A 57,671-nucleotide genomic window follows, 5' to 3' on the forward strand; every position below is an offset into this window, starting at 1 on the left:
TATCGCAGCACGTCTGTTACGATCTCCAATGTTCTTCGTGGCAGTTGGTTCACAAGGAAACATCGGTGGGACAAGCTCTGCACCGATCGTCGCTTCCGTATTCCAACCAGCCTTAGCGCCAGTCGGGCTCTTGATGGGGATACTCGGTAACGTCGTAGGAACCTACGCCGCGGTACTGACCGCTAAACTCGCCCAGATGGTTGCGGGTATGTAACACATCTACAGCTTTCTAGGTACAACAAAAAAACTGATTGGAAAGTGTCTGTTTACCCTGATGGGTTCAACAGGCACTTTTTTAAATCAGTTCATCCAAGTCAAGCTGCTATTCACGTTCTTTTTGATAGGCAATCAGTATGATTTCATCGTCCTCTTCACTTTGAAGATTTTTCTCGAACTTTTGGATCTTGTCCAAGGTTTCCTCAGAAAGGTGAGCCACAGGAAAGTCATTTCGCTCCATTTTCCATCCCCCTTACTCGTTCTTGTTATGTTGCATCATTTCTTTTTCACCGATTTCATCTGCTATGATGTCTTCTTCATCTTGACGACTCAAGTTCACATCCGAAGTCCCTAAAGAAGCTTCTACATTGAATAGGTTCGTTGCATTTTGATGCTCGCCACTTTCATATCCAGGATTCAGAGCTGAATCTGAATATAATTCGCGTTTCTTTTTGGATTCTTTCATTGTCCATCACTCCTAACTCAATCTTTTGTTTATCGGATCCAATCATCCTCTTTATGCGGCTTATGATCGGCTGTGATGTTTACATTACTACTAACCTTGACTTTTTTTAGCTTTTTCATACGTTTGAAGGGACTTAAAAAGGCTGACCCTGTGAGGTCAGCCTGCTGTTTGTTCATGTTTTATCCAGATTTTCTTTTCTTCTTGGAGAGTTTGTCTAGTACCCACCCTTGACCGACTTCGCAGTACCGGAGTGGTAATTCCAGTTGAGCCAAAATAGTATCTTTTCCGACAAGTTTCAGATTTCCTGTTTCATCATTCAGAATATCGATTTGCGCAGTTTCCGTCTTGGATAACGGGACGACTACATTGCTCAGTCCCTTGATCTTGAACGACTTTCCATCGAATGAAACCTTGTGACAGTTGGGAGGTTGACCTAGTTTTATCTTTTCCAAACTTGCTTCCCTCCTATTTTGGATTGACTCTATTGTATCAGATTATCACCAAGATGGAAGGGGATTTTTTGATATTTTTTAATTTTCATGCAATTGAAATATTTTTGTCAATGAGTCTCTATTTCGACATATTTTCCCAAGAATTCGGTCAGTTCTGCAATTTGTTTTTCTTTCAATTCCGCCCGATAAATCTTGTCACCAATGATGAACCGAGCAACCCCTCCTGAAGGAAACAGATGATTATCTTCGTGAAGCCCAGTGAGTATGTCGCATCGTTCTACGTCCTCCCAATGAAAGTGGAAAATCCCGACCCTGAACCCTTTCGTTCCGACCGTGATATAAATGGTGGAATACACCTGTGTAACGAACAAGCCTAAATGCATGACAAGATAAAGGATGCTAGGCAGGTTCGGAAGCTCATCAAAGAGCACGAACAATGGGAAGAAGATGATCAACACCATCTGAATGCTACGAATGACGAAGATCTGCCCTGAATCCCCACAGTTGATCAGCTTGAACTTCCCTCTCAGCTTACGGTTGAGCTGAAAGGTCCTTGCAATATATAAAATCGATAAAAGAATGAAAACGGAGATGATGCCTGTAAATAATCCGTTCAGCCATACCATATCCAAGCCCCCTTTAGTACTAGTATACCATTATCCTTGAAAATCTTAGGAGGCGATCCAATAAAAAGACTCCCCTATCCCTGGGAAGTCTCTTGGTTATCGCGATCATGATACAGTATTAAGGTTTCTGCGTATTCCAGCAACAAGATACACATGGATACTGCCCAAGCCAGAGGCGTGTTCTCATTCGGCACATTCGCCCCACCAATGTAAAGCTCAGGTACTTCTCCATTCTCAGGTATGATGTTGTCTGTCTTCCGCACGTACTCTTCCAATTTTTCCAAGTTTCCTAACTGACCATAACATAAGCCCAACCAAGGGAATCCGAAGCACCATTCCGCTTCCTGCCCTTCATTGAAATACTGGTCACCAATGTAGCGGATGCAACCATATTGCCGTTCCAGTTTGCAAGTCACTCGATCAAGGATTTGCAGCGCGGTTTCTCTCGGTACGACCTGATACGGATAAATCAGTGACAACAGGGCCAAATCCGTTTCCTTCGTCTGACTTTCTCTAGGTAACAGGAACCGTAGGGTTTCTTCCCCTTTTTTGATCATATCTTCAGGGACGTCTACGAGCATCCGCACTTCCTTCAGCCCGGCTACGCATGCTCCGACACTAGAGGCGTGCAGCTCTTGATATTCTTCCCACATGCCATTATCCTCGTCCGACCAGTACTGGACACATTCCAGATACTCGACGAGCTTCTGAACCATTTCACGATCTTTTTCGTTACGGATCATCCGTTTACCACGAGATAGACCTGCACCGATTCCCCATAGGAAACTGCCGATGGCATCGTGTTGTGCGTGTCCCCACTCCACAGGCAATTCTTTCAGGTCGGTTGAGTAGCGTGCATGGATATATTCGTAACGATAAACCGGCCGCTTCACTCTGTGAATATCGATTTTCCACTCGTAATCCTTAAATAAGTCTAATAGTGCATAGTAAGCCTTTTCATAAGTACCGTCATTTTTGTACAAATAAGGAAGTACGGTATAACAGACATCACGGATCCATACATAGGAATAATGTTTTGAAGGACTGGCAAGGTAAGCGCCATTCGAAAGCCTCATTGAGTTCAACACATCATATAATTTCGATTTTTTAATCATATGTGATCCTTCCTCTACTTTTCCCTTGTTGTTTCCTTTATTCCCAAATTCTTTGTCATTTACTCTCGAAATTTAGAATCTCTTTTTTGCTCAATCGCCTGTAATATCGTATTCAACAGCCGTCCAAATGTCAGCCCATTTGAAGTCTCCCATAGGTATTACACCTATTTTATACGTATTCCGTTTCCAAGGTCATTGTTCGTAAAAACTTGCGTCCTTCCATTTAAAAAAGAAGCCTCGCCGAACCGAACGGCAAAGCTTCTTTTCTTGTGGATCATCCGTTGGATGTTCCTTCTTTGACAGGTAGTAAATAACGTTCTTCGATGTCCTGGACGCTCAGCGGTTTTGCAAAATAGAAACCTTGCACTTCCTCACAGTGGACAGACTTCAAGAAATTCAGCTGTTCCAGCGTTTCTACCCCTTCAACCACAACCGTCAGATGGAAATGATGCGATAAATCGATAATGGCTTTGACCATCGCAATATCACTTTGGCTCTTCGGCACATCCATGATGAATGGTCTCGCGATCTTCAACTGGTTCAATGGATAATTCTTCACATAGCTAAGCGAAGAATAGCCAGTACCGAAATCATCAATAGCAATGAGCACGCCCATCTTCGCAATTTCACGTAATTGTGCAGTCAAAATCGCCTCATCGTTCATCGCTACACTCTCTGTTATTTCGATCATAAGTTTCTGAGGAGGGAAACCATATTGATCCATCAGACCTTTTAACTTGCCAGCCAGATCACCCTCTGAAAACTGTTGAGGACAAAGATTGACGCTCAGGCGAGGCGGAGCGATACCTTGCTTCGTCCACTTCATGAATTGTGCAATGGCAGTCTCAATGACAATTTCATCAATCGGGATGATCAGATCGAATTCCTCAGCTAAAGGAATGAACTCTCCTGGAGAGATGAAGCCCCGAACTGGATGCTGCCATCTTACAAGTGCTTCGACTCCTGAAAGTCGTCCATCATGTATATCGAATTGAGGTTGATAATAGACGATGAATTCATTTCTCTTGATAGCCGAGTGAAGTTCGCTGAGCAGCTCCATCCTTCCGACTAACTCTTCGTCCATTTCTGGTGAATAGAAGACGATTTTGTTTTGACGTTCCTCTTTCGCTTTGTACATGGCGAGGTCGGCATGCTTCATCAGATCTTCAATGGATTCACTGTTATCCGGATACAGCGAAATGCCGATGCTCAATGTAATCGTCAACTCTTTATCCTGGATATAGAAAGGTGTTTCCACCGTATCTAACAGATCTTGAGCAAGCTTCACTACATCATCTTCATAGTAGACCCCGTCCAGTACGACCGCAAATTCATCTCCTCCGTGTCTAGCAAGGAAAGTATCCTTTGGAAGCTTTTGCTGGAATCGTTCAATGATTTCTAGAAGGAGCTGGTCCCCGATAGCGTGACCGACCGTATCGTTGATATGTTTGAGACGATCGACATCAATGAAGACAAGTGCAACCATGGAACGATCCTGAACCGCATCTAGTGTTTTCCATTCGATCATCTGCTCTAAATATCTCCGATTCGGCAGCCGGCTGAACGTATCGTGGCGGGCAATGTATTCAATTTGCTTGAAGGCATTCTCCAGATCTCGATGAGAATCCGTCAATTCCCGGGTGCGTTCTCCGATTTTCTTTTCTAACTGCTGATTGAAGATCTTCAAACGCCTGACCAACGACTGATTTTGAATGACCGTAATTAGATCACGACCGATTACCAATATGATTGTGACAATCATCCCGACGAAGAGGACATCATTGTTCCGATACTTGAAAACGAACTCGTAGACGAGGATCAGAACTCCAGCATACTGAATGACTGGACGAATGATCTCCCAATGCGAATAGCTGATTGTGAACAACTTCTTCTGCTTTTTTCGGTTACTCGCTTCTTTTTTCGTAAAGGAAGAAGCAATGGTGAACATCCCTAATCCATATAAAATCAGATATTTTTCACGAAAAAGTGTTCCGTCCAAGGAATCGATCACCAGTAAAACGTTAGACAACGCACAAATGGACAACCCTACTAATAGACCGTTCAAAACAGGTCTTTTGATAGGCTTGTCGATTACAAGCAATAAGGTCCCTAAGATGAAGAGAACGTATAAAGCACCTAGTGGATAGATTGTTTCAAATAGGAACTGATCGTTATCCACATAATTTTGATAAGTGACGAACCAGATGGAACCGAAAACCGTAAGGGATATATGTAAGTCGAACAACAAGTAACTTAGTTGGAAGTTCGAACGAACCCTCTTCAATACGAGTGCCAAACCGATCGATAATAAAAGGATGTGGGCGATCCAAAGGATGTCTGGTAAGATCCTGAGATCTCCCTCTTCAACAGGTGTGAAGAACCGGATGAACTCTGCTATGCTGACGACTATGATACTAGCAGCAGTATACAGGGCAATGATCTTTTTCACTCGTGTTCCAAAATGGGCTCCTTTATATAAAAACCATAAGCTTGCAACCATCAACATTCCGAAAATGAAAATCGTCAGGTGATTGGCATCGACCAGGATGGGTTGATAGTTTGCGAATAGGATGAAAAGTATCAATAAGATTGCTGAGATTAAGCTTTGAATCCGCGTCGAAGTCATACGAATTGCCCCCATATTGAGCTCATATATGTATATGTATCGACAATTATCGACGGCATGTTTAGCAATCTTTTAAATATTTTTCTCATTGGATTGGTATTTCTCATCCATCCATAGAGTGATAAACTACATATATCATCCGTCGAACAGGGGGGCATACCATGAAGCAAGAACCCGTCATCAACCCGTACATAGCGATTTTCATAGGCGTGTTATCCGTCTCCACATCCGCTATATTGGTCAAATTAGCAACCGCTCCTGCACCGATTATTGCAGGTTACCGATTATTCTTTACAACACTACTCATGCTTCCGATCATATTGATTTACTTCAGAGAAGATTTCAAACGAATCAGTAAGAGAGATCTGCTGTTTTGTCTGTTTTCTGGTATCTTTCTCGCTTTTCACTTCATTCTTTGGTTTGAATCATTGAACTACACATCGGTTGCCAGTTCGGTCGTCCTAGTCGCTTTGCAACCGATTTTCGCATTCATAGGGACCTATATTTTCTTCAAGGAAAAATTGACTATGAAGGCTTTCTTAGGTGGAGGTTTAGCGATTGGTGGAAGCATACTGATCAGCTGGGGAGATTTCAAGATCAGCGGAATGGCTTTGTTCGGTGACCTGCTTGCTTTACTGGGCGCAGTTGCGGTTACAGTATATTATCTGTTCGGGCAAACTGTCCGGAAGAGGCTTCACATCATGACATATACCTTTCTCGTTTACGGCATGGCGACGGGTACGCTGTTCATTTATTGTGTCGGTCTCGGTTATGAGTTCGGTCCTTATCCGACACAAGATTGGATTTACTTCCTGTTGTTGGCGATTTTTCCGACCTTGCTTGGACATTCGATTTTCAATTGGGCATTGAAGTATGTCAGTACTACCGTCATTTCCATGAGTATTTTAGGTGAACCGATCGGTGCTTCCATATTAGCGTATTTCCTATTAGGAGAGATTGTACGATGGGAGCAGCTTACAGGTGGCCTCATCATCCTCGTCGGTATCTATATCTTTTTAAGACGTCGTCGTCTCAAGGATTCAAATACCAAGGCGGATTTGTCTAAAGAGGAAGTACATCAGCATGGGTAATTTTTTTCGTAGTATTCTTCTCGCTTATATCTTGATAGGAGTCGCTTTTCAGTCGGATGCCTACTTTTGGATCGTATTCCCTCTTGTACAAGGGGTATTACTATTGTTCGCTTTGGTGATCAAGAGCGCGCAATTAAGGTTCCCATCCTTTAAGCAATGGGGAATAGCGATTGTGAGCGGCATCGGGATCTATGGACTTTTTGCAATCGGGAAGGTTCTGATTTTGGCAATCGTGCCTTCGATGTTTGAAAGCTTGAAAGACTTGTACGGATTGATTCAACCGAAGTCCATTTGGCATACGATCCTCGTTTTTGTGTTGATCATCCCGGCTGAAGAATGGTTTTGGAGAGGGTATGTACAAACGAGGTTACAAGGTTCGACCCCCTATCGGGTGTTCCTATCTGTCAGCCTATATGCTCTTGCCCATCTGGCTTCAGGCAGCATATTACTCGTTCTTGCCGCCTTTTTTGCAGGGTTGATCTGGGCGTACCTTTATGAATATTCGAAATCGATCATCGTCCCGCTCGTTTCTCATCTTGTTTTTGACATATTGCTGTTTGTGGTTTTTCCACTGTTATAGAAAAAGAGATTGGCCGCTGCCAATCTCTTTTTTACTATGTTTTATGTGGAATCATTGCGGTAAGGAAGTCCTATCAGATTATTTCTGGATTGTGAGCGGCAAGTACTTGTTCACTTCGCGAATCGTTCCATCTTTGCGATAGATGACGTGCTCATATCCCTTCTGTTGCGCGCGATGCTTAGCAACTTCAATTGCATCCTGCTGAGTAAGATGAGTACTAGAGGATCGGTAATTCCCGTCTAAAATATTTGCCCATTTCTTTCCTCTCTTTACGGTTACAATCATTCTAGACATGTTCCCACATCCTTTTCGATTTATTTAAGGTACTTTTATCCTATCACAGCTCTAAGCCCCTTTGTATTGGGAAAGTTATCGTGTTTTAAGGTGCAAAAAACATGTAATTTATCATGGATTTTCCCAAATCGAATCGGTTGTCGAGGAAGAAAGTTCGATTTTACCAACATAAAGAGAGTCTGATGAAGAAACACGCATCCGCATGATCCGGCTTGAATTCAATCCGGATTCCATCTGGATTCACCTGTACATTGAATTCTGTATGAACACCTTTTGACTTGATCAACTTTATGACTTCATCGGTTTTATTCAGCTCAGCTGCCTTTTTCAAGTCATGAGCGAAAGGTTTATCTTGTGAGATTGCTTTCAATAAAGCGTTGAGTTCCTGGGTTGGCACGAGGAAACTTTCTGCTGAGTACATCATAAGAGTGACATCGTCGGGATCCGTGGTCCCCATCGGAATCCTCGGAAACCATTCCCCCCAGCCGGTATAACCATTCCAATCGGCATACTCCAAGTGCATCACTTCCTTCTTTTTCACAATATTCTATTGTCTTGTACATGTTTCAGCTTCAGTTCAGGTGCTGGAATTCGGAATATAGATCGTTTGTGGTTATTTCCCATAAAAATTGCGTTATTTCCAATAAAAATCGAAAATTATAGATCAGAATCGGCGTTTTTCCATAAAAATCAGAAATTATAGCTCAAAACACAAAAAAAGACCCGGCATCGACCGGGTCTTCTCCTGATTAATTTCTTACTTCACATCGTAGCCTTGTTCTTCTACGGCGTTTTTCATATCCGATTCAGAGACCTTTCCTTCTTCGTATACGACAGAAGCTTCTCTTCTTTCCAAATTCACATCTACGTCTTGCACACCGTTCAACTCTTTCAATGCGCTCGTTACAGCAGATTTACAGTGATTGCATGTCATTCCTTCAACTTTCAGTGTTTTTTCCATCTCATCATTCCTCCTAGATTCATATTATAATTTCACTCTCTTCAAGCGAAGAGCGTTACTCACTACAGATACAGAACTGAATGCCATCGCCGCGCCTGCAACCCAAGGGGCCAGCAAACCTAGTGCGGCTACTGGAATACCAGCTGAATTGTAAAACAGTGCCCAGAACAAGTTCTGTTTGATGTTCTTCATCGTCTTCCGACTAAGATCAATCGCTTTACTCAATAGCTTCAGGTCGCCACCGACGAGTGTGATATCCGCGGTTTCAATTGCAACGTCTGTTCCGGTTCCAATTGCGACGCCGATATCCGCAAGGGCCAACGCAGGTGCATCGTTGATCCCATCGCCAACCATCATGACACGCTTACCTTGTGACTGGAGCTCCTCGACTTTAGTGGATTTATCTTCTGGTAAAACTTCCGCAAAAACCCCGTCGATGCCGACTTGGGATGCGATTGCTTTTGCTGTACGTTCGTTGTCGCCGGTGACCATGTACACATCAATACCCATTTCCTTTAGCTGTGTAATGGCTTCTTTCGATGTATCTTTAATTGTATCGGCAACCGCGACGAGTCCAACTAAAGTACCTTCCATCCCCATCATCATAACAGTTTTACCGTCATTTTCTAGTTCTCCGATTTTTTCGGAATGTGTATGGATATCAATGTTATGGTGTTTCATAAGTTTCCGTGTACCAACGAAGATTTCCTTGCCTTCAATCCGTGTTTGGATTCCGTGGCCTGGAATAGCTTCAAACTGTTCCACTTCTTTCTCAACAACTTCATTTTCCTGACCATATGCAACAATTGCATTTGCAAGTGGATGCTCGGATCCACGTTCCGCTGCAACCAAATAACTTAGAGCGTCTTCTTCACCTAAAGGAATCCAATCCGTCACTTCAGGTTTTCCTTTTGTGATTGTACCCGTCTTATCAAGTAAAATAGCGTCTATTTTATGTGTACCTTCCAGATATTCTCCACCTTTGAAAAGAATACCCTGTTCTGCCCCTTTCCCTGTTCCCACCATAATGGAAGTCGGGGTCGCAAGCCCTAATGCACAAGGGCATGCGATGACAAGAACAGCAATAGAAGCTTCGAGGGCAAGGGTCAACTCACCTGGTGCTGCGAGGAAATACCAAATGAAAAACACCACAACACTTATACCGACTACGATCGGTACGAAAATTCCTGAAATGATATCTGCCATACGCTGAATCGTAGCTTTTGAGCCTTGAGCTTCTTCTACGATCCGTATGATGCCTGCTAGTGCAGTATCTTTCCCGACTTTCGTTGCTTCAATTGTCAGTGCACCATTTTTATTAATGGTAGAACCGATTACGTTATCATCCACATTTTTTTCGACTGGGATAGATTCTCCTGTGATCATTGATTCATCAACTGAAGATTGACCTTTGATGATTTTACCGTCTACAGGTATTTTATCACCAGGTTTAACGAGAAGAGAATCCCCAACCTTCACCTCATCGACCGGAATCTTCTTTTCCTTACCATCTTCTAAAATCGTCGCTTCTTTCGCCTGCAAGTTTAACAATGATTTTATAGCTAAAGTCGTACGTCCTTTTGCTAGGTATTCGAAATATTTTCCTAACAAGATTAACGTAATGAGAATTGCACTTGTTTCGAAGTACAGTTCAGGTTCATAGTTCGGTAGCCATAAGATGCGAAAAGCTTCCACAAGACTGTAAAAGTAGGCCGCCGAAGTACCAAGAGCCACCAACACGTCCATATTGGCACTCTTATTAGCTAAGGCACGATAAGCACCGACGTAGAATGGACCACCGATGTAGAACTGGACTGGCGTTGCCAAAATCAGTTGCAACCACGGATTCATCAGAATATGCGGCACAGGAATTCCCGTCTCAAATGGCATGTGCCCAAGCATTGTGTATAAGAGTGGTGCAGAGAGCAAAATCGACAACAGAAGTGTTCGTTGCTTCTTTTTCAGTTCTTTATCTTTAGATGCTTGTTTCGTATCCCGATCCTTTTTGACCTGTGCGGAATAACCGAGTTTTTTGATGCGTTGCTGCATATCTTCAACGCTTACGAGACCCGGCTTATATTCGATTCGTCCCGTTTCGGTCGTTAAATTGATGCTCGCACTCCTGACACCATCCATCTTGTTGACCACTTTTTCAATCCGGTTCGAACAAGCCTCACACGTCATCCCATCGATATCCAGTTCAACAGTTTCCGAAGGCACATCGTATCCAAGCTTTTGAATGCGCTCTACGATTTCTTTAGAAGAGACCTTTTCTTCTTCGAAAATGACCTTCGCTTTTTCAGTCGTCAGATTGACGGAAGCTTCTACCCCGTCCATCTTATTCAACACTTTTTCAATTCGGTTCGAACACGCGGCGCAGGTCATTCCGGTGATCGGAAAACTTTTTTCGATTGCTTTGGATTGTAGCGATTGCGCTTCATTCATACCCTACACCCGCTTTCTATTAGGACTTCGAAAATTGGCGAACCACTTTCATCAATTCATCAATGTAATCTTCACCGTTTCCAGATTCGATTGAATGTTTGACACATGTGTTGGCATGCCGCTCCATCAGTGAGAAGCCGACTTGCTTCAACGCGGAATTGATGGCTGAAATTTGGACGAGGACATCCATGCAATAACGGTCATCTTCAACCATCTTTTGCAAACCTCTCACTTGCCCTTCAATCCGTTTCAATCGGTTCAAAACTTTTATTTTTTCATCCTCTGTTCGAGGAATGATTGGTGAGTCATGTTCAGGCATACACTTCACCTCTTCTTAGATTGGTTACTTTTACTATACCCCCCTATAGTATTATTTGCAACAAATTTGCTTATACATTTTGGATATTATTAGCATGGATGGGAACTTTAAGAATTAGCATAATTCAGAGGTGGTGTGGATTCATGAAGAGAAGGAGATACCCGAAGCAAATTCGATCGAAATCCAAGCAATCGATGAATTCATATCAAACCCAGTTGAACACAGAAACTCAACCTTTTTTTGAAGAACTGGACAAGAATATATCATTTATTAAAGATTCTTTTTTCAATGCAGATGATGTTGAATTCAGAACCTTTACGTTCAACGAAAAGAAGTGTGCAATCCTCTATTTATCGACTCTTGTCAATAAGGAAGTCATGAATGAGTTTGTCATTAAGCCTCTTCAAGAAGCGAAATCCGGAAATATTGCAAATACAATCAATACCGAACAAGTGGATCATTCATACGATTTGATGAAAGTTGTCAGGGGGATGATTGAAGGACAGTGTGCAATCTTGACGGAAGGAAATGAGCACGCTTATCTAGTCAATGTCTTTTTGACGAATTTCAGAAACATAAGTGAACCGACCAATGAATATGTCATCCGAGGTTCACATGAAGGGTTTATTGAAAGTCTTCAGACGAACATATATCTGCTCCGTAAAAGAATCGAGAACCCGAATCTGTATATGAAATACGTGACCATTGGGAAAACGACAAACACCAAACTCGCAATCATGTACATTAAGGACTTGGCAGACCCTGAATTAGTAAAAACGATTGAAGAACGACTGAACTATATTGATACAGATGCCATCCAAACCCCTGGATACATTGAGGAATTCATTGAAGATTACCCATTATCTCCTTTTCCTCAAGTACTCAATACAGAAAGACCCGACCGCGCAACCGCCAATCTTTTGGAGGGGCGAATTGCCCTTCTGATGGAAGGAAGCCCGACAGCCATCATTTTACCGATTACGTTTTTCAGCTTTTATCAGTCACCAGACGATTACAACAGCCGATGGCTTGTCGGGACTTTTCTTAGAACGATCCGATTGGCTAGTTTTCTCATTGCAATTGGTCTACCCGCTGTATATATTGCACTGGTTTCTTTTAACTTGGAAGTGATACCAGTTGAACTTGTTTTCTCAGTGAAAAATTCACTTGAGTTCATACCCTTCCCACCTTTATTGGAAGCCTTCATCATGCAACTCACACTGGAGTTACTGAAAGAGGCTTCCGTACGTCTTCCAAGTCCGATTTCCCAAACAATCGGTATTGTTGGTGGACTTGTCATTGGTACAGCCGTTGTGCAAGCAAATCTCATTTCAAATGTCATGTTGATTGTGGTCGCCATCACCGGGATTGCTTCTTTCGTTGTCCCTTCGAACGAGATGACCACAGCTGTTCGAATTTTAGGATTTCCGCTGATGATCATGGCTTCCCTGTTCGGATTTGTAGGGATCGTTTTCGGATTGATGATTCTGCTCATGCATATGTGTAAATTGGAGCCTTTCGGACATCCGTATTTCGCGCCTTTTGCTCCATTTCATATGCAGGATTTCAAGGACACAATCATCCGTTTGCCGCGTTGGCTAATGAACACTCGTCCATTAGATGCTAAACCGCAACATCTTAGACAAGAATGGCCTTCAAGAGGATGGAAAAAGGATGAAAAATAAAAGCGAATCCATCACAAAATACCAATTGTTATTCATGATCCTCCAGACTCAAATCGGGGTAGGTGTATTAGGGTTGCCCTATTCCGTCCATAAAGTATCTAAAAGTGATGGATGGATTTCTGTTATTTTAGCTGGATTAATCGTCCAACTCATGATTTTAGTCATTTGGGCATTGGTTCGTAAATATCCCGGTGAAACGATTTACGGCATCGCTGAACAGGTCACGGGCAAGTTTTTTGGAAAAATCATAGCGGGGCTCTATATCCTATACGCGACTATCATATCTACACTCATATTAATCCTGTTCCAAGACATCCTGAAGCTATGGGTCCTACCAAACACACCAAAGTCGGTAATCATGTTCTTAATGTTGTTCGCTTCTCTATATTTAGTGAAAGAAAGAATCAGGGTAATCGCCAGGTTCTATTTGTTTGTAACATCCATGGTCCCTGTTCTGATCATTCTGACATTCATCTCATTTCCAGATGTCGCCGAATATCGTTATCTTTTTCCGATCGGTCAGGCTGGAGCACTAAAAATCTTAGTAGGGGCTCATTCCGTCCTGATATCAATGCTCGGTTTCGAGATGTTGCTTCTTCTTTTCAAATATGTGGATGCAAATGATCGAAGTATTATCAAGTCTGTCAGTATAGCAAACGGAATAACAACCGTTATCTATGTTTTCTTGACAATAATAAGCTATGTCGTGTTTTCACCTAAGGAAATTGAAATCGTCCCGCAACCTGTTCTATATATGTTGAAAGCCATTACATTCAAAATTGTTGAACGAATCGATTTGCTGTTCCTATCAATATGGATTGTCATCGTTACAACTTCATTAATGAGTTACTTATTGTTTGCTTCGAAAGGTCTTTCTCATTTTATGAAAAAAGAGGAACACAAAAAAGCAGCTTATGTATTGGCTATACCTATTTACCTTTTAGCTTTAATTCCACAAGATAAATTCCAGATTGAACAAATCAGCACTTACATCGGATATGCGAGCTATCTTTTTATTGCCATCTTTCCGATTGTTTTATGGATTCTTTCAAGAATGACTTCAAGTAACTCCAAACGGAGGTAATCAATATGAAAAAGGTAATGATGGGTTTCATTTTGCCACTCTTACTTTTAACAGGTTGCTGGGATCAACATCTGATAAAAGATGCCCATATTGTATACATTGCAGCATTTGATAAAGGAGATAACGGGAATATTAAAGGTTCAGCAATCATCCGAGGGTTCGTTGCTAGTGGTGGTGAAGTAGGTGGAGGAACACCGCAAAATGAGTATGTCGTCGCAGAAGGTAACAATGTAAGGAATGTACGGATGAATATTGACCGAGCTGTATCTGGAACTTTTACAGCATCGAAGACGAGAGTTTTTTTATATAGTGAAGATATTGCGAAAGAAGGTCTCTATCCATATCTAGACATTTTTTATCGTGAACCTTCCAGTTCTTTAAATGCTCGATTGGCGATTACAAAAGGTGAAGCCAATAAGATATTGGAAATGAGACGTGTTGAAAACACCTTGATCGGAGAGCATACTGAAGAACTGATTCGCAGTTCAGAGGTCAATACCATCGTTCCTAAACTGGATATACAAGCGGTTTGCCCTCTTTTCTTTGATCCCGGTAAAGACCCTATCGTTCCCTATATTGTAAGAAAAGAGGATAAAGGAGAGGAAGTCATTGATGGGCTTGCCCTGTTTCAAGATGATAAACTTACCGGTATATTAGGCTTGAAAGATTCGACTTTATTACTTCTATTAATGAATAAAAAAAGTAAGGTAGCCCGTATTGTACGCAAGGTTCATAATGATAAAGAACTCGATATTGAGAATTATGTAACCATTCACGTGAGTAAAAGCCAGAGCAAAATGACTGTCAATGCATCGAATGGTAACATTGAGAATGTTTCTTTTAACATAAAAATCAAAGCCAATATCGTAGAATACCCAGCAGATAATTTAGGCAGCAAGAAAGAAATCGATCAAATAAGTAAAAAGCTTTCAAAAATCCTAACGAAAGACATGAATGCCATGCTTCAAAAAGTACAGGAGGCGAATAGCGATCCTGTTGGTATTGGACGTGAGTTGATCGCATTCCACCCTGAAGTTTGGAAAAAGCTAGAGTGGAGGAAAGATTATCCTACTATCCCGATCACAGCTAAAGTACAGGTGAAAATCGGGGAGAACGGGATCATCAATTAGTTTGAAATATGAAAGCCAGCTCCTCCCATTAAGGAGAGCTGGCTTTTATCTCTTACCGCGGTCTTGCTACAATCCCATTATGCACCTTCATATATCCGTGCCGTAGGATATCGAATCCGGATTGATATACGTACAGCCCCATCTGACGAATATCCATCAGCTCCCGATAAGTATGGTTCATCACATCCGCCATGACACGGTAATACATCCTCGACTTCCACTGATTTCTTGGAGTCGTCATGATGACATAACCACCTGGCTTCAAGAAACGGCGGTGGAAATCCAAGATTTCTTCCTTATAAGCATCAGGGACATGCTCAAGCAGACCGACGCTGATGACGATATCGAATTCTTTTCCAAATTTCAGGTTACGGATATCTTCTACGACGTATTCTATGTTCATCTGATTTTTATACCAGACTCGTGGACTTCCCGTCTGTTCATTCGTACCTAGGAAAGGATACGTATCTGGGAATTCAGCGAATCGATTCGTTTTACAAAAAGCATCATAATCGACCATCACGACTTGTCCGCCTGGATACATGGCTTGCAGCTGCATCGCTTCATATCCTTCTGCAGCACCTAAGAACAAGATATTCGGTTTCTGAACATCAAGTCCCTCGAACAAAGCTCGTTTCCCTCTTGGATCCCATATACCGTCCTCTACTCGATGCGCATAATTCCATAAAGAGAGCCGCATAAAGTCTCCTACACTTGCCTTCACTTCTCTCACATTGAATTGTTTCAAATGATGGATCAGGTCTTCTTTTGCAAGAGTACGTTCTGTGGGTACGTCCTTTACGAACCATTCATGGAAAGAACGATTGAAATATTCCCAGGCCGTTTTCACAGGCATCTTTTGACCATGTTCCTTTTCCCAATCCGTCCGATCCACTGACATCGTCTTCACTTCGTATGGCTTTCCGACGTCTTTCCAAGATAATTGTGACCAGTCACTGACCACGTTCGCATTGAAAAATCGATCGGGCAGCTCGTTTTTCGGATTTCTCAAATCCACCCGATAACTCGGAAGTACCTCTGTCCTATCAAAATGGGATTCGTCATAAGGCATGTCCAAAGAACGGTCTAGTGTTTCCAATCCACTCATTGCGCTTCCTCCGTCCATTCCGTCTTATATAGAATATTACATATTCTGGACGCAGGGTCAATTTATATTTTGTAATTTTCAGACGATTAAAATGTCCTTCGTTCTTGTTCTCTACGATAGAACGTATACACGGTGAATACCGCCAATAACACCGCCATTCCAATCGCTGTATTCTTCACAATCATATAATCTTGTTGTTTAACGGCGATACCGATATAAGCCCATACGAAAACAAGCGGATAAATGGCATCTTCATTCTTTACTGAGAAAATCATCGCGAGTAACGTTCCACCGATCAAAAGAATGACCGTCCATGTCACATCTGATAGACCCCAACCATTCCAGTTGTTATGGAGGAGAACCACTCCTGTATTCACGATCGTCGCGACTGAAATCCAACCGAGATACACAGAAAAAGGCAGCCGGTCCAGCAGTCTACGACCAGAAGAATGCTGAATTAAAGAATAGAGAATGATCAATGAAAGTAGCAATCCGATCATCACAACAAGGGTCCAATTGAAATATTCATAATGCCACAGTACGATCCAGGTAGCATTCAATAATGAACTGATGACAAACCAGAGCCCAGTCTTCTGGAAAACGTTATGATTGACGCTTTTCGGAAAAAGCAGGTAGATGAGCCAAACAGCAAGCAAGATGTATATGACGGACCAGATGGAAAACACATAGCCAGCTGGTGTGAATAATACCGGGAACCGATCCGAAATTTCACCAGTCGTCTGACCGTTCAACGGAAGTATATTAGCGAGTGCGTTGATGCCGACCATCAGGAAATAAGATAGGACAGACAAGATATATAGGACAATGACATTTTTGTTCATTGGTTTCACCTCTATCTCATACATTCCTCAACTAGGACACATTTATTCTTCTATTCTACCTGAACCATAGACACCATATAAAATCATTTGAATCGTTTCTTCGACCGCTTGCTCATCATTCCATTCTGTTTCAGGAAAAAGGATGAACCTTCCGATTAAATATCCGAATAACGAAGAAGCTGTGAACCGGACGATGGCAGTAGGCGGCATATCGATGAGCTCCCCCTTTTGCTGAAAGGACTTCACAATTCCAGTCACTTTATCAATCACATGCTGAGCAATTGTATCCGAGAATTGCTGCTTCAACTCGGGATGAAAAGGGATTTCCTGCAACATGATTTTCACGACGTTCAGATGGTTCCGGATAAAATCCAATCGATTCATGAACAATTTACGAAGAAAAGCTTCATAGGAATCGAATTCCTGATCGAAAACCTTATGAAGATCTTTGATGATGAAGGGTGCCATGAACTTTGCCATGACCGGAGCAACAATCGACAACAACAAATCCTTCTTCGTCTTGTAATGCCGGAAGATCGTCCCCTCCGCTACGCCTGCTTTCTTCGCAATTTCGGATGTGGATGAACCTGCATACCCTTTTTCAGCGAAAACTTCAATCGATGAGAGAATGATTTTCTTCTGCTTCTCCGTCATCTTGTCATCCTCCAGCATTTGAAAAAACTCATCCGCCCAGGCATTGAATTCCATACGCGTAACTCCTTTGTCTGGTCTTAGTTTAAAAACTCCTGTACTTCCGCAATGCGAGGATGTTGGCTACTGAAAATACAACAGAAAAACCAAGTAGAATCAACAAATTCATCGCAATCTCCTCAAATCCAAGTCCTCTTATCATAACATCTCTAAGCGCATCAGCTGCATAGTAAAGTGGTGTGATCGGTCCAATCCAGCTTACCCAGTTTGATATCGCCTCTAAGTCGAACAAGCCTGAGAAAAAGACTTGTGGAACGACGACGATTGGAATGAACTGAATCATCTGCAGCTCGTTCTGGGCGTATGCAGATAACAACGTGCCGAGGGACAATGCTGTAAAAGCACATAACAACGTGACAACGAGCACCCAGATGAAGTCTCCAATCATGAGGAGATCCAACACATAGATCGAGTAAAAAACAATCAAAACAGATTGGATGATGGTAAAGAACCCGAATCCAAGTAAGTAGCCTATGACGACTTCTGATTTTTTGACCGGACTCGCCATCAAACGCTCCAAGGTTCCACCTGTCCGTTCTCTGAGGAAAGAAACCCCAGCAATGAGGAAGACAAAAAAGAATGCGAAGAAACCGATCAACACCGGACCGAAATTATCAAAGCTCGTCATATCTTCAGCACCGAAGAAATACTCTATCTCAAGCGCTATGCTTTGTTGAGTCTCGGACTGCATGCCATTTTTGACTGTTGCGAGCACACGCTGGTTCATCCCCGGGTCACTACCTTCAAGGACAATCCGGAGTTCTTGCCCCTCCATCGTCAGCCAGGCATCCAATTCCCCTTTATCCAATCTCTCTTCCGCTTCTTCTTCACTCAATTCTTCACTGTCCACTTCTACATCCTTCACCATTTCTTCAACTGGCGCAGGTAATTGATCATAACCAATCGCCGGTACGACTTCTTCTCCATTGAACACGAGTGATATGATCGTCAAAATTAATAATGGTGCAACAAGCATCATACCAAGTGTGCGCTTATCATGGAAAAACTGTTTGATGATCCGAATTGTAAGTGCTCTAATACGCATGCTTCGCACCCCCATAGTGTAAGAAAGCTTCTTCAATCGTATCGGTTGCGGTCTCATCCTTCAGCTCGGAAGGGCTGCCGACTGCAATGATCGACCCTTCTCTCATCATCGCGAGACGATCGCATTTTTCCGCTTCATCCATGACATGGGTGGTTACAAGGATGGTCATCCCTTTTTCTTTCAAATTGTATAACTCATCCCAAATCGATTGACGCAATACGGGATCAATGCCGACCGTCGGCTCATCCAATACGATCAGATCCGGTTCATGCAGTAAAGATACCGCAAGAGACAAACGACGCTTCATACCTCCGGAATAATTCCGTACAAGCTTCTTCCGGTGATCGGTCAAATTCACCAAATCCAATACATGAATGATCCGGTCTTTCATCAAATTTCCTTTCAAACTATACATCGCCGCAAAAAATCGAAGGTTTTCCTCCCCGGTAAGGTCATGATACAGTCCGTCAGTCTGTGCCATATATCCAATGCGTTTAATTGGAGCAGCGGACGGCATCTTTTGATCGAACAGCATCAATTCTCCACCAGATTGCTTCTCAATTCCTGATATGATTTTGACTAGAGTCGTCTTTCCTGCCCCAGATGGACCGAGCATCCCGAAGATTTCGCCCTTTTGGATGGAAAGGGTCGTTTCGTGAATGACAGTCGTTTTACCGAAAGCTTTTGTTACATCCGTTAGTTGAATGATGGTTTCCATACTCATTTCACCTCATTATTATAAAAGTGAGTAATCACTCACTAACAGTATTCTAGAATGTAAAACTTCATTCCTTCTTTTGTAAAAAATTTATTTAAAATACAACTTAAGCAGGATTGTATACGAAAAAGTCGAATCATGTATTTAAGTTAAAAGTATTCCATACACCCGTGCGATTATTCTAAGCTTAATAATCGCTTTTCGAATTGATTCGAGAGGAGGTACTTCATGATAACGGAAATCAATGGTAAGAAGTTGGATTTCCATCAGTTGCTTGAGTATTCCATTACTGCAAAATTCATTGTAAAGGCGAATGAGATTGTCTATGCGAACAAAGCTTGTCTACGACTGCTCGGTCTGAACAAACCAGAAGATATTTTGAACAAACCATTCAGACAGTTCCTGCATCCAGATTTTCACATACTAAATGAAAGATATCTCCATCAAGTATGCGAACTTGGGAAGACAGTTGAACAAGTAGAATGTTGTATCGTAGATGCAGAGGGAAGGATCATTGAAGTCGAGTCCACTTACGGAGTGTATGAGTTTGACGGTGAAACGCTCGTCCAGGTCATTATGCAGGACATAACAGACCGGAAAGAAACGGAAAAGCAATTGATGCAGTCTGAGAAATTATCCGTGATGGGTGAATTGGCGACGGGCATCGTTCACGAAGTACGCAACCCGTTGACCATCCTAAAAGGATTCTTGAAAATCATGGATAAAGAAACGTCGCCTAAAGGCAAAGAATACATCAAGATCATGCTCGGAGAATTAGATCGGATCAATACGATCGCTAACGACTTGTTGTATTTCTCAAAGCCTCATGACTCCAATATCCATCCGCATAATATCGTAAGAATCATCCAGGAGGTTATATTCCTTTTGGATACTTCCGCTTTCAGAAAGCGTATTTCTATCCATATTCATTCAGAGGAAGATCATATAGAAGTAGTCGGTGATGAAGTCCAGTTGAAACAGGCCTTCATCAATTTCATCAAGAATGCAATTGAGGCTACCTCACAGGAAGGACACATCTCAGTCCATATCGACAAGGGTTTGAAAGACATCTCCATTTCGATTATGGATACAGGGTGCGGGATGACCGGTGAACAACTCGAGAAACTCGGTACATCCTTTTATTCCACGAAGGAAAATGGAACAGGGTTAGGACTCATGGTCACCTATAACATCATCAAGAATCACCATGGCCACGTCACTGTCGGAAGCACTGTCGGTCAAGGGACGACTTTTACAGTTCGTTTACCGATATCCACACAGGAATATGCCATCGTATAGAAAAAAGCACCCGTATCAGGGTGCTTTTTGTCCGTCTATGCAGATTGTTCCACTGCCGTATCTAGGGCAACTTCGATCATTTCGTTGAATGTCTTTTGTCGTTCTTCAGAAGAAGTTGTTTCTCCAGTAAATACGTGGTCACTAACCGTCAATACAGAAAGTGCATTGACTCCGAACTTGTTGGCCAAAGTGTAAAGGGCCGAAGTCTCCATTTCGACTGCCAGAACTTGATAATCCGCTAATTGCTTAGCTAGATCCATTGTGTCGTTATAGAACGTATCACTTGTAAATACGTTACCGACTTTCACTTCAAGTCCTCGTTCTACTGCTTTTCCGTATGCACCGTGAAGGAGTCCGAAATCCGCAGTCGGAGCGAAATCAATACCACCGAAACGATGACGGTTCGTCGATGAATCTGTAGAAGCGGACATTGCAAGGATGACATCACGCACTTTTACATCCTTCTGGAAAGCACCGCAAGTCCCCACACGAATCAAGTTTTTCACGCCATAGCTTTCAATCAATTCATGTGCGTAAATTGAAATGGACGGTACACCCATTCCTGTCCCTTGCACGGAAATACGCTTTCCTTTATACGTTCCAGTATAGCCGAGCATCCCTCGGACTTCGTTATAACACTTCACATCTTCTAAGAATGTCTCTGCAATATACTTAGCACGCAGAGGGTCCCCCGGTAGTAGAATCGTTTCTGCAATTTCGCCTTCTTTTGCTCCAATATGAATACTCATATATTATCTTCCTCCTGTTTTCTGCAAATTCTGGTGTGAATACTGTTAGTTAGGGTACCCTGTTCCAATGATACATAATCCTCTAATGATCAGAGAGCCTTGTCATCTACCTGATCCAGCCATTTTTCTATATCGGTGACGACCGTTCGGATACAATCCGTATCAAATGGGGATTTCAAGCCCGCGTAATCGACGAGTTCTGTAAAAGCTTTGCTTCCGCCCTGTTTGCACAGGTTCAAGTAATCCTCCCATGCCGCTTCCCGATCTTCATTGGCTTTCTTCCAAAACTGGAACGCACAGATTTGAGCCAATGTATAATCGATATAATAAAACGGCGTACGGAAGATGTGGCCTTGCTGATGCCAGAATCCGCCTCGCTCTAGAAAATCATTCTCCTCATATGTGCGGTGCGGTAAGTACTTCTTCTCGATCCTTCTCCACGCTTGCTTCCTCTCAGCTGGAGTCGCTTCTGGCGTTTCGTAAACGAAATGCTGGAATTCGTCGACCGCCACCCCATAAGGGATGAACGTTAGTGCAGAACTCAAATGACTGAACTTATACTTTTCTGTATCCTCTTCAAAGAAAAGTTCCATCCATGGCCATGTGAAGAATTCCATACTCATCGAGTGTATTTCAGCTGCCTCATATGTGGGGAAGCTATATTCCGGTACCGATAAATGACGACTTGAATAAACTTGGAAAGCGTGACCGGCTTCATGGGTCAACACATCGATATCATGTGAAGTCCCTACAAAGTTCGAAAAGATGAATGGAGACTGATACTTACTGATGTATGTACAGTATCCCCCCGATCGTTTTCCACTTTTACTCACGAGATCCATAAGTCCATTATCGTTCATATATTGGAAAAATTCATCCGTTTCAGGTGATAATTCCGCATACATCGTTTTACCATGATCGATGATCCACTCAGGATCGCCCTTTGGTGTCGGGTTCCCAGATTTAAACTTAAACGGTACATCATAATAGGTCAAGGTTTTGAGACCGATCCGTTCCCTTTGTCGTTCATATAATTTCTCGGTAATCGGAACGATGTATTCCTTCACCTGATCCCGGAAGCGACGTGCCTCCTTCGCGGAGTAATCTGAACGGACGAGACGGTCATATCCAAGTTCCACGAAATTGCGATACCCTAATTTCTTTGCGATTGTCGTCCGTACTTTGACGAGTTCGTCATAAATCTGATCGATTCTTTCTTCATTCTCTGTTAAGAAAGCATATTTTGCTTCACTTGCTTTCCTTCGGGTCTCCCGATCTTTTGATTGGATGAAAGGAGACAATTGAGGTAGGGTTCTTATTTCTCCTTCAAATTCAATCTTCGCAGATGCGATCAGTTTCGAATACTCCGAGGAAAGTTTATTCTCTTTCTTCAAGTCCTCCACGATTTCATCGGAATACGTCTTCAAGGATAATTCCGCAATACGGAACAATTGGGGTCCCCACTCGTCTTCCAACTGGTTGCGATACTTGGAATCTACCAATTTACGATAAAATTTGGATATGAACCCTTCATAAATGGGGGTATGTTCATCAAAAAAGTCGTTCTCTGTTTTGTAAAAATCATCATTTGTATCAATGGAATGGCGGACGGAACAAATCGTCATCATCGACTCGAACTCATTTCTCATGCTGACGATCTCATTCAAGTGATCGCTTTGTTCTTTATAACTTCCGGCTTGTTCAAATTTTTTCAATAAAGAAAGAAAGGCTTGTTCAAATTCTTTCATATCGGGTCTTCTATACTCGTATTCACTAAATTTCATGGCGGAGTCTCCTTTTTTGAATGTATAGTCCGTATACGTCCTTCTACATTTCGTATTGAAATTCCTTGTGTCACTTTTTTGTCCTGCGGTTTTCATAGAAATATAGCCGTGGGAGCTTGGAGTAAACCCAATGATCATGAAACAGGGAGACCGTCACGAATGCAACCATCTGCCAATCAATCCCTTTCATCGCCATCCACCTCTCCTCATGTCCTCTTCTATATTATGAAAGTACTAGGCTGTCTTATATATTTATTTTGTATGAACAGTTCATGTATAATAAAGAAAACAAATTCCAAACGATAATTGATGGAGGAAGTCAAATGCGTGAGAACATGAGATTGATAGGAGAAAAGATTATAGAGAACAGATATGAGATATCCAGCCTGTCCATGAAGTTCCGTATGCAGGAAGATCCAGCGACAGTGGAAAGAATTCAATCCAGATCATTATCATCTATGACCCCTGAAGAAGCGGAAGAATTCACAGGTACATTCGTACGTTATTTAGGTGAAGCCGTATTTGGTGACGAAAAGCTGTATTTCGATCTGATTACAGATTGGAGTGCTAAGGCTGGGGAAATTGCTGTCAAGGAAGGCATTCCTCTAGAGGAGTCATTGGATGGTTTGCGCTTTTTCCGGAAAGCGATTCTTAGCATCTTGAAACAAGAAGCGGACCAACTCAACTTGAGCATCGAGGACCTCATTGACACATGTTCCGTAATTGATCCTCTGATTGATCGTTGTATCTATAGTTTCAGCCTAGTGTACTTAGATGACCATGAAAAAGTATTGCGAAAGGCGCATGCAAATGTTCAAGAATTGTTGATGCCGATTGTCCCCGTCACAAATGGTGTTGCTGTATTGCCGATCATAGGGGAGCTGGATGAAGAACGGTCGCAATATATCCTGGAAAAAGCCCTTGAACAGAGCAGCCATTTGAAATTACGACACCTGATCATTGACCTTTCTGGAATCATCGTAATTGACACAATGGTCGCTCATAACCTATTCCGAGTCGTCAATGCGTTGAAGCTTCTCGGTGTTCAATCCATCATTACCGGTATGCGCGCTGAGTTGACCCAAACCGTCGTATCATTAGGTATCGATTTCAAAGAGATCGTCACTTACAGTAATCTTCAAAAAGCGTTAGAATCAATCGGATTCGTACAAAGACCGTTACAGGTCAGATAAAGCATGAAAGCCCAGCGCTAGCCGCTGGGCTTTGTTTATTTTGGCTTGATACATGAGAGATAAAATCGATGTTCACTCACGTCTAAATACCCTTTTTCTTGAATCATTTCTTCCATTTTCATCAGTTCACTCAAATGAGATTGAACAGAGAAATTAGGCACCTGCCAAGGTATGGCTTTCAAGTGATAAAGAACAGCCCCGATGTCATAGAACCTCACATAAGGAAACGACTCGTACGCCTCTTCTACTTCAAAACCGGATTGTTCAAGTTCCTTGCGTGCATATTCGAGTGTCCAATACGAATAGCCGAAATCTGTATCCTCTCCAAGAAGTTCGTTCAATCTTGTGGCATCCTGTCCACCTACCTGTTGAGTGATGAACCTTCCTCCAGGCTTCAGGATCCGCATCACTTCCTTTACCGAATAAGATTCATGCTTATTGATGATCAAGTCGAATTGTTCGTCGTGAAATGGGAGCGGTTCTTCTTCCTCAATCGGGACTACACTCACTCCAAGTGGCGTCAACCTCCCTGTAGCAATGGAGAGATTCGGTGCATATCCTTCTGTAGCCCAAGTGTTTTGTGGAAGTGGCTGCAATTTAGACAGCAATTCACCCCCGCCGGTTCCCATATCCAACATATTCTCTGAATGACGAATGTAAGGAAGCACCTTACTGCCATAGCTCCACGGCAAAGGTTCTGAGGCAACCCTCCCTGTGTCTATCAAAAAGCTAAAATCCCAGCCTTCAAAAGGCTTTTCAAATTGTTCTATGTATTGATGTTCCTTCTCTTTAATCTCCATGTTCTTCACCTCGATGTTCGTTGATTTTCCGGTTGTTTCAACCAATATCGAATACCTTTCCCGGCATGAGGCTCATCCTGATATCTCGGTATGATATGGAAATGAGCATGATTGATGACCTGGTTGGAAACTTTACCAACATTCCAACCTAGTGTAAAACCATCTGGATGGTAGGTATCGTCCAGGTACGATTTGGCCTCATGTAAAAGCTCATATATCGCATTCCATTCTTCCGATGTCATTGCGAATACATCTGTACGATGTGCTTTCGGTACGATGACACCCGACCCCGTTAATACACCTTGATGTTTCGGATGTTGGAGAAAATAAGCATACTCATTCTCACAAACAATCTTTTGTTCTGGATCTTTTTTCGGTTCACAAAAAGGACATTCTGCCATCTTTCTTCTTCCCCCCTCTTATCCCTTTAACTTCCATATTCGATTTACGTAGTCGATCTCCTCTGTAACGAAGCTCTTTCCACAATGAAAAAACGGCTCATCCTCGACTTGGAGGCTTGGGCCGTTTCATTCTTCATTGTACATTTGCTACACGAGACGATTTCGGTGACAACCGGTAATGATCAAACCAACCACTGATCTGCTCCAGTCGCGCCATTCTTAAGGATGGATCCCCATTTCGAGAGAGGTTATGATCTGCATCCGGGAATCGGACCAATCTCGTTGGCTTATTTTGTTGTTTAAGTGCAATGTAGAGTTGTTCCGCTTGTTCAATCGGACAACGGAAGTCCTTCTCTCCGTGTAAAATCAACAAAGGTGTATCCACATTTTTCACTAAACGAATTGGTGAATGGTACCACAGTTTCTCCGGATCATTTTCCAAGTGTGCACCGATTTCTCCTTCTGTAAAGAAGTAACCGATATCACTAACGCCATAGAAGCTTTGCCAGTTACAGATAGATCGTTGAGTGACGGCAGCCTTGAATCGATCTGTACTGCCGACGATCCAGTTGGTCATAAATCCTCCATAACTGCCTCCTGTGACATACAGCTCTTCAGAATCGATCCAATCGTACGTATCTAACGCATGATCCACACCGGACATCAGATCTTGATAATCTCCACCACCGTAGTCTCCACGGCAAGCGTTCACGAACGTCTGACCGTATCCATGACTGCCACGTGGATTTAAATAGAGAACTGCATAACCTTTGGCAGTCAATACTTGAAACTCATGGAAGAATGTATTTCCATACATCATATGAGGTCCGCCATGGATGTATAGGATGGTCGGATATTTCTGTCCGGAACGGAAGTCGTTCGGTTTGAGCATCCACCCATGAATGACGGTTCCGTCCTGGCTTGGATATTGGACCGTTTCTGGAACGGACAACGTTATGTCACTGAGAAATTCTTCATTGTGGAACGTAATCGGTTGCTCCATCAGACTGTTGATATCATGACGGACGAGATCTCCAGGATGAGATGGCGTACTGACCGCTAAATAGACATCCTTCGCTCCATCATCCATCGCATATTGGAAAATATGGCGATCCCCTTCCACAATTTTATCAACGTTCCCAAACAAGTCGATGGAATAAAGTTCTGTATTCCCAAACTCACTAGCCAAGAAATACAAATGCTCACTCGTGCTGTTCCAAACTAAGCCCGGCGACATTTCGACCGAATGAAGATCACTAATCATCACATCACCGATTTGGATGTCTAATTTTTCGGTGAGGCATAGCGTCGAACCATTCTCCCGGTCATACACCCACAATTCATTATAGGTAGCCGGTCCATAAGATTGATCATGACCTACATAAGCGATATATCTCCCATCCGGTGAACAGATCGGATGAGAGACCGTTCCTTTTATTGTAGATATTTCGACCGGGTTTTGCCCTAATTCTTGTAAGTATATTTTCGATTGGCGGTAACTGCCCGGTTCATCTTCTCCAAACTTAGCATAAACGATCCCTTTGCCATCAGATGTGAAACGGGCATATAGATGATCTGCCTCGTCTTTCGTCAACACATCGGTTTTCTTCGATTTGAGAGAAAGTATTCCAATATGCTCATACGATTGTGAAGTCAGTGTCGGTTTGCCATCCGCTTTGTATCTCAATGTATCAACAATGATTGGACCCTCTTCTTGCTCTGCTTTTTCAGTGAACGTATAAAGGATGGAGTGTCCATCAGGGTGCCAGGATGGGCTGGATACGCCGTTTTCGGAATCTGTAACTTGCTCTGGTTCACCACCTTGAGAAGAAACCTTCCAAACTTGCATCTTCTCAGAACGGTTCGAGAGGAAGAGCAATTCCGCACCATCTGGTGACCACCTAGGATAGAAGTCCATTGACTTCCCACCGGTCCATCTGACGGATGTTTGTGTACCGACGTCCATGATATATAAATGAGATTGATACTTTTTGTCTTCATTGATTTCTTTCACCACATAGGCTAAACGATGTCCATCTGGAGATAATTGAGGATCACTGACAAACTTCAGCTTCAACAAGTCTTCTATCTCCACTCCATTTCTCTGATTCATCAAACTTCCTCCTTATGAAGCATTTAGGATTTCATTTTAGGGTCGAATGCATCTCTTAATCCATCACCAACGAAGTTGAATGCAAGTACGGTAACCAAAATCATGAGTCCTGGGAAAATCGGGTACCATGGCGCCTCATACATGATCGTCAAGCTTTGAGCATCTTGCAACATATTCCCCCAACTTGGCGTAGGCGGTTGGATACCAAGTCCCAGGTAACTAAGTGCGGATTCTGCCAATATGACGATACCTACGTTCAGGGTAGCCGTTACAATAATTGGCCCCATCGCATTCGGTAAAATATGTGAGAAGATGATCTTTGAGCTTTTGACACCCATTGTTTTGGCGGCAAGGACAAATTCTCGACTTCTTAAGGACAAGAACTCCCCTCTCACAAGTCTTGCTGTCGCCGTCCATCCAAATAGAGCAAATGCCATGATCAACTTATCAATTCCTGGTTCAAAAATGGTGACAAGTGTAATCAACAGGAACAAACTTGGGAAAGCGAGGAAGACATCGACTACACGCATTAAGAACGCATCGACCTTACCTCCATAATACCCCGCGATCGCTCCTACAATGGTTCCGATGAATATCGACGCAGCCACTGATGCGAAACCGACCAATAAGGATACCCTTGCTCCATATAGCATACGCGTGTACATATCTCGCCCAAGTGTATCAACCCCAAGCCAGTGTTCTCCATTCGGTGGTGTCAGTTTTTTCAATAACTCCTGCGTACTAGGTTCATACGGCGTTAACAACGGTGCAAAAATGGCTGATAAAATAATGATAACAAGCAAAATCAAACCGAGGACAGCCAGTTTGTTTTTCATGAACTTGTCGACAGCGATCCTAGTTAACGTGTCAGGTTTTTGAGGCATTGGTGCCATTGGCTCTGGAGAAACGGGTACATTGGGTTGTATATTTGGTTGTAATTGATTTTCAGGCTGTGACATCATAATCCCCCTTAATACTCAATTCTCGGATCGAATACCGCATATAGAATATCAGCAATGAGATTCCCGACAACCGTCAGTACAGCTGCAATAATCGTTATCGCCATAATGACTGGGTAATCCCGCTGAAACGCAGCATCTATAAACAACAATCCGATTCCAGGCCAGTTGAAGATTTTTTCGACTATAACCGTTCCTGCAAAGAAAGAAGGTAGTAATAATCCAAAGATTGTGATAATAGGGATCAAACCATTCCGAAGCCCGTGTTTGTACACAACCTTCCTTTCTTTGAACCCTTTTGCTCGCGCGGTCCGGATATAATCCTGCTTTAACACTTCGAGCATACTTGTTCGTGTATATCTTGTTAACATCGCCATATCAGCTGTCGCTAACACGATTGCAGGCAATATCAAATGGTGAATCCGATCCCAAAGACTGAACGGTTCATTTAGCGTTGCAATACCACCTGTCGGGAACCAACCAAGTTGAACACTTAAAAACATGATCAATACAAGACCAAACCAGAAGTTCGGAGTAGCAAGCCCTAAGAATGAAGTGAACGTAACTGAGTAATCAGTAAGTGTGTAAGGTTTACGGGCTGATAGGATTCCAAAAGGAATGGATATGATCAGGGCAAGAAATGTAGCAACAAGCATCAGAAATAACGTGTTAGGCAATCGTTCTGTAATCAAGAAGGAAACATCCGTCCCTTGTCTGATCAACGACTGACCGAAATCTCCTTGAACCATGTTGCCTACCCATTTCAAATATTGAATATGTGGTGGATCGTTCAGTCCATACTTTTCTTTGTAAGCTTCCATGTCTTCCGGTTTGATGTTTGGATCCATCATTAAAGCCGTCGGATCACCGGGTGCCAGATGAATGATGCCAAATGAAAGAATGGAAATGCCAATCAATAATGGTATTGCCATGATGATACGTCGGATGATGTATGAGAGCAATTGAAATCCCCCTTTTTATCTACTTGCTTTCGTAGTCATTATGTAGGCGAGAAAAAATCTTCTCATGATTCAATCCATAAAACAGGAGATGGATAAAGCATCAGCTCGTAACACTTTATCCATCTTCATCCTGTTTATATTGGATTACTTATCCATCCACCATTTTTCGATTTGGTAGTACTCACTTGATGGATGATGTACGAATCCTTTGATGCTTGAATCTAGAGCATAGTGATCGTTCGGGTAGTACAAGAATGTATACGGTTGTTGTTCCGCAATACCTTCTTGGATTTTTGCAATCGTATCTTTACGCTCTGATTGCTCTAATTGCTTCGTGTTCTCATCCATCAACTTATCCAATTCAGGATCAGAGAAGTGGACGAAGTTCAAACCTTCTTCACGTTCTTTCGAGTGCCATAATGCAGTTGGATCTGGATCTGCAGAGAGGCTCCAACCAAGGATAACTGCGTCATACTTCCAGTTTGGAGCTGTTACATCTCCGATGAACGCACTCCACTCCATGATTTTCGGCTTCACTTCGATACCGACTTGCTTCAATTGCTCTTGGACGATCTGTGCAATCTGTTCACGAGCCTTGTTACCCTGGTTCGTCTTCACTTCAAATGAGAATTTCTTACCGTCTTTTTGAAGGATGCCATCATCTCCAGGAGTCCAGCCCGCTTCTTCTAACAATTGCTTCGCTTTTTCAACATCATAATCGAATTTGGCAACATTTTCGTTGTATGCCCAGCTCAATGGACTTGCAGGTGCATGGGCAACTTCACCGTCTCCGTCTAATACAGCTTGAATCATTGTTTCACGGTCGATTGCGTGAGTTAATGCTTGGCGAACCTTTACGTCTTGGAACAATTCATTCTTTTGGTTGTATCCAAGATATGTGTAAGCTAGAGATAAATCAGTTGATAATTGGATTTTTCCTTCTTCTTGAAGTTTTTCAGCCGTCTTCAAATCAGGTGATTGGACGGATGCTTGATGTACATCTCCGTTAGCCAATTGTGCCATAAGTGCGTTTGCATCAGGTACAATCTTGTACGTAATGGAATCCAAGTATGGACGTCCATTGAAGTAATCATCGTTTGCTACAACTTTAACGTATTGTCCTTCTTTCCATTCTTCGAACTTGAATGGACCAGAACCAACAGGGCTCTTCGTATTGAATTCATTTTCGCCTAACTCAGCAACTGGAACATCCTTCAAGATGTGCTCAGGAAGAATTCCATAAGTAAGCGTCGTCAAGAATGGAGCATAAGGCTCAGACAAAGTGATTTTAACAGTCGTATCATCTACAGCTTCAATCTTATCGATTTTTTCAAAGTCAGAAGCACGAGGACCTGTATATTCTTCGTTCAATGGTAGGCTGTAAGTGAACACTACGTCATCCGCAGTCAACGCTTCACCATCATGGAACTTGACACCTTCATGAAGCTTGATTGTCCATTCAAGACCATCATCAGATGTTTCCCATTCTTTTGCTAGAGCACCTTGAGGAGCAAGGTTCTCATCGAATGACACTAGGCCATCATATAACCATCCAGAAATGTCAGAACTGGAGATATCCGTCGAATACAAGTCGTTGAACAACGTTGGTGCCCCGATGGATCCTACGATGAGGTCACCGCCTTGCTTCGGTTCACCAGAAGCTTGTTCTTCATTCTCGGATGTGTTCTCTTCATTATTCTCACTTGGTTCAGATGCTGGGTTTGCATTACACGCTGCTAAGAAAATCGACAACACAAAAGTTAATAGAACCAACCAATGTAACTTCTTATTCACCTTCAAATTACTTAACCCCCTTAGTTTTTAAAACGAATTTGACTGCTCCAACACAACTGACAATCTCCCTCCCTCCGCGTGATAAAATTATGTAACATCTCATTCGTAGAGATGACACGCAACGTAATGATTCGGCTGTACTTCCTGAAACTTCGGAACTTGTTGTTTACAAACATCCATCGCTGCTGGACACCGTGTATGGAACACGCATCCTTTTGGAGGATTGGATGGGCTCGGCAAATCGCCTGACAAGATGATCCGCTCCCGCTTGGCATAACCCTTCTTGCGAGGTACCGGTACAGCAGACATGAGTGCCTGAGTATACGGATGCATCGGTTCTTTATACAAGTCATACTTGTCGGCAAGCTCCATCATATTACCGAGGTACATGACGCCTACTCGGTCGGATATGTGTCTGACAACCCCTAAATCATGTGATATGAATAAGTACGTGAGGTTGAATTCCTCCTGTAGATCTTCCATCAAGTTGATGATTTGCGCTTGAATGGATACGTCCAGGGCAGATACAGGCTCATCCGCAATCATCAGTTCAGGGTTCAAGGCCAGTGCCCGGGCAATTCCGATTCTCTGTCGTTGTCCTCCAGAGAATTCATGCGGATAACGGTTGGCATAGGACGGATCGAGTCCGACCGTATTAAGTAGGTCCTCTACTTTTTCCTTCCGTTCACCTTGACCGCCGATCTGATGTGTCTTCAAAGGTTCCATGATGCTTGTTTCAAGGGTCTTCCTTGGGTTTAAAGAAGCAAATGGATCCTGGAAGATCATCTGCATTTCACGTCTGACAGACTTTCTGAGATCACCTTCCCTAACGGAGGTGATATCCTGATTGTTGAAATGGATACTTCCTTCAGTAGGCTTGTACAATCGGATGATCGTCCGTCCTAGCGTGGATTTCCCACAGCCTGACTCTCCAACAATCCCGAGTGTTTCCCCCTTTTTCATCTTGAATGAGATGCCGTCGACGGCTTTTACATGACCGACCGTCTTTTGCATGATTCCAGCTTTGATCGGGAAATGCATTTTCAGGTTCGAAACTTCTAAAATCGTTTCTGAAGCAGATCCTTTCTGCTGATCAACGGTGAGAGTATTGGTCCTTCCTTGCATGTTCAGCCCCCTTTTCCTCATCTTCATACAAGAAACAACGGACCGTTCTTGTACCATACTTTTTCTGTAATAGTTGAGGTTCTTCTTTAAAACATCGATCGAAAGCATGCGCACAACGTGGTGCAAATCGGCATCCTTCTGGCATCTGGTCAGGTGTCGGGACATTTCCTTTAATCGGATTCAACCGTCCGATTTCTGCATCGATATCCGGTACCGATTCGACCAGGCCTTGCGTATATGGATGGAGTGGTTCCTCAAACAGATCGTCTACGCTTGCTTGTTCTACGATTTGTCCGGCATACATGACGATGACGCGTTCAGCCAGTTCCGATACGACCCCAAGGTCATGTGTAATCAACAAGATCGATGTATTCACTTTTTTCGATAAGTCTTTCATCAGGTCTAGAATTTGTGCTTGGATGGTTACATCAAGTGCTGTGGTAGGTTCATCTGCTATAAGTAGTTTAGGATCACAACTCATTGCCATAGCGATCATGACACGTTGTCTCATTCCGCCAGATAAACGGTGTGGGTAATCTGAGATGATGGATTCCGCCCTCGGTATTCCGACAAGCTTGAGGAGTTCTATCGCTTGTTGGACCGCTTTTCTCCGAGGCAGCCGTTTGTGGTATGTAATAACTTCTGTAATCTGTTCACCGATGGTAAGTACGGGATTCAAGGAGGTCATCGGTTCTTGGAAGATCATCGAGATGTCATTCCCCCGGATCTTACACATTTCATTTTCGGTGTAACGGACTAGATTCTTGCCTTCTAAGTGGATCTCGCCTTCAACGATTTTCCCATAAGGTGCAGGTACGAGCTGCATGATGGATAGTGAGGTCATGCTCTTTCCACAACCCGATTCTCCAACCAGAGCTACGGTCTCCCCCCTATTAATGGCAAAATCGACTCCATCTACAGCTTTAATGGTCTTTTTTTTGTCGAAAAAATAGGTCTTTAAATTTTCGACGCGTAATAACTCTTCCAATCAAGCCCCCCCTTTAGTATGAGCGACTAGAAGCTCATTGTTTGAACTTTTTATATTTTTTGAATTATTTTAAAACATTATAAAATTATACCGGGGAACATTCAAGATGTTTTTCTGATAAATTTAAACAAAATGTAATTTTTGAAATAAAACTTTCAGTGATGACGTCGAAATATCTCTTATATATCAAGCGATAGACCCGATTTTGTGACAAAATAAAAAAACACGAAAAAAGACGCAAAACTTTATTTTGCGCCTTGTGCTTGTTTCGACATTTATTTTGGTATAGCGACAGGATTCTTCTTTATCCTGCCGTTTTCCGTTACGTTTCGGACAAGGAGGAAAGTAACAAATACGAAGGAACTGATTCCAAAGCTGATGACCATCATCTTGAACCCGATCGTATCTAGGAATAACCCCGTTAGAAGCATTAAAGCCTGGAAAATAATATTATCCACCATTCCTTTAATCGAGAAGAATCGTCCATGATAATCAGATGGAACGTCCGTCTGGAAGATCGTCGTAACTACCGGGAATAGTGTACCAGCTGCAAGACCGAAGATCCCGAACGAAATGACGGACATGATCTGTTGATCTGCGAACACTAAGGATAACTGTGCGGCAGCGATGATAAATGTTATTCCGAGCATATAGGAAAGCTTCGGGTTTTCTTTGAAGAATCGATTTGCGATGAATGTCCCAAGAAATACACAAAGTCCTTCTGTCGTATACAAGATCCCTTTAATCCCAGGATTATTCTGCAACTCGCTGATTTCGATGACCATTAGGTTGAATCCTGCAATAAACAAGAAAGCCGGGATTAATACGAAAATACCGTTTACGACCATTCTTTGATTACGTACGACTGGGTAGAGATCTTTCAATGTACTGATAAAGTTTTCTTTCTTCTTATTCTCATCGGTCTTCTTCACATCTTCTTCAACGTGGATGAAGAAGGTGGCAATCAATAAGATGACGTAAGATATGAGCGTGACGGTATAAAGAGAGAATAATGACATGCCGACCAACATGACCCCACCGAGTGCGGTTCCTACGATTCTTGCGCCAGTGAAGATGTTTACGTGAACGCTGTTTGCTGCCAGAAGTTGATCCTTCTTGACGATAAGCGGTATCATCGTCTGCATCGCTGGATTAGAGAACGTCCCCGAGATTCCGATTACAAATGTATAAATGAGCATCCACCAAACCGAATTGGTTGCTATGGCTAAATACATGAACAAGATCGCGATACATCGCGCAAACCCTGCATAAATCAAGATGTTCCTTTTATTGCTCCTGTCGATCACCCTTCCTGCCATCGGTGCCAGGAAGATTCCAACAAGAAATCCTGCGAGAATAATCAATGCTTGCAGGAATGAGGACTCCACATTCTTTTGTAGAAATTCAAGATTCCCAATGATTCCAACCCAAAGCCCCATACTTGAAACCGCCAGACCAAACATCAGAAGTAAGAAGTTCCGGTTTCTCCACACTTTTTTCGATCCCCTCTCACCCGAAAAAATTATTTCGAGCCTCTAAATATATTACTATTATAAAATGAAATGACCCCCAATGCACTCATTTTGATGAGGGTTTCCAATAAAAAATGGGGTGAGCTTCATTCGCCACCCCATTGCTGGATTAACCTTCGTTGTTTTCCCCATTTTCACCGCCTTCTTCAGGCATCTCTTCATCAGCTGGCTCTTGTTCCTCTTCAGCAGGTTCTTGTTCTTCTGTTGGCTCTTGCTCTTCTTCACCACCACCAGCACATCCAAACAACAAACCTAGAGAAAGAATCGCTGACATACAAGCAAATAAGTATTTTTTCCAGTTCATGTTCACCCCTCCTTTCATCTAGCATTTCCTATAGGCTTTCCTTCATTTTAGGAACTATGCATCTACAAATTGATTTCACCTTTCAGGAATTAATGTTAATCTTTTATCAAGTGAGGTTTACATATTGAAGGGGGCTTTTCATTGAGTTCGAAGACCATACATCGATCCGTGTGTCCATTGGACTGTCCGGATACATGCAGCTTGCATGTCGAAACAGAAAACGGCAAAATCACGAATGTGACTGGCAACCCGGATCACCCTGTAACAAAAGGTCTGATATGTCATAAGGTTCGTAAAATGCCTGAAAGAGTCAATGACCCTGAACGGATCCTATATCCACTAAAGAGAGAGGGTTCAAAAGGGAATTTTTCTTTCAAACGAATTACTTGGGAAGAGGCATATAGGGAGATTACTCAACGCTTTCATCACATCATTTCTCAATATGGAGCAGATGCTATATTACCATATAGCTTCTTTGGAAATATGGGGATTGTGAACAGTGAAGGAATGGACAGACGTTTCTTCAATCGGCTTGGATCCCGAAAGCTCGCCAGAACCATTTGTAATGCAGCGGGTGCTGAAGGATATATCCAGACGATGGGAAAATCTGCGGGAATCGACCCGGAAGATACCATACATTCGAAGTTGATCGTCATCTGGGGCTGTAATTTGATCAGTACGAACTTGCATCAAGTCGTCTATGCCAACATGGCGAGAAAAAACGGCGCAAAGATCGTCGTCATCGATGTCCATCGCAATCGCACAGCAAAATGGGCGGATCAGTTTTATCAAATCAGGCCTGGAACAGATGATGTTCTAGCTTATGGCATCATGCACGTGTTGATTGAGAATGGTTGGACCGATTCTTCCTTCATCGACCGTTATACGGAAGGGTTCGATGGATTGCAACAAAGAGTGAAGGAATATACGCCTGAAGTCGTCTCTCATAAGACGGGGCTCTCAATAGATGAAATTTTTGAATTAAGTAAAATGTACGGGACCATCTCTCCTACCTTCATCCGGATCGGAAATGGTTTGCAGCATCATGTGAATGGAGCAGCAGTCACTCAAGCGATTTCCAGTCTCCCTGCACTCACCGGTCAATGGGGAAAGCTGGGTGGTGGTGCTCTTAAAGGAAATGCAGGGTACGCGGAATGGAATACTGAAAAACTTCAGCGCCCGGACCTCCACCAGAATACTGAAGCTACAACTACGAACATGAATCAGTTAGGAAGAGCACTTGTCGATGATCAAAACCCGATCAAAGCACTATTCGTTTATAACTGTAATCCGGCTCAGGTCGCGCCTAATCAGAACCTAGTCCGTAAAGGAATGCTTCGGGAGGACTTATTCACCGTCGTCCATGACTTGTTCCTGACAGATAGCTGTCGTTTTGCGGATCTCGTATTGCCAGCGACCAGTCACTTTGAAAACATGGACATTTACAAATCCTACTGGCATCTATACGTCCAATTGAATGAACCTACAATCGAACCTATGGGCGAATGTAAGTCCAACTTCACCCTTTTCAAAGAGTTGGCCGCACATATGGGCTTTGACGATGCCTGCTTTCAAGATACCGAAGAGGATATGATCAGAGATGCGTTGGCTAACCCCGATAGTCCCTATTTGAATGGATTGACCTACGAAACGTTGCGAGAACAAGGCTGGGCGAAACTGAAATATGATAAAAGTACATCAGTACCTGAAAAAATCCATACTCCATCAAGTAAAATCAGATTAGATAACCGTTTTCCCCGTGAAAGTAGTCAAACACAAGTTGCTGAGCAGTACCCGCTTCAGTTGATTTCAGGACCGAACCATCAGTTCATCAATTCGACTTTCAGCAACCAAAAGTCTCTGCAAGCTCTTGAAAAACCGGTCGTCTATATCCATCCTGAAGATGCACGCATACGTAATATCGAATCCGGGACGATGGTAGAAATCTTCAATGATCTCGGTCATGTACGGATGAGAGCAGAAGTGACGGAGGATGTGAAGGAAAGTCTGATTGTCACGCAAGGGTTGTGGTGGGATGATGAGGATAACGAGCGGTTTTCCATTAATCATTTAACCCCTGACACTCTATCCGATGCCGGTGGTGGTGCAACTTTCTTCAATTGTTTTGTGGATGTGAAAATTTACCACAATTTACCTGAATAAAATACAGAAGGGGTAAAATACTGAGTTCAAGAGGGAAAAATTTCCCTTTTAAACGTCCAATTGAAGGAGGCAATCTTTATGGCACAAGAAAGCAACCAATTAGTGGTTCCTCGTGCACAAGCCGCAATCGATCAAATGAAAGCTGAGATATGTTCAGAATTTGGCGTCCAACTTGGTCCTGAAACAACCTCTCGCGCAAACGGATCTGTTGGTGGAGAGATTACAAAGCGACTTGTACAGATGGCTCAACAGCAATTAGGCGGGGGAAGATAACTCAACACCCGGGATAAAAGAGGTTGACCAACTTACGTTTGGCCAATCTCTTTTCTATTTTTCCAGTATGTACGGAGGTGGCTTTACTTTGAAAGCCGAAAAGCGAGAATACAATGAAATGAGCCGGGCCATCGATCGAGTGTCAGAAGGTCTTGACTCCATTATAGAGATGTATAATGAAATTGAAGAAGATAAGCCGATCATCAAGCTCGATGATCAAGTCCTTTCCGATCTTGAAGAAGCGAAAGAAAAATTTGGTGATGATTTTATTGATAAAAAGCTGAACAATCTGATCAAGGAAGCCTTGTCCTGGCTCGATGCACCAGCAGATGAAGAGTAGCTCTTGTCATTTTGTGAAGCAAATTACCCAGGAAATAGGTCGTTATTCTGTCGGATCATGGAAAAATGCGGAGAATTCAGTCCTAATTCCACATAAAAAGGCTGCCTCAAAAATTTGAGACAGCCTTTACACATTTTTACCGTTGCTTTGGACTTTTTCAATATGCAGTTCATTCATTCGTCGTTTCTTTCGTTTCCATATAGAAGCCGCATTCAGGACATGTTTTCTTTGGTTCCAGTTCAATCGAATATTCGATCCACTCACATTCTTCACATATGTATTCAAACATGCCCTAGCCTCCCTGCATCAATCCTAATTATTTCCATTATAACGTAAGGTGTATGAAATTGGATCTCTTTTTTCTGGGTTCTTAAAGGTCATTCGCCATCCGTGTAGAATAAAAGGACAACGAGAAAAGTTCTGGGAGGTATTTGTAGATGAAAGACATCACCTATACGATTGAAATACATGCGCCAATTGAAACTGTGTTCCACTGTCTCAATGACAATGAAAAACAGAAAATCTGGATGGAAGGCCTACAAGACACACAATATCCAGATGGTTTAGACCTTGAAGATCCCGTCGGAACGAAATTCATTCAAAAGATCAAAGAAGGTGGACGGGTGATGGAGTACAATGGGGAAGTCATTGCCTATGATGAGCCCAACTTGTGTGCGGTTCAAATTGGGAACAACAGTTTTTCCGTCAAAGCATTCTATGAGTTGACTAAAACGGAAGATGGAACCAGACTGGATTACCGGGCAGAAATGGGTACAGCTAATCTATTGACTAAAGTAATGGGCTTCCTATTCAGTGGAATGACGAAACGAATCCTTCACAAGCAAATGACGAGTCTGAAACGATTGTCGGAGCAAGAAGCGAGCGTGACCGTATGACAAACTGTTGAGCAATTCAACAGTTTTTTTTACACTTAGAGAAGTATCCTTTCTTCAGTATAAGGACAACTTCTTTATGATTTGAAAAATGCATCATGTTGAACGACAAAAGGAGGTCATCGTGAAGACATTTCAGCAGCCACTCAGCACCACGACCACTGAGCGATATTTGAAAATACTGAGGGTACATGAACAGAGCCTGAGTTTGCCTCACTTGAAATCTCTGATCCGTGCTCACCTCCATACGATACCTTATGAAAACTTCAGCAAATTCTATTATGCCCAGACTCTCCAGGAACGAGGTTCATTCATACCTAGTACGGATGAATTCCTATTGCGTCATATGGAGCATGGCTGGGGCGGAACCTGTTATCCATTGAATATTCATTTTTCAAAATTACTGCGGTCGATCGGCTATGATTGCTCTCTTGTAAGAGTCAATGCGGGTCACATTGCCATTCAAGTCCATTTTAATCAGATCAATTACTATGTGGATGTCGGTTACGGATGCCCTCTGTTCAATCCGATTCGTTTACCATCAGAAGGTCTATACAGGTTTCGGAAATTGGGAGAAGAAGTGATTTTCCGTAAACTAGAGAATCAACTTTACTCGATTGACAGACATGCAGACGGGAAATCTTTTGTTAAAAAAGATATCGACTGGCAGCCTCTCACCCTTGTGGATTTCAACCAAGATATCGAAGACTCCCACTGGGATGTAGAAGACAATAAGGTTATGCGCAGATTAAGTGCTACCATCTTTAAACCAAGATATTGCTATTACTTAAACAACGAGACGATCACGCGCAAAAATGAATATACGAAGGAAGTCTCTCACTTCAAGAATCGTTACGACTGGTCGAAGAAAGTGAATCAAGTCTTTGGAATAGAAGCGGACATCGCTTTAGATGCAGCAAACTTTCTAGAGCAGCGTGGGGTTCAGCTATTTTAGAGCATCCAATGACCTATAACCGATTTGAATGCATGATAATAGACTTATTTTTACAAAAGACGAAGGAAAAGTCGTCACCCTCATCGTATATAAGACAAGATTAATCATATTGTGGCATTCATTCGGTTCATATCATTAGGCTTTTTACGAAGGAGAGATTCATATGGATGCAATACCATTCAACATGAATTTCCATATTGACCGGAACTTACGTGAACAGCCAGAAGATCTCGAGGATATGAAGCGCGGAATTCGTTTTTGGCGTGACCAACTCGAGACGACAGAACCGTTATCCTTAAAAGCCCTACTGAACGGTCGTATTGGGGTTTTCTCTAGAATTGTAAAGGACTTGGATGAGAGTGAAAGGCGACTTCATTCTGCGATTGACCAACATGACATCCTGCAAGACCATAAGCAGATTTTCGTGAACCAATTACGTCTTGCTCATACATACCAATGGAAAAAAGAGTTTACGAAAGCGAATCAAATGTTCAATGAACTGATGATGAAATTGCATAAGAACCCTCTGTATCAAGATTACAAGGATTTCCTTTACCAGCACTATGCAAAATGTAAGTTCGATGAAGGAAAGTATGACGCTGCTTATTCCCTTTTCCAAGTTGCGTTGCGAGTTAGGATCGATAAAGGGAATTATCATTTGATTCGCTCCACGGAAGCTTGCATTAAACGATGCAGGGAACTTCGACAAGTTCCCGATGAAGGGAAAATAAAACGCTGACCTGACGGATCATCCATCAGGTCAGCGTTTTTATTTTCAGGCTAAATGTGCTGCCACTTCCTCTTTCTTTCCCGTTTCATCATACTTTCGGCACCGTTCATAGCCTCTATACCGTTTCTCGAGTAATTCTCCGAATTGGAAAAGTGCCTCTTCATTTCCGACACGGCTCATAATCTGCACAGAAATAGGCAAACCTTTTGCACTTTCTCCAACTGGAATCGTCAAAGAAGGCAGTCCCCAAACATTCGCATATGCAATGTACGGCAGAAAACGAAGGAAAGTTTTCTGGATTGAGAACAATTCCTTGTACAAAACACCATGCTCAGGGGCCGGTGAATGATAGACCGGCATGACGATGAGTCTTCGATCCAAATACTTATGAAGACGTTCATCCCCCGATTTCAAAAATTCGCGGATGTAATTCAATCGACGTTTGGAAGGCTGGAATAAACGCATGCCGATCATTGCCCAGGTCAGATAATCATGCACATCTGACTTTGAGATTTTGGAACGAATGAATTCAATATAAGGGCTCAATTGTTTCTCATTGACGAGAAGATGTTTCTTCAGTGCCTTTCCACCATCCAAAGACATGAGCTGCTGCCAAATCAATGTGGATTCGGTGAAAAGTGGCGGTTCATCCACTTGCAAGGAGAAATCATCCTCGAAATCCTCCTTCACAGTCCGAATTAATCGGCCTGTTTCCACACCGAGTGGACAGGAGTAGAATTGCGGAATGACCAGTTCGAAAGAGCTCAGATCTGGTGAGCTGTTGTCACTGGCTTTTCCTAGGATGTTATTCACGAGCCGGGCATCACGGACACTCTTTCCCATTGCTCCGATACCGAGCATCCTCTGTTGTTCTTCATATTCGATATAAGGGTAATTGCCATTTTGGGAGACCTGATCGTTCCCTGATTTGAAACCGATGATCCCATTGAAATGACTTGGGAATCGGATCGATCCACCTATATCTGCACCAAGACCGACTGCAGCTCCTCCTACACTCATCAAGGCCCCTTCACCACCACTCGATCCACCTGAGCTACAGGATGGGTCCCATGGATTATTCGTTGTACCATAGAGCGGATTCACGGTTTCTTGATAGAAACATAGGGATGGTGTGTTGGATTTTCCAAGTATGATGGCACCTTCTGCTTTTAAGCGCTTGACGACTTCCGCATCCTCATGGACGATATGATTCTTCCGGTGTTTCAAGCCTCCTGTCGTCTTCATCCCCTCAACATGAAAACATTCCTTGACGCTGATCGGGACTCCGAACAAACGACCTGTCGCATGGCCTTCTTTCAATTTCCTGTCCGCTTCCTTCGCCTCTTGCCTTGCGATATTGAAACGATCCTCAACTAAACAATTGATGGATGGATTGACGTGTTCAAGGTGTCTGATATATATGTCTGTCGCTTTTTGAGAAGAGATCTTCCCTTCCCTGATCTTTTCTGATAGTTCCGAAGCATCCATATCCAAAATTGACATAGAAACCCCACCTCTTTTCGCCTTATGCGGCGTTTTCTTTTGCAACCCTTTATGGTTATATACGAGAAATTGAGCGAACATTCCTCTAATATCCAAAAAAATCACACATGAAATTTTGAACTTAAAAACGCTGACCTACGATCTGCAGGTCAGCGTATATGCATTCATTCCTTCAATTTTTGTTTATCTTTCGTATAAAAGAAACGGGAGATGACGATTCCGGTTGCTCCGACAATCATAAAGAGTACTGCCCGCACAACGATTGAAACGTTCGGCACATCAATAAAAATCAGCTTACCAAGAGAGAGGAAAATCAACCCGATTCCGATTAAGCGGAGTGCTTGCCGATCCTTCAACACGCCATACGTAATCCCACCAATCGCGTACACGATCCAAGAAAGGGTCATCGCTACATGTTGCGTATTGATAGATTGTTCTTTCGTAAATACATAGCTTAATTGACTGATATACACGAGTATCGCCAACGCTGTTGCTCCAAAAAGCACCTTTCTAACTTCAGTCGGGATAGCCTCTGGTAACCGTTTTCCTTGATAAGTGAGGAACCAAAGCGTCGCAATCAGTAGAACCCAACTCCACATCGGGACGGAATTGAATACTTCGATTTGCAGACCTGCCGTCCGCATCACGCCGATGAGATAGACGAAGGCCCCGCTCCAAACCTGGACTTTGAGCTTACTTTGTAGCCCGAGGTAAATGCCAACGGTACCCTGTATAAGGAAAATGAGTCCGAGCTCGCGGTCGCCGAATACTTCAATGAAATAAAACATGAGTGCAAGCCATGCAATCGGGAATAAGATGATCTTCTTCTCAAGGGTTTTCTCAAAATGAAAATAGACATTCAATACCAAATAAACGATGGCCGCTGATAACAATGTCCAGGCAATCGCATTGTCTTCAAAGCCTTGATACGTAAAGAAGATCACAGCTAAAAAACTGATGAATAGAATGGACTGCTGAACCTTCTCATAAACTGGTCGGGTTACGTACATGCCTAATAACACAAGATGCTGAACGACCATGCCATAAGTCAGTACCGCTAACGAATTCAAATCAGCCGGGAATTTTTCCAGACCCGTAAATAAGCTGTACAACAACAGAACAACCGGAAGTAAAGCCATTGCGACAATATGGAGTTTCCAGTAGTTCTTTTTCAAAGCAAATAAAAGCATGATGATGGAAAAAACCGTCTCATACGAAACGAAAAACAACGTATTACCAGAATCACTGTCCAATAGGAATGGGATGAGGAATCCACCGACCGTTCCGAGGACACCGAGCACTTCGGATTTATGCCTGATTGCAAAATAAATGCCGGCGGCAACCCAGATGAGATTCAACGTGAAAGCAAATGTCGGCCCGATGAATCCATACATCACATGGGCGGCAAATGTCGCGATAACAAGCACGGTCACTGAGCCTCCGAGTAGAACCTGACCAAGAGCCACTCGTTTTTTCCGGATTTGCCATTCCCCTAAAGCAATCAATCCGAACCCTGCGAGATAACCGATGACGGTTTTGACAGATGGATTGAGGACGCCATAATCCGATGCCGCTTTAAATCCCCATATGACTCCTAACAGTAAAACGAAAATAAAAATTCGGGGCAGCCAAACCTGACCGATCAAACGCTCCCAATCCACTGGTTCTTTCGGTTCAGAAGGTTGAACAGGTTGCTTGTGCTCGGGTGTTTCACTAGGTCGGCTGACCACCTCGGGCTTCTTGTCGATTTGAGGTTTGAGGGCGGTCGATGGTTGGGCTGTAAGCTCATCTATCCGCTTTTCTAATTTTTGTACTCGCTCCTCAAGCTCTTCTATTCTCTGATTATCATGATTCTTCATTTCTTACCCCCTTTTCTCCACCATTCTATTTCCACAAATTGTATCTAACCTCCTTTTTCTCATTTTATTTCAATATGGATAGAACTTTCGTTTCGTCATTGCATTCTAAAAAAGAAAACGGTATCATAAGGATTACAAAGTAATGCAAACGCTTGCACTAATTATCGATATAGTACCTATTTTAAAAAGATAGAGAGAATTAAGGAGAGAGACAATGAATAAGCAATGGTGGAAAGAAAGCGTGGTTTATCAAATCTATCCCCGAAGCTTTAAAGATAGTAATGGTGACGGGATTGGAGATATTCAAGGAATCATTTCAGAATTGGATTACTTAAAAGACTTAGGAATTGATGTGATTTGGGTATGCCCGATCTATCAATCTCCAAATGCGGATAATGGTTATGACATCAGTGATTACAAGGATATCATGACCGAGTTCGGATCAATGGAGGATTTCGACCAACTCCTGAAAGAAGTCCATCATCGTGGTATGAAATTGATTATGGACCTAGTCGTGAACCATACGTCGGATGAGCATGCGTGGTTCGTCGAGTCTCGTAAATCAAAGGATAACCCATACCGTGACTACTACATCTGGCGCGAAGGAAAAGATGGTCAGGAGCCGAACAACTGGGAATCGATTTTCGGTGGCTCTGCGTGGGAGTATGACGCAAAAACCGATGAATATTACATGCATCTTTTCGATACGAAGCAACCCGATCTGAACTGGGAAAATGAACAAGTCCGAAATGATGTCTATCATATGATTAATTGGTGGCTTGATAAAGGAATTGATGGGTTCCGTGTCGATGCAATCAGCCACATCAAGAAAGTACCTGGGTTCCCGGACATGCCGAATCCTGAAAATAAAAGGTATGTTCCTTCCTTTGATGGTCACATGAACCGTGAAGGAATCGATGATTTTTTACAAGAATTGAAGCGTGAGACCTTCGACAGATACGATATAATGACCGTAGGTGAAGCGAACGGAGTGAAAATCGAAGACGCAGAACGATGGGTCGGAGAAGAGAACGGCTACTTCGATATGATCTTCCAATTCGAACATATGGGACTGTGGGATAAGGACAACAAGCGGAAATTCGACTTGATCAAGTTCAAGGACATCCTGACCGGATGGCAAAAAGGTCTCGAAAATCGAGGCTGGAATGCGCTTTACCTTGAAAACCACGATCAACCAAGATCGGTTTCCCGCTTCGGGGATGATGATGCGTATCACGCAGTATCTGCAAAAGCCCTGGCAACGTGCTACTTCCTCATGCAAGGAACGCCTTACATTTATCAAGGTCAAGAAATCGGGATGACGAATGTTCAATTCCCTTCTATTGAAGATTATGATGATGTCGGCATGCACAACCTTTACCATGAAGGAATTGCAAACGGGAGCAGTCATGAGGAGATGATGGAGATCCTTTGGGCGACTGGTCGTGATAATTCAAGAACACCGATGCAATGGAATGATTCTCCATATGCTGGTTTTTCCAGTCATGAGCCATGGATTGGTGTGAACCCGAATCACAAGACGTTGAATGTTCAAGCACAATTGAACGATCCAGAATCCATCCTCTCTTATTACAAAGAGCTGATCCGAATCCGTAAGGAAAACGATGTCTTGGTGTATGGAAACTATGATTTGTTGTTCCCTGAACATCCTCAATTATATGTCTATACACGTACTTTCGGTTCGAAAAAAGCATTGGTCATTACGAACTTGACGAATGAACTTGTAGATTTCGACTTTAACGAGATGGAAGGTGCGAATCAACTGAAGCCGCTTCTCTCAAACTATGAATCAAGTGATACTGCTGAAGGTAAAGTGACATTCGAACCCTATGAAGCTAACGTCTATCTCTATCAATAAATGCAAAAGGATGGTCACGCACTTAGATTGCGGACCATCCTTTATTGTTATACTTTGAGTTTTGTATAGACGACTAAACGTTCTTCATGATCTTTGATCGAGCGATCGTAGACTCCCGTACATGTTAATAGGTTGAGATTATTCTCGTTAGACGGACCAAATATTTGTCGCAACGGTGCTTCATTCTTCGGGTAAGCAACGACTTCCTGGACAATGAAAGTCAAGGTTTCTCCCATCTCACCCGTTACAATCACTTCATCACCCGGCTTCAATTCTTTAAGTCGGAAGAAGACAGCTGGGCCAGTGTAGTCATCAACGTGACCTGCCAGTATTGCATTACCTGGATTCCCGGGCATGGATCCTGGCTCGAACCATCCAACCTCTTCCCCGTTATCCGGAACCGTCATCTCTCCACTCTCGTTCAATCCTTGAGCAGCAATCGGTGCATCCACCTCAATCGCAGGAATTTCTATCTTAGTAGGGACAAGCCCTTTTTGGATGAGAGCATCCTGCTTCATTTGAGAGGAAGTCTGCTTTTTGTCTTCCGTAATGGAATGAACTTTTGGCTCAAGAATCGTTTCTTGTTTTGCCGATTGAACGGTTACCGGTTGATCTTCTTGACCGAATGCGAAGTTCGCGACTGCTAGGATGAATACGATGATGCTTGCGACAAACCATTTGTTCATCATCATGACCTTACTGATTCAAAGCTCTGCGACGGAAGAATACGATTCCACCAATTCCAGCTAGAGCAGCAGCAGCGACAAATGGTAGCATGATGTTCATTGCGTCATTAGAAGCTCCACCCATACCTGTTTGAGGCATGCTATCTGGCATCATTGTAGAATCTTTCAGTAGAAGAACATCCAGGTTGTCAGCAGTACCTACAGCGAAGGCACTGTATACTGTATTCTTATCTAATGTTGTACCGGAAAGATCCAATACTTGAGTTCCATCTTTCGTACGGACTTCAAGGTCATATGTGCCAGCGTCTAATTCCATGTAATCTGTTACCATCGGGAATTCAGCACCGCTGAAGATTGCGTCTCCACCGATCATACCAACATCAACTGTCGGTGCATCCGGTGACAGGTGACCAACACGTACCTTTGTCTTACCTTCTGTTACATCCATTGAGTCTTGAACAACTTTGAGTTCAAGGTTTTCCAACATGTTGACTGCAGCGACTGTGTATGCCATTCCCTCTTCAACTGTCAGTGTTTGGGAGATGACTGGGTCTTGATCACCTTTCGTACCAGATGCGTAAATTTCCACTTCGTGATCTCCAGCAGGCAGGTTCATGTAATCTGTAGAAGCTTTGAATTCCGCACCTTCAACGACAGCATTTCCATCGACATAAACATCTACAGCAGGTGCATCAGGTGATGCATGTAATACTCGGACCATCGCATCATGGTTGTCTGCAAAAACGGTGCCCCCCATTACGCCGAAAACAAGTACTGCTGTTAACATCATGCTCCAAAATTTCTTCACTACTAACCACTCCTAATCCTTTTGTATTATTTTTTAAGACATTGGTTATATACCTGAAAAATTTAGAATTCAAACATTTAGAATTCTAATTTCTCGAATTCAAAATATTTTTTTGTAGAATTGAACGTTATGTAGAAGGGATTTGGGATAAGAATTTTTGTAGAAAAAATTTTTTCCTTGTTAGTTTATTGGGTATTTTAGCGAAGGGAGAAGTTTGTGTGGCATTGTGTAGTGTGAAAGCAGTGTTCGCGGTCTCTTGGGGGCTTATTCATTACCTTCAATCCGAATTTCAGCTTTGATAAGGATGATTAGCCTCTATTCATCACCATCATTCCAGATTTCAGCTCTAATAGGGATGATTAGCCTCTATTCATTACCAACTTTCCAGATTTCAGCTCTAATAGGGATGATTAGCCTCTATTCATTACCAACTTTCCAGAATTGAGCTTTGATAGGGATGATTAGCCTCTATTCATCACCATCATTCCAGATTTCAGCTCTGATAGGGATGATTAGCCTCTCCAACAAAAAAAGCAGTCCTGTTTGTTCCCAAACAGAACTGCTCACTAGCTTCAATCCGTCACTGATTACTGCTTTCGAAAAGATGGAACTTCATGCCGTATGGATCGGCCATCATCACGCTCTTCTCACTGTATTCCTTCGTGATTTCACAACCTTTTTCCAGCAACTGTGCCTTCATCTCATCAAATTCATCCGTTGCGAATTCGAAAAAGACCTGGTTGCCATCTGAGCGCTCCATGAAAAAGTTCATCCCATTGAAAGAGAGCCTTGTCTCGTCACCGAGATCTTTCTCAACCTTCATACCGATTGTCTCTTCATAGAACTGCACAGCTTTTTCATAATCATTCACTTGAATGGCAATGTTGTTCGTCAACTGCAATGAGGTCTCACGGTTGATTTTCCGTCTCGGCTTAAAATCAGCAGGGCCCCCTGGCAAAAGATCGAACAAATGCCATACGGAACAAAAATCGTCTCCAGGACCTAGTGGGGTGTGCGCATAGTGATAGATTTTACCGGCAGCGTCTTTCCGGAATGTCGATACCCCGGGATGATTATAGCCGTCCTTCGCATAGCCCATATCTTCCTTGAATGTGGTCCCTTTCGTAGAGACCATCGGGAACTTCCATCCCCTTTCGGCCGCGACATCCTCTTGCACACCAGGCTCGTCCGGTGTGCTCACCACAAAGGCAGCTCTCTCAATGAGATGATGATAAACCCCATTGAAACCATCCGCCCACAACGTACAGTAGTTGCAGCCGACTCCCATATTATGAATGACAATCAATTCATTCTTATCATCAAACAACTCGGACAGCGTCACTTCCTCTTCATCACGGTTGCGAAAACGATAATTTTCAACTTCCTGTTCAGGGACTTCCTTCCGTAATTCTGCGAGTTGTTTTTTCTTTTTCAGAATTTCTTCACCTAATTGGTTGATTTCATCAATAATCGATTGGACATGCATTCGATACAGACCTCCTCAGATTTTTTAAAGATCTGTATTATGCATTCTTGATTGCTCGGAAGAATCCTTTAGGTTTCTTTGTCGATTTCGGGCCAACTGTTGTTTTTCCCGTTCTCCACTCCCCAGCGAATCATCCGTTCTCTTTGCACTTTGGCCAAATCAATGAACGGCATTGACACCGAAACGATGTTGACGAACCTCTCCTTGTATTGAGGACTTTCACTCAGCATGCGGTAACCACCTAAATTCCCATCATCTAAAGCCCATACTACTCTCTTGATATTGGATAAATAGATTGCGCCTGTGCACATGACACATGGTTCCACCGTCGTATAAAGTGTATATTGGCGGTCCTGTCCGTTCTTAATCAATGCATCACCTGCGTTGCGGATTGCATCCACTTCGGCGTGAGCGGTTGAATCGTGCTTCGTATGCACACGATTCCGTCCAGTCACATATGAATTTCCATCTGGACCAACCAGAACTGCCCCGATCGGAATGCTTCCTTCACTTTCGGCTCGTTCTGCTTCGTCCATAGCCATCTCGAGAAAATATCGGTCCTGTTCTTGTATCGTCATACGATCCCTCTTTACTACGAAATTTTTTCATCTCTAATTTGTCTGAAGTCTTCCTCTTTTATCCTATCAGGTGATTCCGTAGAATTCTCTGTCTGACGAGTACGTTCCACTTGGATATTAGCCGCTCTTTTCATCCCTTCCAACATGAGGGTGAAAGCGAGAATCGTCAAAGCGAAAGCGAGGGCTGGGAAATAGATCTGCCAAGGATACATGAGAAATTCCTTACGGGCAATCGCTATCAGTCCACCCCACTCGTTGGACATGGAGGTGATCGTCTGGATGACTTCAGGCTCCTTCCCCTCCATCACCTCATTCATATAGGTCGGCTCTTTAATCGTCGATTTGAATTCAGGACCCCCGATATACAATCCCAACACACCTAGATGGGCAAACAACAACAAGACTTGAATCATCTGCTGATTGAAAATGATGAATAACTTCGGACCCAGATATGGTCCAACGTGCCTATTCATAACATGCAGATGACTTCCGCCAAGAATCTTTGCATTACGGATGAACTCGTATTGGAGAATCTGGTCGGTCTCATTCATGATCAATAGTGATAAGGTCGGAACTGCGAGCAAGGTCAGTACTGCTATTGAAAAAATGATTTCTGTTTCGGCACTGAAGCTCCAACTGAAAATCAACGCCACAGGAGCAACCACGAAGTAGGCAATCAAGGACAACGGAGCAAAATGAAAGGAATTGATCAGTCCTTTTATGATCCGTTCCACCTTCAACAAGACCCTCCGGAAGACGATGCCGAAGAAGGTAGAGAACACCATGCGCAATACGGTAATGAAGAAGGCGATCAAGATGGTATACTTCGCACCTTCCAGAATTTTGTACAGGACCTGGTAGCCGTTTTTGTCCGTCCCTAAGGGATATTCCTTCATCGGCGGAAACGGTGCGGTATACCTCGGCAGACCTTCCTCATCGTATAGGATGGTCGTTCTGTCAGGTAAGTTGTCTTTCATCACCAAATCAAAATAAAAGCTTCCTCCCAGTAATCCGACAATGAACAAGAATCCAATCAGAAACAATGGATTCATGAAGATACGTTTGATCATCATACAAACACCTCATTCTGATTGAGAGAATATTTGGAGACGATCAGGCCGCCAATTACAAATATAAAGAAAAACGGAAAAAAGAGCATGAACATACCGATGATGAAAACTTCAGGCGTGATGATTCCGTGCTCCCATATGAAAGTTGTGAACCCATTCATATTGAAAAGGATCTCGAGCATCAATAAAGCCGACAATGAGAACCAAAAGAGCGTTTTTGCGTTGTAAAACAAATTCGCAACCGTATTCCTGAAGATGTGGAAGATCAGGATCCTGCTCCACTTCACGCCTTTCGACTTCGCAGTTTCGACATATCTTGCTTCCGCCTCTTCCTCAAAGATATGTAATAGGATCTTCGTCAAAAACACTGTCGGAAGTATGGATAGACAGATAATCGGCAATAAGTACGCATTATCTCCATTAAAGGATAGGATGTCGAACAGCAATACATCCGTTTTCCGATAGATGTAGATGATTAGAAATTGAAAGAACAAGATGAGGAAAACATCCGGAATGATCTGGACACCGTTTATAATCGTGCCAAATACCTTCCTCACCTTGACATTCATGAACCACATGATGCTGTAGGTCAACAACGTCGATACAATCAGAGATAGGCCGAAAGAAGCCCCTAGGATTTTCATCGAATCTTTGTACAGGTCCCACATCATCGGGAAAACGGGTAACTCATAACCATTGTCGTAATACGTCAATTGTTTCAATTGTGATAGTTGCTTTCCAGTTTCCAATAAAGCCTGTTTGTACTGCTCCCAATACAGGCCGATATCATAGGACAAATACAATGCATTTCTAATTTTCCCGGTATCGATCGCTTTTTGGATGACAACAAGTGATTCCATGTCGAACAGTAGATACGGTAATTTCCCAAGCAAAAGGATGCCAATTACGGTAAGAAAAAATTCTAGTACAAGTATTCCGAACGTACGCACAATACACCCCCCCCTAATAAACAATAACCTCCTATTAGAAGGACGACATAAAATGGAAATGGTTGTAAGAGAGCTCCTCATTAAAAAGATCAGAGCACAGATGGGCTCTGATTCTTTCACTCTTTATTGGTTGGAAACTTTTTTGAAATCATGCTCCTCAGATAATGTGCTGCTCTGGACAATAGATGGTTTGGGATACTTCTTCCGCTTTCTCTTCGGAAGTAACGACCGTTTAACCCCTTCCAACATGAGCATGTATGCGAGAATCGTCAATCCAAAAGCGATACCTGGATAAAGGAGCTGCCACGTATTCAGAAGCATTCCAGACTTTGTGGCACCTGCAACTAATCCACCCCATTCACTGGATAAAGAAGTAATTTGAGTGACAATCGACTTTTCTGCCATCTCATTACCTGCCATCGGTTCCGTTTCGACATTTTCGAAATCAGTCCCCCCTATGAACATCCCGAGCACACCTAAGTGAGCGAAAATAAGCAAGACCTGTATCATCTGTTGATTGAACATGATGAAGAGCCTAGGGACCAAATATGGTCTAACATGTTTGCTTAACACATGAAAATAGCTACCGCCTAAAATCCTTGAATTATCAATAAATTCTTCCTTCATAATTTGGTCTGTTTCACTGGAAATCAATAATGTGAGCGTCGGAACAGCAAGCAACGTCAATACCGATATTGAGAAGATCAATTGGACCTTTGATTCAAAACTCCAGCTGAACACGACCAAAACAGGTGACAACAAGAAATAAGCAATCAATGATAGAGGAACAAAACTGAACGAATTCGTTAGACCCTTGATGACAATTTGAATTTTCAGGAGAAACCTCCGTAAAGTCAATCCGAAAAATAAAGATAAGATCATTCTCAAACTTGTGATAACAAAAGCTAAACCGATCGTGTATTTCGCTCCTTCTAGTATCTTGTAGTGTAAGGGAAATCCGGTTTTATCCGTCCCCATCGGAAATCGCTCTGAAGGAGGGTATGGAGCAGCTTGTAATCTTCCATCCCCATTTGCATCCATGTAAGCCTGTGGTTCTGGTACCGTCTCTTTAATATGTAAATCGTAATAGACACTCAAACTAAAAAGCGCAACCAACAAGATGAATGGGAAAATGAAAAAAGGACTCTTCCATAACCGGACAATCATCCGAACACCCCCTCCTGATCATTTGCAATTCTAGAAATCAACAATCCGCTAAGAACAAAGATGATAAAGAATGGGATGAAGATCATAAGGATCCCAATCGTAAAGATATGAGGATTGATTGTACCAGCCCTCCATAAGAATTGGATGAACCCATCCATACTGAACAGTATTTCAAGCATCAACAAATTAGATAACATGAACCAGAACAGGACTTTATAATTGTGGAAGAAGCTCACTAGGGTGTTTCTCAATACATGTAATACCAATATTGAGCTCCGCTTCACACCTTTCGCCAGCGCAGTTTCCACATACCTTTTTTCCAGCTCATCTTCATATTTCAAGGACATTGTTTTGATCAAGAATACAGAAGGTAATATTGATAGACAGATGATTGGGAGGGCGTATGCTTCGTCACCAAATGAAGAGTGAACATTGAAAATCAACACTCCGGTCTTTTTAAATAAAAAAATGAAAGCAACTTGTAAACCGATGATCAGCAGAACATCCGGTATCGCTTGAAACAAAGATGCAGTTCCTTGACCAATCTTGCGAACCGTTTGATTTGGAGAAAGCATGATTAGATAGGTTACTAATCCGGCAATGCAAATGGAAAGGACGATTGCTGCACTGAAAATTTGCATAGAGTAAAGGAAATACTCCCACATTGTCGGAAAGACAGGATAAAATTTACCGAGGTAATAATAGTCCAATGAAGTAAGATGAGAAAGCTCATAGCCTGTCCGCATCACTTCTGACATGTAACGAGACCAGTTCCATTCGAACCCATAACCTAGATACGACGCATCATTCAGCGTTCCATTATCCAGCAATTTCTGAACCCCTGTGAATCCCTTCATGTCAAAGAACAAGAAGGGCAACTTACCTAAGAGAACGATTCCGACAATGGTAAGGATAAATTCAACACTTAGAACTCCAAACTTTTTCATTATCCCCAACCCCTAATATGTATGATTAATCGACATATTCTACATGTTACATTAGTTTGAATATTATGTAAATAATGGAATTTTGTATAGTTTATTAAAAAAATCTCCACAAAAAAACAACTGCCATAATCGGCAGTTGTTTTTAAGCAAGGTGACATTCAAGCCCCATCGGGCCCCATTCGGATTCAAAAATGAAGCCTGTCTCCGAATCGTAATCCAATGTCAGTTCCTCATCTAAATTTCGTTTTGTAAACAAGTCGATATGAAAGTCCATTCCATCCGAATGGATGACAATATCTCCTTTTCTGGAGTCATCCTCAATGAGCTTGAATTTCATCATCGTTCCGCATCCACCCTGCATTTCTGCATCGATGCGAAGAATCTTATCCTTTTCCAATGTCAGCTGTTTCAACTGTTGAAGCGCTTCTTCCGTGATCGTCAGATTCATCTTCTTCTCCTCCTCTGAGTCTCTTGACCAGACTGGACTTCGAGAACAAACGCTCTTTCACTTTCTGACCTGTCGGTGTAACAGCCAGCCCTCCGAGTGCTGTTTCTTTGAGAGCACGTGGCATGTTTTTACCTATATCATACATCGTATCAATCACTTCGTCACATGGAATCCGGCTTTCAACACCTGCAAGACCCATATCAGCGGAAGAGAAAGCAATGGATGTACCGATCACATTTCGCTTGATACATGGCACTTCAACAAGACCTGCTACCGGGTCACAAACGAGACCGAGCAGGGATTTCATCGCCATAGCTGTAGAATGGACGGCTTGACGTGGGGATCCACCCTTCAATTCAACGATGGTTCCGGCTGCCATTGCAGTCGCTGAACCGACTTCCGCCTGACAACCTCCTGCTGCACCTGAAATGAAGGAACGGTTCGCAATAATATATCCGAGCATACTTGCAGTGAATAGTCCCATTACGAGATCATCGTTATCAAGGTTTGTATTTTTCTTCAGTGAGAACAATACCCCTGGTAAAATCCCAGCTGCTCCAGCAGTTGGTGTCGCGACAATGACGCCCATCCGTGCGTTGCCTTCTGATGTTGCCATCGAGCATGCCATCGCATCACTGATGATTGAACCGGAAAGGACATCTCCCGCTTCGATATAGGCTTTCATTTTCACCGCATCGCCACCTGAAATGCCGCTTGGTGCTTCTGATGCGTCATGAAGTCCCTGTTCTACGGCATTCTCCATCTTCAGAAGGCGCTCTTTCATCATCTCGAAGATCTGTTCTTTCGATCTTCCCGATTTGATGTGTTCCTGATCAATCATTGCTTCAGCGATCGTTTTATTTTCTCGCTCACAATAATCGAGCAAATCAACAGTAGATTGAATATCCATACGGTTCACCTCCACAATTATCGACCAACTTGTTCAGTCATCGATTGCACAATCCGTTGTAAATCATCATGTGTACTTATAGAAAAGTCCACTTTATCATTGTTGATTCTAAAAATTTGGGACAGTCCTCCACCGACGGAAGCTCCCCCGATTTCAAGTGTACGTGACCCCGTTTTGACACGGAGAATCGCTACGTTCGGATGCTCAAACTCGCTGCAGTTCTCTTCAAAAGTAAATTCGTAAGTGAGATTGGCTTCCTCAGCCAGTTCATAAGCGTGTTTAATCCGTTCATCTTCGGTATCATAGCCAAGCAATCCACCTAGTAAAGCTTTATCCGTACCATGCCCCTGATACGTTTCTGCAAACGAATCGAAGAGCTGGATCTCAACTTCCTCCGGTACGCAGCCTAACAATTCGTATGCCGCTCTACCGATCCAAACTGCACCGGCTGTATGTGAACTGGACGGACCGACCATGATCGGTCCGATTATATCGAAACAACTGTTATAACCCATCGTAACGCCTCCTTTAATTTAGAGAACGAGTATATATAAAAAAACACATAAAAAGGACAAAGAAGGTGATTTCACCCGCTCTGTCCTTTTTACCTGAGAGTTTCATTCGTACCCCTTTGGTGGCTTTCGCTCTCTCCAGAGATGCGTCAGATCGTAGTTCATTTACCTGAGAGATTTGCTTCATGGTTTTTTGAAGCTTGCTCCTTCGGTGTCGGCTTCCTGCGCCCGACTCTCCCACGACCTTCATTCGCGCATATACATTTCTTCTTTCATTATGTCGGATTTCAGGCACATTTGTCAAAAGTTTTCTTCACAAACCGTAACCGCTTACATACCTTTCAACATTTGATTGGCTAAGTCTTTCAAAACTTCGATATGACGGTCTTTCTCGTAAGGTTCGCCTTCATACTTGTAGTTGATTGCAAAATGCACACCTTCTACTGACCAATGAAGCATGCTCGATTCCAGAGACTGATTGGTTTTAAACTCCGCTTTCACACCGTCGACCAGTTCTACAGTTTCAGTAATCCCTAGTTTGTAACGGCCATTTTCATAATCATCCGCCTCAATCATGATCCAGCCTTCATCTTCTTTTGAAACGGTTCTCAATTCAATCCGGATATCTTTCCCGTCTTTATCATTCCAATCTTTGATATCAAGGACCTGGAAAGGCTCTGCTTCAAATGGCAAGCTTTCGGGAAGTGTTACCCGATAAGGCAATGCTTTTAGAGCTGTTTCTGTAGAATTTGCTTCATAGGATGTCGGTATCGACTTTTTCATCTCTTCAGTCAGATCACCTTCAGCCTCCACCTCTTGTAAAAGCGAGGCATCCAGTGTATCAGGAGGAAAATCATTTCCGGGCACAAAGAACAATACAAATCCAATGACGCTCATAAAAACGACTGCGTGAGTCCACTTTCCCATCAAAATCCCCCTTGTTTTGTACAAATCTTCCATATGACCTACTTCTGTCCTGACCCCGAGAATCCTTTGTATCTGTATAGAATGAGTACGTTTTTACTAATGAATCTTCATATGTAGAAAAAACAGACCTGTTGTGAATCACAACAGGTCTGTTCAAATATTCATTACTATTCGCTAATCACTTCTGCTTCTAATTCAACATCCTTGATTTCTGCTTGAGGCATCAAGATCTCTTTCGCATTGAATTCTTTCAGTTCAGCATCTTTTGTTACACGGTTTGGCAAATCCGGGTTTGCGAGAGCACTTGTACCAAGGCTCACAAAGTCGGATTCCCCTTTTTCCAACAGAGATTCAGCTTTCTCTGGTTCACCAAGACCACCGTTTGCGATTGTCGGAAGACCACCGAATTCTTTCGCTGCAGCAGCCAACGTTTTCGTGCCCTCACCAAAACTGGATTCAGTTGCATCTCCGTCGGTCACGTGAATGTAATCAAGGGTCGTTTTTCCAAGTGTACGGAAAATGTATTCTGCATCTTCCTCTCCGTTCGGCCACTTGTAACCTTGATCGGCTACTTTTCCTTGAGAGATCCGGATTCCAACCATGTAATCGTTCCCGACCGCCTTTCTCACTTCTTCAATGACTTCTAGCGTCAGTTGAAGACGTGCCTCAAGAGAACCGCCATATTGGTCATCACGATGGTTCAAATAATCGGTCAAGAACTGATCGAGTAGGTAACCATTGGCACCATGGATTTCTACCCCGTCAAATCCAGCTTCCTTCGCGTACTTAGCAGCATCTACGAAAGCTTTCTTCACATCATTGATTTGTTCTCCTGTTATTTCCTTAGGCGTTTGGAATGGGCCAGAACCTCCATAAAACGGAAGCTGTTCTCCTTTTGGAGCAATAGCCGATGGTGCTATCGTTTCATCTGTATAACGGTTGCCTTGAGCTTGCCCGCCAGCATGCATGAGCTGGGCAATCATTTTCGCACCATGTGCTTGAACCGTTTCTACAATCGGCTTCCAGGCATGCATCTGTTTTTCATTCGCAAGTCCGGGTTGATTGTAGTA

The 57,671-nt window shown here is 42.8% G+C and carries 58 protein-coding genes and 1 riboswitch (2 of these 59 only partly in view); of the genes, 15 read left to right on the top strand and 43 right to left on the bottom strand.

From position 1 onward, the window contains the following. A protein-coding gene (locus tag ACXQIQ_RS06375; RefSeq protein ID WP_439299600.1) for a DUF819 family protein crosses the window boundary here: on the top strand, window positions 1-214 show its 3' end. It extends 986 nt beyond the left edge of the window; 214 of the gene's 1,200 nt are visible here — the last part of the coding sequence; the start codon falls outside the window, past its left edge; its stop codon occupies window positions 212-214. A 108-nt stretch (window positions 215-322) separates the two neighbouring features. Here the strand turns inward: ACXQIQ_RS06375 and ACXQIQ_RS06380 are convergent, their stop codons facing one another. The 6 genes from ACXQIQ_RS06380 to ACXQIQ_RS06405 all read right to left on the bottom strand — a co-directional run bounded on the left by ACXQIQ_RS06380 (window position 323) and on the right by ACXQIQ_RS06405 (window position 5,501). Beyond that, window positions 323-457 (bottom strand): hypothetical protein, encoded by a 135-nt coding sequence (locus ACXQIQ_RS06380; RefSeq protein ID WP_439299599.1) that lies wholly within the window; start codon window positions 455-457, stop codon window positions 323-325. 12 nt (window positions 458-469) lie between these two features. Continuing rightward, entirely contained in the window at window positions 470-682 is a 213-nt protein-coding gene (locus tag ACXQIQ_RS06385) for a hypothetical protein (protein WP_439299598.1), read from the bottom strand. Between the two features lie 179 nt (window positions 683-861). Beyond that, window positions 862-1,134 (bottom strand): hypothetical protein, encoded by a 273-nt coding sequence (locus tag ACXQIQ_RS06390; protein WP_439299597.1) that lies wholly within the window; start codon window positions 1,132-1,134, stop codon window positions 862-864. 107 nt (window positions 1,135-1,241) lie between these two features. Further along, window positions 1,242-1,760 (bottom strand): hypothetical protein, encoded by a 519-nt coding sequence (locus ACXQIQ_RS06395; RefSeq protein WP_439299596.1) that lies wholly within the window; start codon window positions 1,758-1,760, stop codon window positions 1,242-1,244. Window positions 1,761-1,834: 74 nt separating this feature from the next. Beyond that, a complete protein-coding gene (locus ACXQIQ_RS06400) occupies window positions 1,835-2,875 on the bottom strand; it encodes a glycoside hydrolase family 15 protein (protein WP_439299595.1) in 1,041 nt (346 codons plus the stop codon). A 274-nt stretch (window positions 2,876-3,149) separates the two neighbouring features. Next, window positions 3,150-5,501, bottom strand: a complete 2,352-nt coding sequence (locus ACXQIQ_RS06405) for a putative bifunctional diguanylate cyclase/phosphodiesterase (RefSeq protein ID WP_439299594.1) — start codon at window positions 5,499-5,501, stop codon at window positions 3,150-3,152. Between the two features lie 161 nt (window positions 5,502-5,662). Between ACXQIQ_RS06405 and ACXQIQ_RS06410 the strand changes: the two genes are divergently transcribed. Beyond that, the gene (locus ACXQIQ_RS06410; protein ID WP_439299593.1) at window positions 5,663-6,592 is read left to right on the top strand and encodes a DMT family transporter; all 930 of its coding nucleotides are present in this window, start codon (window positions 5,663-5,665) and stop codon (window positions 6,590-6,592) included. Beyond that, window positions 6,585-7,172: a CPBP family intramembrane glutamic endopeptidase gene (locus ACXQIQ_RS06415; RefSeq protein WP_439299592.1), complete on the top strand. Its 588-nt coding sequence runs from the start codon at window positions 6,585-6,587 to the stop codon at window positions 7,170-7,172. The genes ACXQIQ_RS06410 and ACXQIQ_RS06415 overlap by 8 nt, the downstream gene beginning before the upstream one ends. 78 nt (window positions 7,173-7,250) lie before the next feature. On the opposite strand, the gene ACXQIQ_RS06420 is transcribed toward ACXQIQ_RS06415, so the two are convergent. The 5 genes from ACXQIQ_RS06420 to ACXQIQ_RS06440 form a co-directional block, all read right to left on the bottom strand. After that, window positions 7,251-7,466, bottom strand: a complete 216-nt coding sequence (locus tag ACXQIQ_RS06420; RefSeq protein ID WP_226547800.1) for a DUF2188 domain-containing protein — start codon at window positions 7,464-7,466, stop codon at window positions 7,251-7,253. A 160-nt stretch (window positions 7,467-7,626) separates the two neighbouring features. After that, complete coding sequence (locus ACXQIQ_RS06425; RefSeq protein WP_439299591.1) at window positions 7,627-7,989, bottom strand: hypothetical protein; 363 nt, start codon at window positions 7,987-7,989, stop codon at window positions 7,627-7,629. 234 nt (window positions 7,990-8,223) lie between these two features. Then, window positions 8,224-8,427: a copper chaperone CopZ gene (gene copZ / locus ACXQIQ_RS06430; protein ID WP_439299590.1), complete on the bottom strand. Its 204-nt coding sequence runs from the start codon at window positions 8,425-8,427 to the stop codon at window positions 8,224-8,226. A gap of 24 nt (window positions 8,428-8,451) precedes the next feature. Further along, complete coding sequence (locus ACXQIQ_RS06435; RefSeq protein ID WP_439299589.1) at window positions 8,452-10,872, bottom strand: heavy metal translocating P-type ATPase; 2,421 nt, start codon at window positions 10,870-10,872, stop codon at window positions 8,452-8,454. 19 nt (window positions 10,873-10,891) lie between these two features. Further along, window positions 10,892-11,191, bottom strand: coding sequence for a metal-sensing transcriptional repressor (locus ACXQIQ_RS06440; RefSeq protein ID WP_439299588.1), 300 nt, complete (start codon window positions 11,189-11,191; stop codon window positions 10,892-10,894). A 143-nt stretch (window positions 11,192-11,334) separates the two neighbouring features. Between ACXQIQ_RS06440 and ACXQIQ_RS06445 the strand changes: the two genes are divergently transcribed. The 3 genes from ACXQIQ_RS06445 to ACXQIQ_RS06455 are packed head-to-tail and all read left to right on the top strand — an operon-like array spanning window position 11,335 to window position 15,090. Beyond that, on the top strand, window positions 11,335-12,876 hold the full coding sequence (locus ACXQIQ_RS06445) for a spore germination protein (RefSeq protein ID WP_439299587.1): 1,542 nt from the start codon (window positions 11,335-11,337) through the stop codon (window positions 12,874-12,876). Beyond that, the gene (locus ACXQIQ_RS06450; RefSeq protein WP_439299586.1) at window positions 12,866-13,960 is read left to right on the top strand and encodes a GerAB/ArcD/ProY family transporter; all 1,095 of its coding nucleotides are present in this window, start codon (window positions 12,866-12,868) and stop codon (window positions 13,958-13,960) included. Before ACXQIQ_RS06445 ends, ACXQIQ_RS06450 begins: the two co-directional genes overlap by 11 nt. Before the next feature lie 5 nt (window positions 13,961-13,965). Then, window positions 13,966-15,090 carry a Ger(x)C family spore germination protein gene (locus ACXQIQ_RS06455; protein ID WP_439299585.1) on the top strand — a complete coding sequence of 375 codons (1,125 nt, stop codon included), beginning with the start codon at window positions 13,966-13,968 and terminating at the stop codon, window positions 15,088-15,090. Window positions 15,091-15,142: 52 nt separating this feature from the next. On the opposite strand, the gene ACXQIQ_RS06460 is transcribed toward ACXQIQ_RS06455, so the two are convergent. From ACXQIQ_RS06460 to ACXQIQ_RS06480, 5 genes are all read right to left on the bottom strand, one after another. Next, window positions 15,143-16,198: a class I SAM-dependent methyltransferase gene (locus tag ACXQIQ_RS06460; protein ID WP_439299584.1), complete on the bottom strand. Its 1,056-nt coding sequence runs from the start codon at window positions 16,196-16,198 to the stop codon at window positions 15,143-15,145. An 86-nt stretch (window positions 16,199-16,284) separates the two neighbouring features. Further along, a complete protein-coding gene (locus ACXQIQ_RS06465; RefSeq protein WP_439299583.1) occupies window positions 16,285-17,040 on the bottom strand; it encodes a TspO/MBR family protein in 756 nt (251 codons plus the stop codon). Window positions 17,041-17,082: 42 nt separating this feature from the next. Further along, the gene (locus ACXQIQ_RS06470) at window positions 17,083-17,748 is read right to left on the bottom strand and encodes a TetR/AcrR family transcriptional regulator (protein ID WP_439299582.1); all 666 of its coding nucleotides are present in this window, start codon (window positions 17,746-17,748) and stop codon (window positions 17,083-17,085) included. A 28-nt stretch (window positions 17,749-17,776) separates the two neighbouring features. After that, on the bottom strand, window positions 17,777-18,796 hold the full coding sequence (locus tag ACXQIQ_RS06475) for an ABC transporter permease (RefSeq protein ID WP_439299581.1): 1,020 nt from the start codon (window positions 18,794-18,796) through the stop codon (window positions 17,777-17,779). Then, entirely contained in the window at window positions 18,786-19,520 is a 735-nt protein-coding gene (locus ACXQIQ_RS06480; protein WP_439299580.1) for an ABC transporter ATP-binding protein, read from the bottom strand. Before ACXQIQ_RS06480 ends, ACXQIQ_RS06475 begins: the two co-directional genes overlap by 11 nt. A gap of 222 nt (window positions 19,521-19,742) precedes the next feature. Here ACXQIQ_RS06480 and ACXQIQ_RS06485 point away from each other — a divergent pair, with 222 nt between their 5' ends. Then, entirely contained in the window at window positions 19,743-20,813 is a 1,071-nt protein-coding gene (locus tag ACXQIQ_RS06485; protein WP_439299579.1) for an ATP-binding protein, read from the top strand. A gap of 35 nt (window positions 20,814-20,848) precedes the next feature. On the opposite strand, the gene deoD is transcribed toward ACXQIQ_RS06485, so the two are convergent. After that, entirely contained in the window at window positions 20,849-21,562 is a 714-nt protein-coding gene (gene deoD / locus ACXQIQ_RS06490) for a purine-nucleoside phosphorylase (protein ID WP_439299578.1), read from the bottom strand. A gap of 89 nt (window positions 21,563-21,651) precedes the next feature. Continuing rightward, entirely contained in the window at window positions 21,652-23,346 is a 1,695-nt protein-coding gene (locus ACXQIQ_RS06495) for a M3 family oligoendopeptidase (RefSeq protein WP_439299577.1), read from the bottom strand. A 323-nt stretch (window positions 23,347-23,669) separates the two neighbouring features. Between ACXQIQ_RS06495 and ACXQIQ_RS06500 the strand changes: the two genes are divergently transcribed. Beyond that, the gene (locus tag ACXQIQ_RS06500; protein WP_439299576.1) at window positions 23,670-24,539 is read left to right on the top strand and encodes an STAS domain-containing protein; all 870 of its coding nucleotides are present in this window, start codon (window positions 23,670-23,672) and stop codon (window positions 24,537-24,539) included. A gap of 35 nt (window positions 24,540-24,574) precedes the next feature. Here ACXQIQ_RS06500 and ACXQIQ_RS06505 read toward each other — a convergent pair whose 3' ends face one another. The 10 genes from ACXQIQ_RS06505 to ACXQIQ_RS06550 all read right to left on the bottom strand — a co-directional run bounded on the left by ACXQIQ_RS06505 (window position 24,575) and on the right by ACXQIQ_RS06550 (window position 35,517). Beyond that, on the bottom strand, window positions 24,575-25,339 hold the full coding sequence (locus ACXQIQ_RS06505; RefSeq protein ID WP_439299575.1) for a class I SAM-dependent methyltransferase: 765 nt from the start codon (window positions 25,337-25,339) through the stop codon (window positions 24,575-24,577). A 5-nt stretch (window positions 25,340-25,344) separates the two neighbouring features. Continuing rightward, window positions 25,345-25,740 (bottom strand): HIT family protein, encoded by a 396-nt coding sequence (locus ACXQIQ_RS06510; protein WP_439299574.1) that lies wholly within the window; start codon window positions 25,738-25,740, stop codon window positions 25,345-25,347. Between the two features lie 133 nt (window positions 25,741-25,873). Beyond that, window positions 25,874-27,853 carry a S9 family peptidase gene (locus ACXQIQ_RS06515; protein ID WP_439299573.1) on the bottom strand — a complete coding sequence of 660 codons (1,980 nt, stop codon included), beginning with the start codon at window positions 27,851-27,853 and terminating at the stop codon, window positions 25,874-25,876. Window positions 27,854-27,876: 23 nt separating this feature from the next. Beyond that, window positions 27,877-28,746, bottom strand: a complete 870-nt coding sequence (gene opp4C, locus ACXQIQ_RS06520) for an oligopeptide ABC transporter permease (protein ID WP_439301923.1) — start codon at window positions 28,744-28,746, stop codon at window positions 27,877-27,879. Window positions 28,747-28,823: 77 nt separating this feature from the next. Beyond that, complete coding sequence (locus tag ACXQIQ_RS06525; RefSeq protein WP_439299572.1) at window positions 28,824-29,774, bottom strand: ABC transporter permease; 951 nt, start codon at window positions 29,772-29,774, stop codon at window positions 28,824-28,826. Between the two features lie 144 nt (window positions 29,775-29,918). Then, a complete protein-coding gene (locus tag ACXQIQ_RS06530; RefSeq protein WP_439299571.1) occupies window positions 29,919-31,574 on the bottom strand; it encodes a peptide-binding protein in 1,656 nt (551 codons plus the stop codon). 93 nt (window positions 31,575-31,667) lie between these two features. After that, window positions 31,668-32,693: an ABC transporter ATP-binding protein gene (locus tag ACXQIQ_RS06535; protein ID WP_439299570.1), complete on the bottom strand. Its 1,026-nt coding sequence runs from the start codon at window positions 32,691-32,693 to the stop codon at window positions 31,668-31,670. Continuing rightward, window positions 32,662-33,681, bottom strand: coding sequence for an ABC transporter ATP-binding protein (locus tag ACXQIQ_RS06540; RefSeq protein ID WP_439299569.1), 1,020 nt, complete (start codon window positions 33,679-33,681; stop codon window positions 32,662-32,664). Before ACXQIQ_RS06540 ends, ACXQIQ_RS06535 begins: the two co-directional genes overlap by 32 nt. 275 nt (window positions 33,682-33,956) lie before the next feature. Continuing rightward, on the bottom strand, window positions 33,957-35,174 hold the full coding sequence (locus ACXQIQ_RS06545) for an MFS transporter (protein ID WP_458025965.1): 1,218 nt from the start codon (window positions 35,172-35,174) through the stop codon (window positions 33,957-33,959). A gap of 148 nt (window positions 35,175-35,322) precedes the next feature. After that, window positions 35,323-35,517 carry a hypothetical protein gene (locus tag ACXQIQ_RS06550; RefSeq protein WP_439299568.1) on the bottom strand — a complete coding sequence of 65 codons (195 nt, stop codon included), beginning with the start codon at window positions 35,515-35,517 and terminating at the stop codon, window positions 35,323-35,325. A 141-nt stretch (window positions 35,518-35,658) separates the two neighbouring features. On the opposite strand from ACXQIQ_RS06550, the gene ACXQIQ_RS06555 reads away from it, so the two are divergent. The 6 genes from ACXQIQ_RS06555 to ACXQIQ_RS06580 all read left to right on the top strand — a co-directional run bounded on the left by ACXQIQ_RS06555 (window position 35,659) and on the right by ACXQIQ_RS06580 (window position 40,880). Then, a complete protein-coding gene (locus tag ACXQIQ_RS06555; RefSeq protein WP_439299567.1) occupies window positions 35,659-37,680 on the top strand; it encodes a molybdopterin-containing oxidoreductase family protein in 2,022 nt (673 codons plus the stop codon). A 78-nt stretch (window positions 37,681-37,758) separates the two neighbouring features. Continuing rightward, complete coding sequence (locus ACXQIQ_RS06560) at window positions 37,759-37,953, top strand: small, acid-soluble spore protein, alpha/beta type (RefSeq protein WP_226547824.1); 195 nt, start codon at window positions 37,759-37,761, stop codon at window positions 37,951-37,953. A gap of 88 nt (window positions 37,954-38,041) precedes the next feature. Beyond that, window positions 38,042-38,293 (top strand): atypical membrane-integrating protein (Mistic protein), encoded by a 252-nt coding sequence (locus ACXQIQ_RS06565; RefSeq protein WP_439299566.1) that lies wholly within the window; start codon window positions 38,042-38,044, stop codon window positions 38,291-38,293. A gap of 437 nt (window positions 38,294-38,730) precedes the next feature. Then, entirely contained in the window at window positions 38,731-39,189 is a 459-nt protein-coding gene (locus ACXQIQ_RS06570) for an SRPBCC family protein (RefSeq protein ID WP_439299565.1), read from the top strand. Window positions 39,190-39,310: 121 nt separating this feature from the next. Beyond that, window positions 39,311-40,141: an arylamine N-acetyltransferase gene (locus ACXQIQ_RS06575; RefSeq protein WP_439299564.1), complete on the top strand. Its 831-nt coding sequence runs from the start codon at window positions 39,311-39,313 to the stop codon at window positions 40,139-40,141. Window positions 40,142-40,304: 163 nt separating this feature from the next. Beyond that, the gene (locus ACXQIQ_RS06580; protein WP_439299563.1) at window positions 40,305-40,880 is read left to right on the top strand and encodes a hypothetical protein; all 576 of its coding nucleotides are present in this window, start codon (window positions 40,305-40,307) and stop codon (window positions 40,878-40,880) included. 36 nt (window positions 40,881-40,916) lie between these two features. Here ACXQIQ_RS06580 and ACXQIQ_RS06585 read toward each other — a convergent pair whose 3' ends face one another. Both ACXQIQ_RS06585 and ACXQIQ_RS06590 read right to left on the bottom strand, forming a co-directional pair. Continuing rightward, window positions 40,917-42,374 carry an amidase gene (locus tag ACXQIQ_RS06585; protein WP_439299562.1) on the bottom strand — a complete coding sequence of 486 codons (1,458 nt, stop codon included), beginning with the start codon at window positions 42,372-42,374 and terminating at the stop codon, window positions 40,917-40,919. A gap of 164 nt (window positions 42,375-42,538) precedes the next feature. Further along, the gene (locus ACXQIQ_RS06590) at window positions 42,539-44,233 is read right to left on the bottom strand and encodes a DUF2339 domain-containing protein (RefSeq protein ID WP_439299561.1); all 1,695 of its coding nucleotides are present in this window, start codon (window positions 44,231-44,233) and stop codon (window positions 42,539-42,541) included. A gap of 214 nt (window positions 44,234-44,447) precedes the next feature. Between ACXQIQ_RS06590 and ACXQIQ_RS06595 the strand changes: the two genes are divergently transcribed. Continuing rightward, entirely contained in the window at window positions 44,448-46,112 is a 1,665-nt protein-coding gene (locus ACXQIQ_RS06595) for an alpha-glucosidase (protein WP_439299560.1), read from the top strand. Window positions 46,113-46,159: 47 nt separating this feature from the next. Here the strand turns inward: ACXQIQ_RS06595 and ACXQIQ_RS06600 are convergent, their stop codons facing one another. From ACXQIQ_RS06600 to ACXQIQ_RS06660, 13 genes are all read right to left on the bottom strand, one after another. Beyond that, window positions 46,160-46,804 carry a class F sortase gene (locus tag ACXQIQ_RS06600; protein WP_458025968.1) on the bottom strand — a complete coding sequence of 215 codons (645 nt, stop codon included), beginning with the start codon at window positions 46,802-46,804 and terminating at the stop codon, window positions 46,160-46,162. Between the two features lie 4 nt (window positions 46,805-46,808). Next, the gene (locus tag ACXQIQ_RS06605) at window positions 46,809-47,606 is read right to left on the bottom strand and encodes a DUF4397 domain-containing protein (RefSeq protein ID WP_439299558.1); all 798 of its coding nucleotides are present in this window, start codon (window positions 47,604-47,606) and stop codon (window positions 46,809-46,811) included. A 580-nt stretch (window positions 47,607-48,186) separates the two neighbouring features. Continuing rightward, entirely contained in the window at window positions 48,187-49,092 is a 906-nt protein-coding gene (locus ACXQIQ_RS06610; RefSeq protein WP_439299557.1) for a DUF899 family protein, read from the bottom strand. 68 nt (window positions 49,093-49,160) lie between these two features. Then, window positions 49,161-49,670: a nucleoside deaminase gene (locus ACXQIQ_RS06615; RefSeq protein WP_439299556.1), complete on the bottom strand. Its 510-nt coding sequence runs from the start codon at window positions 49,668-49,670 to the stop codon at window positions 49,161-49,163. Window positions 49,671-49,684: 14 nt separating this feature from the next. Further along, a complete protein-coding gene (locus ACXQIQ_RS06620; RefSeq protein WP_439299555.1) occupies window positions 49,685-50,743 on the bottom strand; it encodes an ABC transporter permease in 1,059 nt (352 codons plus the stop codon). Next, the gene (locus tag ACXQIQ_RS06625; protein ID WP_439299554.1) at window positions 50,740-51,690 is read right to left on the bottom strand and encodes an ABC transporter permease subunit; all 951 of its coding nucleotides are present in this window, start codon (window positions 51,688-51,690) and stop codon (window positions 50,740-50,742) included. Before ACXQIQ_RS06625 ends, ACXQIQ_RS06620 begins: the two co-directional genes overlap by 4 nt. A 123-nt stretch (window positions 51,691-51,813) precedes the next feature. Further along, window positions 51,814-52,857: a hypothetical protein gene (locus ACXQIQ_RS06630; protein ID WP_439299553.1), complete on the bottom strand. Its 1,044-nt coding sequence runs from the start codon at window positions 52,855-52,857 to the stop codon at window positions 51,814-51,816. Continuing rightward, entirely contained in the window at window positions 52,854-53,804 is a 951-nt protein-coding gene (locus ACXQIQ_RS06635; protein ID WP_439299552.1) for an ABC transporter permease subunit, read from the bottom strand. Before ACXQIQ_RS06635 ends, ACXQIQ_RS06630 begins: the two co-directional genes overlap by 4 nt. A 142-nt stretch (window positions 53,805-53,946) precedes the next feature. Beyond that, window positions 53,947-54,252 carry an iron-sulfur cluster biosynthesis family protein gene (locus ACXQIQ_RS06640; protein WP_439299551.1) on the bottom strand — a complete coding sequence of 102 codons (306 nt, stop codon included), beginning with the start codon at window positions 54,250-54,252 and terminating at the stop codon, window positions 53,947-53,949. After that, entirely contained in the window at window positions 54,188-55,162 is a 975-nt protein-coding gene (gene sdaAA, locus ACXQIQ_RS06645; RefSeq protein WP_439299550.1) for an L-serine ammonia-lyase, iron-sulfur-dependent, subunit alpha, read from the bottom strand. The genes ACXQIQ_RS06640 and sdaAA overlap by 65 nt, the downstream gene beginning before the upstream one ends. A gap of 17 nt (window positions 55,163-55,179) precedes the next feature. Continuing rightward, a complete protein-coding gene (locus tag ACXQIQ_RS06650) occupies window positions 55,180-55,677 on the bottom strand; it encodes a serine dehydratase beta chain (RefSeq protein ID WP_439299549.1) in 498 nt (165 codons plus the stop codon). 144 nt (window positions 55,678-55,821) lie between these two features. Next, window positions 55,822-55,924, bottom strand: a riboswitch (glycine riboswitch). A gap of 80 nt (window positions 55,925-56,004) precedes the next feature. After that, window positions 56,005-56,601: a hypothetical protein gene (locus tag ACXQIQ_RS06655; RefSeq protein ID WP_439299548.1), complete on the bottom strand. Its 597-nt coding sequence runs from the start codon at window positions 56,599-56,601 to the stop codon at window positions 56,005-56,007. Window positions 56,602-56,768: 167 nt separating this feature from the next. Continuing rightward, window positions 56,769-57,671, bottom strand: partial view of an oxidoreductase gene (locus ACXQIQ_RS06660; protein WP_439299547.1) — the 3' portion only. It continues 207 nt past the right edge of the window; the window shows 903 of its 1,110 coding nt (coding positions 208-1,110); the start codon falls outside the window, past its right edge — the gene reads right to left on this strand; its stop codon occupies window positions 56,769-56,771.

It is taken from the genome of Pseudalkalibacillus sp. Hm43, from assembly GCF_054170705.1.

Excerpts from the sequence above, each read along its gene's own strand:
- ACXQIQ_RS06380 (WP_439299599.1), bottom strand. The coding sequence starts at position 457 with ATGGAGCGAAATGACTTTCCTGTGGCTCACCTTTCTGAGGAAACCTTG.
- ACXQIQ_RS06385 (WP_439299598.1), bottom strand. The coding sequence starts at position 682 with ATGAAAGAATCCAAAAAGAAACGCGAATTATATTCAGATTCAGCTCTG.
- ACXQIQ_RS06395 (WP_439299596.1), bottom strand. The coding sequence starts at position 1,760 with ATGGTATGGCTGAACGGATTATTTACAGGCATCATCTCCGTTTTCATT.
- ACXQIQ_RS06400 (WP_439299595.1), bottom strand. The coding sequence starts at position 2,875 with ATGATTAAAAAATCGAAATTATATGATGTGTTGAACTCAATGAGGCTT.
- ACXQIQ_RS06405 (WP_439299594.1), bottom strand. The coding sequence starts at position 5,501 with ATGACTTCGACGCGGATTCAAAGCTTAATCTCAGCAATCTTATTGATA.
- ACXQIQ_RS06410 (WP_439299593.1), top strand. The coding sequence starts at position 5,663 with ATGAAGCAAGAACCCGTCATCAACCCGTACATAGCGATTTTCATAGGC.
- ACXQIQ_RS06415 (WP_439299592.1), top strand. The coding sequence starts at position 6,585 with ATGGGTAATTTTTTTCGTAGTATTCTTCTCGCTTATATCTTGATAGGA.
- ACXQIQ_RS06420 (WP_226547800.1), bottom strand. The coding sequence starts at position 7,466 with ATGTCTAGAATGATTGTAACCGTAAAGAGAGGAAAGAAATGGGCAAAT.
- ACXQIQ_RS06425 (WP_439299591.1), bottom strand. The coding sequence starts at position 7,989 with ATGCACTTGGAGTATGCCGATTGGAATGGTTATACCGGCTGGGGGGAA.
- copZ (WP_439299590.1), bottom strand. The coding sequence starts at position 8,427 with ATGGAAAAAACACTGAAAGTTGAAGGAATGACATGCAATCACTGTAAA.
- ACXQIQ_RS06435 (WP_439299589.1), bottom strand. The coding sequence starts at position 10,872 with ATGAATGAAGCGCAATCGCTACAATCCAAAGCAATCGAAAAAAGTTTT.
- ACXQIQ_RS06440 (WP_439299588.1), bottom strand. The coding sequence starts at position 11,191 with ATGCCTGAACATGACTCACCAATCATTCCTCGAACAGAGGATGAAAAA.
- ACXQIQ_RS06445 (WP_439299587.1), top strand. The coding sequence starts at position 11,335 with ATGAAGAGAAGGAGATACCCGAAGCAAATTCGATCGAAATCCAAGCAA.
- ACXQIQ_RS06450 (WP_439299586.1), top strand. The coding sequence starts at position 12,866 with ATGAAAAATAAAAGCGAATCCATCACAAAATACCAATTGTTATTCATG.
- ACXQIQ_RS06455 (WP_439299585.1), top strand. The coding sequence starts at position 13,966 with ATGAAAAAGGTAATGATGGGTTTCATTTTGCCACTCTTACTTTTAACA.
- ACXQIQ_RS06460 (WP_439299584.1), bottom strand. The coding sequence starts at position 16,198 with ATGAGTGGATTGGAAACACTAGACCGTTCTTTGGACATGCCTTATGAC.
- ACXQIQ_RS06465 (WP_439299583.1), bottom strand. The coding sequence starts at position 17,040 with ATGAACAAAAATGTCATTGTCCTATATATCTTGTCTGTCCTATCTTAT.
- ACXQIQ_RS06470 (WP_439299582.1), bottom strand. The coding sequence starts at position 17,748 with ATGGAATTCAATGCCTGGGCGGATGAGTTTTTTCAAATGCTGGAGGAT.
- ACXQIQ_RS06475 (WP_439299581.1), bottom strand. The coding sequence starts at position 18,796 with ATGCGTATTAGAGCACTTACAATTCGGATCATCAAACAGTTTTTCCAT.
- ACXQIQ_RS06480 (WP_439299580.1), bottom strand. The coding sequence starts at position 19,520 with ATGAGTATGGAAACCATCATTCAACTAACGGATGTAACAAAAGCTTTC.
- ACXQIQ_RS06485 (WP_439299579.1), top strand. The coding sequence starts at position 19,743 with ATGATAACGGAAATCAATGGTAAGAAGTTGGATTTCCATCAGTTGCTT.
- deoD (WP_439299578.1), bottom strand. The coding sequence starts at position 21,562 with ATGAGTATTCATATTGGAGCAAAAGAAGGCGAAATTGCAGAAACGATT.
- ACXQIQ_RS06495 (WP_439299577.1), bottom strand. The coding sequence starts at position 23,346 with ATGAAATTTAGTGAATACGAGTATAGAAGACCCGATATGAAAGAATTT.
- ACXQIQ_RS06500 (WP_439299576.1), top strand. The coding sequence starts at position 23,670 with ATGCGTGAGAACATGAGATTGATAGGAGAAAAGATTATAGAGAACAGA.
- ACXQIQ_RS06505 (WP_439299575.1), bottom strand. The coding sequence starts at position 25,339 with ATGGAGATTAAAGAGAAGGAACATCAATACATAGAACAATTTGAAAAG.
- ACXQIQ_RS06510 (WP_439299574.1), bottom strand. The coding sequence starts at position 25,740 with ATGGCAGAATGTCCTTTTTGTGAACCGAAAAAAGATCCAGAACAAAAG.
- ACXQIQ_RS06515 (WP_439299573.1), bottom strand. The coding sequence starts at position 27,853 with ATGAATCAGAGAAATGGAGTGGAGATAGAAGACTTGTTGAAGCTGAAG.
- opp4C (WP_439301923.1), bottom strand. The coding sequence starts at position 28,746 with ATGGCACCAATGCCTCAAAAACCTGACACGTTAACTAGGATCGCTGTC.
- ACXQIQ_RS06535 (WP_439299570.1), bottom strand. The coding sequence starts at position 32,693 with ATGCAAGGAAGGACCAATACTCTCACCGTTGATCAGCAGAAAGGATCT.
- ACXQIQ_RS06550 (WP_439299568.1), bottom strand. The coding sequence starts at position 35,517 with ATGAACTGGAAAAAATACTTATTTGCTTGTATGTCAGCGATTCTTTCT.
- ACXQIQ_RS06560 (WP_226547824.1), top strand. The coding sequence starts at position 37,759 with ATGGCACAAGAAAGCAACCAATTAGTGGTTCCTCGTGCACAAGCCGCA.
- ACXQIQ_RS06570 (WP_439299565.1), top strand. The coding sequence starts at position 38,731 with ATGAAAGACATCACCTATACGATTGAAATACATGCGCCAATTGAAACT.
- ACXQIQ_RS06580 (WP_439299563.1), top strand. The coding sequence starts at position 40,305 with ATGGATGCAATACCATTCAACATGAATTTCCATATTGACCGGAACTTA.
- ACXQIQ_RS06585 (WP_439299562.1), bottom strand. The coding sequence starts at position 42,374 with ATGTCAATTTTGGATATGGATGCTTCGGAACTATCAGAAAAGATCAGG.
- ACXQIQ_RS06590 (WP_439299561.1), bottom strand. The coding sequence starts at position 44,233 with ATGAAGAATCATGATAATCAGAGAATAGAAGAGCTTGAGGAGCGAGTA.
- ACXQIQ_RS06595 (WP_439299560.1), top strand. The coding sequence starts at position 44,448 with ATGAATAAGCAATGGTGGAAAGAAAGCGTGGTTTATCAAATCTATCCC.
- ACXQIQ_RS06600 (WP_458025968.1), bottom strand. The coding sequence starts at position 46,804 with ATGATGATGAACAAATGGTTTGTCGCAAGCATCATCGTATTCATCCTA.
- ACXQIQ_RS06610 (WP_439299557.1), bottom strand. The coding sequence starts at position 49,092 with ATGCATGTCCAATCGATTATTGATGAAATCAACCAATTAGGTGAAGAA.
- ACXQIQ_RS06615 (WP_439299556.1), bottom strand. The coding sequence starts at position 49,670 with ATGACGATACAAGAACAGGACCGATATTTTCTCGAGATGGCTATGGAC.
- ACXQIQ_RS06620 (WP_439299555.1), bottom strand. The coding sequence starts at position 50,743 with ATGATGATCAAACGTATCTTCATGAATCCATTGTTTCTGATTGGATTC.
- ACXQIQ_RS06630 (WP_439299553.1), bottom strand. The coding sequence starts at position 52,857 with ATGATTGTCCGGTTATGGAAGAGTCCTTTTTTCATTTTCCCATTCATC.
- ACXQIQ_RS06635 (WP_439299552.1), bottom strand. The coding sequence starts at position 53,804 with ATGAAAAAGTTTGGAGTTCTAAGTGTTGAATTTATCCTTACCATTGTC.
- ACXQIQ_RS06640 (WP_439299551.1), bottom strand. The coding sequence starts at position 54,252 with ATGAATCTGACGATCACGGAAGAAGCGCTTCAACAGTTGAAACAGCTG.
- sdaAA (WP_439299550.1), bottom strand. The coding sequence starts at position 55,162 with ATGGATATTCAATCTACTGTTGATTTGCTCGATTATTGTGAGCGAGAA.
- ACXQIQ_RS06650 (WP_439299549.1), bottom strand. The coding sequence starts at position 55,677 with ATGGGTTATAACAGTTGTTTCGATATAATCGGACCGATCATGGTCGGT.
- ACXQIQ_RS06655 (WP_439299548.1), bottom strand. The coding sequence starts at position 56,601 with ATGGGAAAGTGGACTCACGCAGTCGTTTTTATGAGCGTCATTGGATTT.